This window comes from Caproiciproducens sp. MSJ-32, assembly GCF_018918055.1.
GTDB lineage: Bacteria > Bacillota > Clostridia > Clostridiales > Clostridiaceae > Clostridium.
This window is the reverse complement of sequence record NZ_JAHLPS010000060.1, coordinates 1-57,016: the sequence shown is the minus strand read 5'-3', so window position 1 is coordinate 57,016 and position 57,016 is coordinate 1. Positions and strand designations below refer to the sequence as shown.

At 30.2% G+C, this 57,016-nt stretch carries 54 protein-coding genes, 1 other RNA gene, 3 pseudogenes and 1 riboswitch; of the genes and pseudogenes, 2 read left to right on the top strand and 56 right to left on the bottom strand.

The features are described from left to right. Positions 1–102: 102 nt before the first annotated feature. The 19 genes and pseudogenes from tnpB to thiM form a co-directional block, all read right to left on the bottom strand. Positions 103–588: an IS66 family insertion sequence element accessory protein TnpB gene (gene tnpB, locus KQI16_RS07195; protein WP_216433155.1), complete on the bottom strand. Its 486-nt coding sequence runs from the start codon at positions 586–588 to the stop codon at positions 103–105. Beyond that, positions 582–917, bottom strand: coding sequence for an IS66 family insertion sequence element accessory protein TnpA (gene tnpA / locus KQI16_RS07190; RefSeq protein WP_106024438.1), 336 nt, complete (start codon positions 915–917; stop codon positions 582–584). The genes tnpB and tnpA overlap by 7 nt, the downstream gene beginning before the upstream one ends. Positions 918–1,416: 499 nt before the next feature. After that, entirely contained in the window at positions 1,417–4,701 is a 3,285-nt protein-coding gene (locus KQI16_RS07185) for a type I restriction endonuclease subunit R (protein ID WP_216433153.1), read from the bottom strand. Between the two features lie 12 nt (positions 4,702–4,713). After that, positions 4,714–4,881, bottom strand: a complete 168-nt coding sequence (locus KQI16_RS12980) for a DUF6429 family protein (protein ID WP_286172943.1) — start codon at positions 4,879–4,881, stop codon at positions 4,714–4,716. Then, entirely contained in the window at positions 4,850–4,996 is a 147-nt protein-coding gene (locus tag KQI16_RS12975; protein WP_286172942.1) for a hypothetical protein, read from the bottom strand. Before KQI16_RS12975 ends, KQI16_RS12980 begins: the two co-directional genes overlap by 32 nt. Further along, on the bottom strand, positions 4,993–6,231 hold the full coding sequence (locus tag KQI16_RS07175; protein ID WP_216433151.1) for a restriction endonuclease subunit S: 1,239 nt from the start codon (positions 6,229–6,231) through the stop codon (positions 4,993–4,995). The genes KQI16_RS12975 and KQI16_RS07175 overlap by 4 nt, the downstream gene beginning before the upstream one ends. Next, a complete protein-coding gene (locus KQI16_RS07170; RefSeq protein ID WP_216433149.1) occupies positions 6,221–7,741 on the bottom strand; it encodes a class I SAM-dependent DNA methyltransferase in 1,521 nt (506 codons plus the stop codon). Before KQI16_RS07170 ends, KQI16_RS07175 begins: the two co-directional genes overlap by 11 nt. A gap of 197 nt (positions 7,742–7,938) precedes the next feature. Further along, positions 7,939–8,073 (bottom strand): hypothetical protein, encoded by a 135-nt coding sequence (locus KQI16_RS12970; protein WP_286172941.1) that lies wholly within the window; start codon positions 8,071–8,073, stop codon positions 7,939–7,941. 486 nt (positions 8,074–8,559) lie between these two features. Next, positions 8,560–8,901, bottom strand: a complete 342-nt coding sequence (locus KQI16_RS07165) for an EAL domain-containing protein (protein ID WP_216433147.1) — start codon at positions 8,899–8,901, stop codon at positions 8,560–8,562. Between the two features lie 20 nt (positions 8,902–8,921). Continuing rightward, entirely contained in the window at positions 8,922–9,812 is an 891-nt protein-coding gene (locus KQI16_RS07160) for a diguanylate cyclase domain-containing protein (RefSeq protein ID WP_216433145.1), read from the bottom strand. Positions 9,813–10,083: 271 nt separating this feature from the next. Further along, positions 10,084–11,097, bottom strand: a complete 1,014-nt coding sequence (locus KQI16_RS13225; protein WP_330654164.1) for an HD-GYP domain-containing protein — start codon at positions 11,095–11,097, stop codon at positions 10,084–10,086. A 1,236-nt stretch (positions 11,098–12,333) separates the two neighbouring features. Next, positions 12,334–12,402, bottom strand: a pseudogene (locus KQI16_RS13220) (SEC-C metal-binding domain-containing protein); the annotation flags it as partial. Between the two features lie 142 nt (positions 12,403–12,544). Further along, positions 12,545–13,552 (bottom strand): DUF7309 domain-containing protein, encoded by a 1,008-nt coding sequence (locus KQI16_RS07145; protein WP_216433139.1) that lies wholly within the window; start codon positions 13,550–13,552, stop codon positions 12,545–12,547. A 167-nt stretch (positions 13,553–13,719) separates the two neighbouring features. Beyond that, positions 13,720–13,962, bottom strand: coding sequence for a hypothetical protein (locus KQI16_RS07140; protein WP_216433137.1), 243 nt, complete (start codon positions 13,960–13,962; stop codon positions 13,720–13,722). Continuing rightward, the gene (locus KQI16_RS13305) at positions 13,844–14,521 is read right to left on the bottom strand and encodes a transposase (protein ID WP_442861802.1); all 678 of its coding nucleotides are present in this window, start codon (positions 14,519–14,521) and stop codon (positions 13,844–13,846) included. The genes KQI16_RS07140 and KQI16_RS13305 overlap by 119 nt, the downstream gene beginning before the upstream one ends. 284 nt (positions 14,522–14,805) lie before the next feature. Continuing rightward, positions 14,806–15,161: a transfer-messenger RNA gene (gene ssrA / locus KQI16_RS07130) on the bottom strand. Positions 15,162–15,825: 664 nt separating this feature from the next. Then, a complete protein-coding gene (gene thiD, locus KQI16_RS07125) occupies positions 15,826–16,617 on the bottom strand; it encodes a bifunctional hydroxymethylpyrimidine kinase/phosphomethylpyrimidine kinase (RefSeq protein WP_286172939.1) in 792 nt (263 codons plus the stop codon). 34 nt (positions 16,618–16,651) lie between these two features. Further along, positions 16,652–17,311, bottom strand: a complete 660-nt coding sequence (gene thiE / locus KQI16_RS07120) for a thiamine phosphate synthase (RefSeq protein ID WP_286172937.1) — start codon at positions 17,309–17,311, stop codon at positions 16,652–16,654. Further along, a complete protein-coding gene (gene thiM / locus KQI16_RS07115) occupies positions 17,283–18,107 on the bottom strand; it encodes a hydroxyethylthiazole kinase (RefSeq protein ID WP_216433135.1) in 825 nt (274 codons plus the stop codon). The genes thiE and thiM overlap by 29 nt, the downstream gene beginning before the upstream one ends. A gap of 71 nt (positions 18,108–18,178) precedes the next feature. Further along, positions 18,179–18,286: riboswitch (TPP riboswitch) on the bottom strand. 169 nt (positions 18,287–18,455) lie between these two features. On the opposite strand from thiM, the gene KQI16_RS07110 reads away from it, so the two are divergent. Next, positions 18,456–19,133, top strand: coding sequence for a hypothetical protein (locus KQI16_RS07110; RefSeq protein WP_216433133.1), 678 nt, complete (start codon positions 18,456–18,458; stop codon positions 19,131–19,133). A 273-nt stretch (positions 19,134–19,406) separates the two neighbouring features. On the opposite strand, the gene KQI16_RS07105 is transcribed toward KQI16_RS07110, so the two are convergent. The 34 genes and pseudogenes from KQI16_RS07105 to KQI16_RS06935 form a co-directional block, all read right to left on the bottom strand. Then, positions 19,407–19,802, bottom strand: a complete 396-nt coding sequence (locus tag KQI16_RS07105; RefSeq protein WP_216433131.1) for an RrF2 family transcriptional regulator — start codon at positions 19,800–19,802, stop codon at positions 19,407–19,409. Positions 19,803–19,898: 96 nt separating this feature from the next. Next, positions 19,899–21,287, bottom strand: coding sequence for an NADPH-dependent glutamate synthase (gene gltA, locus KQI16_RS07100; protein ID WP_216433129.1), 1,389 nt, complete (start codon positions 21,285–21,287; stop codon positions 19,899–19,901). Between the two features lie 2 nt (positions 21,288–21,289). Next, positions 21,290–22,177, bottom strand: coding sequence for a sulfide/dihydroorotate dehydrogenase-like FAD/NAD-binding protein (locus tag KQI16_RS07095; RefSeq protein ID WP_216433127.1), 888 nt, complete (start codon positions 22,175–22,177; stop codon positions 21,290–21,292). Positions 22,178–22,337: 160 nt separating this feature from the next. Then, positions 22,338–23,504: an iron-containing alcohol dehydrogenase gene (locus KQI16_RS07090; RefSeq protein ID WP_216433125.1), complete on the bottom strand. Its 1,167-nt coding sequence runs from the start codon at positions 23,502–23,504 to the stop codon at positions 22,338–22,340. Between the two features lie 209 nt (positions 23,505–23,713). Further along, positions 23,714–24,688: pseudogene (locus tag KQI16_RS07085) on the bottom strand (sigma-54 interaction domain-containing protein); the annotation flags it as partial. A 290-nt stretch (positions 24,689–24,978) separates the two neighbouring features. Continuing rightward, positions 24,979–25,449: an SsrA-binding protein SmpB gene (gene smpB / locus KQI16_RS07080; protein WP_216433121.1), complete on the bottom strand. Its 471-nt coding sequence runs from the start codon at positions 25,447–25,449 to the stop codon at positions 24,979–24,981. Positions 25,450–25,586: 137 nt separating this feature from the next. Continuing rightward, entirely contained in the window at positions 25,587–27,866 is a 2,280-nt protein-coding gene (gene rnr / locus KQI16_RS07075; RefSeq protein ID WP_216433118.1) for a ribonuclease R, read from the bottom strand. A gap of 60 nt (positions 27,867–27,926) precedes the next feature. Further along, positions 27,927–28,307 (bottom strand): annotated as a pseudogene (locus KQI16_RS07070) (PH domain-containing protein). Between the two features lie 61 nt (positions 28,308–28,368). After that, the gene (secG, locus tag KQI16_RS07065; protein ID WP_216433116.1) at positions 28,369–28,599 is read right to left on the bottom strand and encodes a preprotein translocase subunit SecG; all 231 of its coding nucleotides are present in this window, start codon (positions 28,597–28,599) and stop codon (positions 28,369–28,371) included. A 183-nt stretch (positions 28,600–28,782) separates the two neighbouring features. Then, a complete protein-coding gene (gene eno / locus KQI16_RS07060; RefSeq protein ID WP_216433114.1) occupies positions 28,783–30,078 on the bottom strand; it encodes a phosphopyruvate hydratase in 1,296 nt (431 codons plus the stop codon). A 308-nt stretch (positions 30,079–30,386) separates the two neighbouring features. Then, positions 30,387–30,977 carry a protein kinase gene (locus KQI16_RS07055; protein ID WP_216433112.1) on the bottom strand — a complete coding sequence of 197 codons (591 nt, stop codon included), beginning with the start codon at positions 30,975–30,977 and terminating at the stop codon, positions 30,387–30,389. 743 nt (positions 30,978–31,720) lie between these two features. Then, complete coding sequence (gene gpmI / locus KQI16_RS07045; protein ID WP_216433110.1) at positions 31,721–33,247, bottom strand: 2,3-bisphosphoglycerate-independent phosphoglycerate mutase; 1,527 nt, start codon at positions 33,245–33,247, stop codon at positions 31,721–31,723. A gap of 287 nt (positions 33,248–33,534) precedes the next feature. Next, a complete protein-coding gene (gene tpiA / locus KQI16_RS07040) occupies positions 33,535–34,281 on the bottom strand; it encodes a triose-phosphate isomerase (protein WP_216433108.1) in 747 nt (248 codons plus the stop codon). Between the two features lie 57 nt (positions 34,282–34,338). Then, positions 34,339–35,517: a phosphoglycerate kinase gene (locus KQI16_RS07035; RefSeq protein ID WP_216433106.1), complete on the bottom strand. Its 1,179-nt coding sequence runs from the start codon at positions 35,515–35,517 to the stop codon at positions 34,339–34,341. 122 nt (positions 35,518–35,639) lie between these two features. After that, complete coding sequence (gene gap, locus KQI16_RS07030) at positions 35,640–36,641, bottom strand: type I glyceraldehyde-3-phosphate dehydrogenase (RefSeq protein WP_216433104.1); 1,002 nt, start codon at positions 36,639–36,641, stop codon at positions 35,640–35,642. 56 nt (positions 36,642–36,697) lie between these two features. Then, positions 36,698–37,735, bottom strand: coding sequence for a sugar-binding transcriptional regulator (locus KQI16_RS07025; RefSeq protein WP_216433102.1), 1,038 nt, complete (start codon positions 37,733–37,735; stop codon positions 36,698–36,700). 153 nt (positions 37,736–37,888) lie between these two features. Next, a complete protein-coding gene (gene rpoN / locus KQI16_RS07020; RefSeq protein WP_216433100.1) occupies positions 37,889–39,274 on the bottom strand; it encodes an RNA polymerase factor sigma-54 in 1,386 nt (461 codons plus the stop codon). A 282-nt stretch (positions 39,275–39,556) separates the two neighbouring features. Continuing rightward, positions 39,557–40,393, bottom strand: a complete 837-nt coding sequence (locus KQI16_RS07015) for a DegV family protein (RefSeq protein WP_216433097.1) — start codon at positions 40,391–40,393, stop codon at positions 39,557–39,559. Between the two features lie 21 nt (positions 40,394–40,414). Continuing rightward, entirely contained in the window at positions 40,415–40,876 is a 462-nt protein-coding gene (locus KQI16_RS07010; RefSeq protein ID WP_216433095.1) for a tRNA (cytidine(34)-2'-O)-methyltransferase, read from the bottom strand. 186 nt (positions 40,877–41,062) lie between these two features. After that, the gene (locus tag KQI16_RS07005; RefSeq protein WP_216433093.1) at positions 41,063–41,896 is read right to left on the bottom strand and encodes an HAD family hydrolase; all 834 of its coding nucleotides are present in this window, start codon (positions 41,894–41,896) and stop codon (positions 41,063–41,065) included. A gap of 202 nt (positions 41,897–42,098) precedes the next feature. Then, on the bottom strand, positions 42,099–43,040 hold the full coding sequence (locus KQI16_RS07000; RefSeq protein ID WP_216433091.1) for a glycoside hydrolase family 25 protein: 942 nt from the start codon (positions 43,038–43,040) through the stop codon (positions 42,099–42,101). 60 nt (positions 43,041–43,100) lie between these two features. Next, positions 43,101–44,657 carry a sensor histidine kinase gene (locus KQI16_RS06995; protein ID WP_286172936.1) on the bottom strand — a complete coding sequence of 519 codons (1,557 nt, stop codon included), beginning with the start codon at positions 44,655–44,657 and terminating at the stop codon, positions 43,101–43,103. Next, a complete protein-coding gene (locus KQI16_RS06990; RefSeq protein ID WP_216433089.1) occupies positions 44,647–45,360 on the bottom strand; it encodes a response regulator transcription factor in 714 nt (237 codons plus the stop codon). Before KQI16_RS06990 ends, KQI16_RS06995 begins: the two co-directional genes overlap by 11 nt. Positions 45,361–45,541: 181 nt before the next feature. Further along, complete coding sequence (locus KQI16_RS06985; protein WP_216433087.1) at positions 45,542–45,865, bottom strand: hypothetical protein; 324 nt, start codon at positions 45,863–45,865, stop codon at positions 45,542–45,544. Between the two features lie 59 nt (positions 45,866–45,924). After that, positions 45,925–46,251: a hypothetical protein gene (locus KQI16_RS06980; protein ID WP_216433085.1), complete on the bottom strand. Its 327-nt coding sequence runs from the start codon at positions 46,249–46,251 to the stop codon at positions 45,925–45,927. A gap of 133 nt (positions 46,252–46,384) precedes the next feature. Continuing rightward, entirely contained in the window at positions 46,385–47,284 is a 900-nt protein-coding gene (locus tag KQI16_RS06975; RefSeq protein WP_216433083.1) for a D-alanine--D-alanine ligase, read from the bottom strand. 187 nt (positions 47,285–47,471) lie between these two features. Then, on the bottom strand, positions 47,472–48,107 hold the full coding sequence (gene nth, locus KQI16_RS06970; protein WP_216433081.1) for an endonuclease III: 636 nt from the start codon (positions 48,105–48,107) through the stop codon (positions 47,472–47,474). 9 nt (positions 48,108–48,116) lie between these two features. Then, the gene (locus KQI16_RS06965; RefSeq protein ID WP_216433079.1) at positions 48,117–48,821 is read right to left on the bottom strand and encodes a lysophospholipid acyltransferase family protein; all 705 of its coding nucleotides are present in this window, start codon (positions 48,819–48,821) and stop codon (positions 48,117–48,119) included. Positions 48,822–48,857: 36 nt separating this feature from the next. Further along, on the bottom strand, positions 48,858–49,844 hold the full coding sequence (gene queG, locus KQI16_RS06960) for a tRNA epoxyqueuosine(34) reductase QueG (protein WP_216433076.1): 987 nt from the start codon (positions 49,842–49,844) through the stop codon (positions 48,858–48,860). A gap of 8 nt (positions 49,845–49,852) precedes the next feature. Next, positions 49,853–50,437, bottom strand: a complete 585-nt coding sequence (gene epsC, locus KQI16_RS06955; protein WP_216433074.1) for a serine O-acetyltransferase EpsC — start codon at positions 50,435–50,437, stop codon at positions 49,853–49,855. A 23-nt stretch (positions 50,438–50,460) separates the two neighbouring features. Next, positions 50,461–51,369, bottom strand: coding sequence for a cysteine synthase A (gene cysK / locus KQI16_RS06950; protein WP_216433072.1), 909 nt, complete (start codon positions 51,367–51,369; stop codon positions 50,461–50,463). A 78-nt stretch (positions 51,370–51,447) separates the two neighbouring features. Next, entirely contained in the window at positions 51,448–52,707 is a 1,260-nt protein-coding gene (locus tag KQI16_RS06945) for a magnesium transporter (protein ID WP_216433069.1), read from the bottom strand. Positions 52,708–52,987: 280 nt separating this feature from the next. Beyond that, the gene (locus tag KQI16_RS06940; RefSeq protein WP_216433067.1) at positions 52,988–53,629 is read right to left on the bottom strand and encodes a hypothetical protein; all 642 of its coding nucleotides are present in this window, start codon (positions 53,627–53,629) and stop codon (positions 52,988–52,990) included. Between the two features lie 56 nt (positions 53,630–53,685). After that, complete coding sequence (locus tag KQI16_RS06935) at positions 53,686–54,579, bottom strand: YegS/Rv2252/BmrU family lipid kinase (RefSeq protein WP_216433066.1); 894 nt, start codon at positions 54,577–54,579, stop codon at positions 53,686–53,688. A 248-nt stretch (positions 54,580–54,827) separates the two neighbouring features. On the opposite strand from KQI16_RS06935, the gene pssA reads away from it, so the two are divergent. Beyond that, positions 54,828–55,349, top strand: coding sequence for a CDP-diacylglycerol--serine O-phosphatidyltransferase (pssA, locus tag KQI16_RS06930; RefSeq protein WP_216433064.1), 522 nt, complete (start codon positions 54,828–54,830; stop codon positions 55,347–55,349). Between the two features lie 135 nt (positions 55,350–55,484). Here pssA and KQI16_RS06925 read toward each other — a convergent pair whose 3' ends face one another. The 3 genes from KQI16_RS06925 to KQI16_RS06915 form a co-directional block, all read right to left on the bottom strand. Beyond that, positions 55,485–55,832: a hypothetical protein gene (locus tag KQI16_RS06925; protein ID WP_216433062.1), complete on the bottom strand. Its 348-nt coding sequence runs from the start codon at positions 55,830–55,832 to the stop codon at positions 55,485–55,487. Positions 55,833–55,860: 28 nt separating this feature from the next. Beyond that, positions 55,861–56,511 carry a hypothetical protein gene (locus KQI16_RS06920; RefSeq protein ID WP_216433060.1) on the bottom strand — a complete coding sequence of 217 codons (651 nt, stop codon included), beginning with the start codon at positions 56,509–56,511 and terminating at the stop codon, positions 55,861–55,863. Positions 56,512–56,712: 201 nt separating this feature from the next. Further along, positions 56,713–57,016: group II intron maturase-specific domain-containing protein (locus tag KQI16_RS06915; protein ID WP_286172933.1), on the bottom strand; the 304-nt coding region annotated here is incomplete at its 5' end.

The following is a 57,016-nucleotide window of genomic DNA, read 5'->3' as shown; positions in this document are numbered from 1 at the left end:
TTGTCTTTCTAAATTCTTCTGTATAATACTTTTGCCCTTTTGCCATTGTAGACACTTCCTTCCCTTTTTATATTTTAAGGTGTTCGGCTTTTTGTGTCTACACTAATATACTAACACCAAACCATCTAGTAGTACATTTTTTAATCCTGGTAAATGTTTTTTAGCATAATCAAGTGCTTTACCAAGCGGACTTCTTGGAAGAGCATCTTTTATTTCTCTTTCAACATAATCAATAAAGTTATCTATAATTGGAGCTAATTTTTCAGCTCTTATTTTAAATCTAATATCATAATAATCGTCCTTACTTGAAAAGGATTCTCTAAGCTCTTTTTCAAGTTTGTAAATTTGCTCACAATAATTAAACCCTATTATTGCTCTAGAATTTTTTAGGGCTTCTTCATCTAAGTCTACAATGTGAAGAATTTTTAATTTGTCCATTTGTCTATTACAAAAAACAAATAACGCTTTTTCAAAAGGATTTAGCTTGAATTGATTTTGAACTATCATAACTAACCCATCAATACTTTTCCTTAAATCCGTGTAGCCGCAGGCAAGATAAACTGTTTCTACTTTATCTATATTTAACATTTTGCAGCTAACTCCTTTACTATTGATGATATTAGAATAGCTTCACTAACAGGTATAGTTATTATAGCATTACCTATTGTAATTTTTACTTCATTCAAAGCAAATGTATTTTCTTTGATAGTCTTTTCTTTACTATCTAAAGAGATAGCATGAAAAACAGGTGTGTTATTCTCAACTTCTGATTTCTCTAATCTTTTTTTATGATAATAAAATTGACTTTTAGTAAGTTTATTTTCTATACAAAAATCTTTAACAGTTATTGTCCCCTTACATGCATCAAATTTATTAATATATTCTTCCCAGGTTGCATTATCTAATTTTCTAGACATAATTATATCCTCCCATTAATAATCTTTTTCTTAATTTTATCAATTGGGAGGATATGCTATCTAGGTACTTAATTTTTTACGCTTACAAAATTAGCGAAGGCGGGCATCTGAATAATTTGCTCACCCCAACTATTGACATAGAGCCCTAAAAATTAAGTATTTTTAAACCTTTAAAAATATGAAAATTGCTCAATTATTTAAAATATTATTATCTATCCACATTTTTAAAGATTCATCATCTACAACTATATATTTCCCTTTTTTAGTTCCTTTATAATTATCAATAAGGTGGAAATCTTTAAGGTAATTTATAATATTAATTATCACATGGTAGGATGTTGTATAGTTTGTTTTACTAATAATTTCATTTTCAAATTTCTTTTCTATTTTCCTTGGTTCTATATAGTCTGTTCCATATTCCTCTTTTCTATTAAGTATGCTATAAATAATATTCTTTTAAATTCTTATTCTTTTAGCCTATATTTCAATAAATTTTGTCTTACACTCTATATTCTTCTCTACTATCAGCCACCATTTCATAAGTTCTAGCATAATATTCTTCTAGATCATCCAATTCTTCTACTTCATTTTCACACATCTTTTCAACCTGCTTCATTACTATATCCATTGCCTTTTCTGCCTGCTTTGGTGGGTAGTTGTACTTTTTAAGTAGCCTTTTTATAATCGTCCTCATCTTTGCCCTTGCCATTGTTCTTTTGCTCCAGTCAACCGTTATGTTGCTTCTTATAGCTTCTGTTAATTCATGTGCTATTTGTTTTAGAACCTCATCACTCATAAATAACTTTACTGCATCATCTGCTGTTAAGGCATCATAAAAGGCTATTTCATCTTCTGAAAGGCCAAGGTTCATATCTTCCTCCCTTGCCTTTTGTATTTCCTTTGCAAGTTTTATAAGTTCTTCAATTACTTCTACATTTGTTATTGCTTGATTCTTGTATTTATTTAATGCCTTATCGAGCTTTTCTGAAAACTTTTCAGACTTTACTATGTTTCTTTTTTCTATTGCTTTTATCTTGCCTTCTAAAAGCTTCTTTAGCATTTCAACAGCCAAGTTTTTATACTTAATTGTTCTAACTTCTTCTAAGAATTCTTCTGAAATAATAGATATATTGGGGTTCTCTAATCCTAATGTGTCAAATACATCTATTACTTCTTCTGATATAATTGATTTTTGCAGCAGTTGATTTACTCTTGCTTCTATTTCTCGTTTTGAAAGTTTATTTGTTGATTTGTTTTCTAGTTTTACAAGGCTTGCCTTTATAGCTTTAAAATAGCTTACCTCAAGTGCTGCATCTCTTCCTTCCTGCGTAGATGCACAAAGTGAATGAGCTTTAGCAAGTTCTACAACTGTATTTTTAAATTCCTTTTGGTCCTTTTCATCCATTCCAAGAACAAAATCCATTCCTGCTGTTATAGCTCTTATTCTTTCCGCTTGAGTTCCTTTTATATATCCTGAATAATCAAATTTATAGAACATATCTCTAAGTATTTCAAGTTTTTCTACCATTACAGATACTGCAACGGAAGTATCAATTCCTGTTGTCTTTTTATCACTTTCTGTATAAACCTTAAGTGCCTTCTTTAGGCTTTCAAATATTCCTATATAGTCAACTATTACTCCACCCGGCTTATTCTTAAATACTCTGTTTACTCTTGCTATTGCCTGCATTAGGTTGTGTCCCTTCATTGGCTTGTCTATATACATTGTGTGCATTGATGGAACGTCAAATCCTGTTAGCCACATATCCCTTACAATAACAATTTTAAGTTCATCATTTACATCCTTCATTCTTTTTGCTAGTATTTCCTTTCTTTGAGAACCACCTGTTAGATGCTTTTGAAGTTTTTCTTCATCTGATGCATCACCAGTTATTACAACTTTAATCTTTCCTTTAGTTAAATCATCACTATGCCAATCTGGTCTTAGTTTAATTATTTCATCATAAAGGTCTGCACAAATCTTTCTACTCATACATACAATCATAGCTTTGCCATCTATTGTTTTTATTCTTTCTTCAAAATGATTTACTATATCCTGTGCAAGAAGTTTTAATCTATTTGGTGAGCCAACAACAGCCTCTAACCTTGACCACTGGCCTTTATATTTATCCTTAACCTCTTCTTCTTGACCTTCCATTAATTCTTCAAATTCTTCGTCTATTTTCTTTAATTCTTCTTCATCTGCCTCAAGTTTTATTATTCTATTTTCATAGTATATTTTTACTGTTGCTCCATCTTCAACAGCTCTTGTCATGTCATATATATCTATATAGTCACCAAATACATCTGTTGTTGACTTTACTCCTTGTTCGCCTTCTATTCCTATCGGTGTTCCTGTAAATCCTATAAATGAAGCATTAGGAAGTGCATCTCTTACATATTTTGCATATCCAAATTTTACATTTCCAGTTTTTATGTTAGTTCTTGGATCAAATCCATATTGGCTTCTATGTGCTTCATCTGCAATTACTATTACATTGTGCCTATCTGTCAGTGTCGGCATTTCGTCTTCCTCTGGTTTAAACTTTTGAATGGTAGTAAATATTATTCCCCCTGCTTCTCTTTCATTTAAAATGTCAAATAATCCATGTATAACTTTAGTGTTTTCTTTTTTATTGTTTTCCTTTTGCTCATCTGATAGTTTTCTTACATCTGCCTGAATAGGGTCTTGTCTTAGTATATCCTTTGCCTGACAAAATGTTGTATAAAGCTGATTATCAAGGTCGTTTCTATCGGTTATAACCACAATTGTAGGGTTGCTGAATTTTTTAACAAGCTGTGCAGCATAAAATACCATTGTAAAGCTCTTTCCTGATCCTTGGGTATGCCATACAACGCCAATCTTTTTATTTGTTGAATTTATTGCTACCTCTGTATTTTCTACTGCCTTTTTAACTGCAAAATATTGATGGTATGCAGCAAGTATTTTATTTAGTTTTATTTTATCTCCAATTTTTCTGCCCTTTGAATCATAGTCTGCTGCACTTGTTTCCTGGTATGTTAAAAAGTTTTCTACTATATCAAGTAGCCTGTCCTTCCTTAGCATACCTTTTAATAGAATTTCATATTGTGGAATAGATAAAGGCTCTACATTTATTCCATCTATACTTCTCCAGTTCATAAACCTTTCAAAGTTTGCTGTTATTGTTCCTGCCTTTGCATTTATCCCATCTGTGATTACTATAAATGCGTTGTAATAAAAGAGTGTTGGTATGTCTCTTTTATATGTTTGTATTTGATTATATGCCTTTTCTATTCCTACCATTTCATCTGTTGAAGATTTAAGTTCCATTACAACAAGTGGAATACCATTTACAAATATTATTACGTCTGGTCTTCTTTTTTCTATTTCTTCTATTCTAAATTGATTTACCACCAAGAATTCATTATTGTATACATTTTTAAAATCAATTATATATGCCTTTTCTGTTTTTATTATTCCTTGCTTTTTAAATGTAACATCTATACCTTCAACCATAAGTTTATGAAAGTATCTGTTGTTTTCTTCAAGTATTGGGCTGTTGAAGGTTATTATCTTTCTATATGCCTCTTCTATTGCATCCTCTGGCAAAGTAGGATTAAGTCTTCTTAGTGCATCTAATACTCTGTTTTTTAATATTACTTCTCTATAATCATCTCTTTCAGGATTATCGCTATCTGGTGCTATATCTGGGCCATAGAGATGTTCATAATCAATTTCCTGAAGTATTTCTATTGCTGCCTCTTCAAGCTGCTGTTCTGTAAAATCAATTAAAAAGCCCATTGAATCCCCACCTTAAATATTTTCTATTCCATATTTCTTAAATAATTCTTTTGCAAATTTTTCTCCTTTTTCTGTAATGTAAGCTGATTTAGCACGATATGAGCCGCTAATTAAATCTTCATCAGTCAGTTCATTTAAAATATCAAAATCATACCCTTTCCATGTTCTTAGATATTCCATGCCAAGCACCAAGCACTTTTTCCTTCCAGGATGTTAAATACATAAGCATTAAAGTTAGTTCTTTTATTGTATTTTTCATATCCTCAGCCATCTTTATATTCCTTTCTTTTATCATTTAGATTCATCTAAAGGCACCCTAATTTCACCAGACATAAGCTTTGGAAGAAGAGTGTCACGGAGTTGGGAAAGCCTTTGATTTTCCATTATAATAGTAAATATTTGATTTCTAATATGTTCACTTAATCTAGAATATTGTTGTATTAACTTATTATGTTTTGGAAGAGCCACTGGTAATCTTTTAATATATTCTTTATCTGCATGAGGTATAGCTGATCCTGTTGTGTGATTTTTTATATCATTTTCATAATACTTTAAAATAAAGTATAAAATGTCATCATTAAGTTTGTTATTAATTACTTCAATTTTAGCTAAAGTAGACGCAACTATACCTTTAAATCCAAAATATATAGTTCCAGAACTTGCTCCATCCATTACCATCATGTTGTTTTTGTTCTCTACAATAACCATTTTTTCAGGATCGGCAAATAGCCTACTATTATTATTTAAGACATCTATTGTTAAATATTCTATATATCCATCAGTTTTATTCTCAATAACATTTTTAGGCTTCTTACCTTTTACAAAAGATATATATTCTCCTAACCTTCCTACCTCCCATCCCTTAGGAATAGGTCCAAGTTCACTTTCCACCATTTCGCCGCCGCTTGATTTATATGGTTCTCCGTTTTCATTTGGAAATTCAAAATCCACAAACCAGCGTTTAAATATTGTTTGAGCTATTTCCTCTAATACTTTGTTTATTCTGTTGTTTATTTCTATTTTTTCATCAATATCTGATAATATTTTAGCTATTGCTTTTTGTTCGTGGAGGGGAGGGAAAGGAAGTTTAAGACATTCAATATCTAATTTACTTATTGCTCCAAATACTGTTCCTGTTTGTTTATTTATTATATTCTTCTTGTAACTTAACAATAAATAGTATAAAAACTCATTATTATTATTTTTCATTCTTAAACTTGCTAATCCTCTCCCTATACAAATATCCGTGTTAGCTATATTCAAATCTCCTACAGGAGCACGAACACTTAATAATATATCTCCTTTTTGTGCAATTTTTATAGGGTTATTACACCATGTATCTATTAAAGGATATTTATATCCAAATGTCTTTCTACCCTGCAAAAACGGAATCCCTTCTCCAATTGTATTGTAATATTCTGATTTTGGTGATTGCCCCATAACTACATCAACTTTATCTCTTAATTGACAGTACTCCCACTCACTAGGTATTAATCCTAATTCTGTTTCCTTCCACTCATTACAACTCATACCCTAACCCCCTCAAGTTCTTTCTTATCTCTTCTTCAAGGTGTTTTGACTTGGCAAATAATTCTGCTAACTCACTTGTTAGGTTTTCCATCTTTTCTTCAAAGTCTATTCCATCATCTTCTTCTACTTCTTCTATACCAACATATCTTCCAGGTGTTAGGATATATTCATGTTCACGCAATTCATCTATTGTGGCAGACTTACAAAAGCCTTTTATATCTTCATATTTACCATCTTTGTTTCGCCAATTATGATAAGTTTCTGCAATTCTTTTTATGTCTTCATCTGAAAGTTCTCTATGCCTTCTATCTACAAGCTGTCCAAGTTTTCTTGCATCTATGAATAAAAACTCATGTCTTCGACTTCTGTATTTTGGATTATTTCCTTTATTCCTATTTAATATCCAAAGACATGCTGGAATTGCTGTTGTGTAAAACAATTTATCTGGTAGTGCAACTATACAATCAACAATATCTTCTTCAATTAAATTTTTTCTTATTTCTCCTTCATTAGATGTATTTGAACTTAACGAACCATTAGCAAGCACCACTCCTGCAACTCCATTTGGTGCTAAGTGAAATATCATATGTTGTAGCCATGCATAGTTTGCATTTCCTGCTGGAGGAATACCATATTTCCATCTTGCATCTTCTGTAAGTTTTTCGCCGCCCCATTCACTTATGTTAAAAGGTGGGTTTGCTAATATATAATCAGCCTTTAAACTTTTGTGCAAATCATCATGAAAAGTATCTGCATTATATGGTCCTAAATCACCATCAAGGCCATGTATGGCAAGATTCATTTTACAAAGTTTCCACGTTGTTGGATTTAACTCTTGCCCATAAATTGATATATCTTCAATCTTTCCCTGATGCTCTTCAAGAAACCTTTCACTTTGTATAAACATACCACCACTGCCACAGCATGGGTCATATATTCTTCCTTTATAAGGCTCAATCATTTCGACTAAAGTCTTTACAACGCTTTTTGGTGTATAGAACTCTCCACCGCCTTTACCTTCCTTTTCAGCAAACTTATTTAAGAAATATTCATATACTCTTCCTAAAATATCCTTTTGTCCATCTTGATAAAGCTTAATATTTGAAATAACATCTATTAATTCTCCAAGCCTTCTTTTATCAAGTTCTGGTCTTGCATATCTTTTATCTAATACACCTTTTAAGCTTGGATTTTCCTTTTCTATTAAAAGCATAGCATCATCTATTATTTGTCCTATCTTTGGATCTTTAGCTGAGTTCTTTATATTTTCCCATCTTGCTTCTTTTGGAACCCAGAATATATTTTCTGCTTCGTATTCATCTCTATCCTCTTCAAAACCTTCTCCTTCTTCAACTAACTGTTTATATTTATGTTCAAATCTATCTGAAACATATTTTAAGAATAATAATCCTAAAACAACATGCTTATATTCTGCTGCATCCATACTACCTCTTAATATATCTGCCGCTTTCCAAAGCTGTTCTTCAAAACCTACATTTGCTGTTGACATTTTCCTGCCTCCTTAAACTAATTCTTTCAATATTTTAATATTTATACATTAAAGTTTATTTTCCTTCAATTTTTTAAAAAATCATAATAGGACAGGCATTCTAATCGAATACCCGCCCCAACTATTGACAAAGAGCCATTATTATATGTGATATGGCTGGCATCAAAAAAAGTAAAAAAATCCCCTAACGGGGACTCTCAATAGAGTGGCGATAGCCACTCTATTGCTTTTCTGTCACCAGTAAAATAAAAATCTGCATTACAACAAGGGCATACCAAAACAGGAATTCCCTTTTTTTTACACTCACTATCATCCTGAAGAACCTCGTCCATGTAGCCAATCTCATCTACCACAAATGCTGGTGCCCATTCTTCGTAACCGCTTTCTATTGAAAGTCTCTATTATTCTCTGTTTCCAGCTCTTTTTTTCTTGTTTATTTTTCCTATTTAAGATATCAGAAATTTTTAACTGCTTTACAAATCTATACAGATGTATTATTTCCTTTGCTAAGGCATTTTTCTTTCTGGAATATAGACCATACCTTCTAACACACTTTACACAAAACTTACTCTTGCAATTTAATACTCCTATAGGTAATTTATCGAACTTATCCACAATTTCTTAAATATATAATTTCCTATAGAGAGAAAAAAGGGGCAAATTGCCCCAAGCCTTTGATTTCAAGCTATTTCTTCTCTATCAACGCAACGCACTCCACGTGTGTTTTGATAGAAAGATGATAATAATACGCAGAATTAGTTATTTTGCGTAAAGATGAACCCCCTTTATTAATCGCAAATAGAATTGAAATACACACATTATAAATCTAGTACTAACTCATTAATTCTTTTTGGTTTTGATATAAAATATCCTTGAATATTGTTTATTCCTAAACTTTTTAATATGTCATATTGTCTTTTGTTTTCAACTCCTTCTACAACAACTTCTGTTCTTAGTTTTCCTGCAATATAAACTATAGCTTCTATTAAAATTCTGGCTTTTTCATCTTCCTCAATTTTATCAATTATCAATTTATCTATCTTTAACTCACTAATTGGTAATTGCATCACATTAATTATTGATGAATATCCTGTACCAAAATCACCTAAAGCTATTTTGGTTCCTCTTTCAATGATTTCATTTATTTTATCTTCCTTCAAATTTAATATTTGAGTTTCAGTTAACTCAAAAAAATGTTTTTAATATTTATATCATATTCTATCATCAAAGTATTGATTTGATAAAAAAAATCATTGCTTCTAAGTTGTATAGGAGATATATTTATATTGAAACTAATATCAAATCCCTTTTTATTCAAACTGCATATATCCCTAAATATTCTTTTTATAATGTTTAAGCCAAACTTTTCTATAAGCCCTGTTTCTTCTAAGAGTGGAATAAATTCATAAGGTGGTATTTCTCCATATTTATTACTGTTCCATCTTGCAAGTGCTTCAACCGCTTCAATTTTACAGGTTTTAACATTATATATTGGCTGATATAAAACATAAAATTCTCTATCTTCTTCCACAGCCTTTTTAATCTCTGCTACCAAATCAGCTTTTTTCTTAATTGCATAATCCATATCTTCATTAAAAAAAGTATATCTATTTTTGCCATTTTGTTTTGAATGATACCTAGCTATATCTGCTTTTCTAATTATTTCTTCCAAACTTTCTTCTTTTAACGATAAATATATCCCTGCACTGACAGTAGTATAAATTTCCTTATTATTTATGATAAAAACTTTATTAAATTCTGAGATAATATTTTCAATACGGCTCTGAATCTGTTCTTTAGTTTTATTCACAAATATTAATATAAATTCATCTCCACCAAACCTAAAAACCATAGAATTATCATCCAGAGAATTTGTTAATTTTTTACTTATGTATCTTAACACTTCATCTCCTATTATATGACCGTAAGCATCATTAATAAGTTTTAAATTATCTATATCCAGAAAAACCAAAGCAATCTCTTTGCTTTTATTCTCTTCGTAATATTTATTTAAATATCTTCTATCAGGGTGTTCCATTAATTTAACATAATGATAATTTTTGTCATACATAAAACCCTCTCCATTTAGGAAAGCAATAAGATAACTAAACCTTATTACTTTTTACTATTTATTTTAAAATTTAAATTTATTAGCTGCGTTTGACAGTTCTAATGCAATTGCTGTTAAATTTTGAGATACTAAAGCCACTTCCCCCGAAGATGCTGAAAGTTCCTGTGATGATGCCGCAGTTTCTTCTGTGGCCGCAGTGTTTTCTTCAACTACTGCGCTTATTGTTTCGACTCTTTGTAAAACTATTTCTTTTGATTTTTACATTTTAAAATTAAATTTTATTTATCACTTTATTAACAAATAAATCAACTAAATCCGAATCAAATTGTATACCTTTATATTTTATTAATTCATTTATAGCTTCCTCTTTTGTTTTTGATTTTCTATATGGTCTATAGCTTATCATGGCATCATATGCATCTGCAATTGCTAAAATTCTCGCCATTTTATGAATTTTTTCACCCTTAAGTCCATTTGGATACCCACTGCCATTATACCATTCATGATGTGCAAGAATAGCATCCCCTAAAAAAGAAAATTCATTAGTTGCTGAAACTATACGATAACCTATTTCTGAATGTCTTTTTACTTCAATCCAATCAGCTTCAGTAAGTTGAGTTGTTTTATTTAAAATATTTAAACTTACACCTATTTTACCAACATCATGAATATCGCCCAAAATTTCAAGTTCAGAAACTTCTTTTAAGGATAATTCCAAAGTTTCTCCTATAAGCTTACATAGTCTGCTTACGTTTTTTGAATGTTCCACATCTTGCTTACTTCTTTCATATAAAGTTTCAATAATAATTTTTAATGTTTTACTTTTTTGGCTTTTACTTTCTAACATTTTAATACTATACATCATATCTTCAGAATCTGTTATTACTTTCATTATATCCTGTTGAATACTATATTTTGTAGAATATCCCAAAGAAATAGATAAATTAACAGCCTCAATAAATTCTTTTTTACATTCTTCGTTAATTCTTTTACATAAATTTTCAGCATATTTTCCTTTAGTTTTAGGGAGTATAATAATAAATTCATCTCCTCCCCATCTGACTATAATGTCATTTTCTCTGCATACTTTTTTCATTACATTTGCTGCTGTTATCAAAAGCTTGTCACCCATTAAATGCCCAAATGCATCATTTGTTAATTTTAATCCATTTACATCACCCATAATAACAGATATAGGCAAATTATCTTCTTTATCTATATTTTTTATTTCATTTTTGAAAAAAGTTCTGTTAAAAGTTCCTGTCAAACTATCATGATATGCAATATAATTTATTTCTTTATCCTTGATAATTTTATCAGTTATATCTAAAAAATTAATTACTGCACCATCTACTTGTTTCCTATTAAAAATCGGATATATAGTATAAGATAATATTTTTTCTTTATTATCTTTTTTTAGAATACTTAAATTGCAATATTAAATGCAACACCCCTGTGAAAAAATCATGTAGAATAGGACTGACAATAGTCAAAATCAGCCTTAAGCCCATCTTGTTTAAAAGAAGGTATAGGTGTGTTATAATCAGTATCATGAACCATAGTGAAAACCTCCTGTATGTTTGGATTTGACACCTATATCATACATGATTTTCACTATGGTTTTAATATTTTTTATCTGTTGCATTTAATTTTACAATGAACCATCTAAATATATTAACCTTTCCTTAATAATTTCTTTTTCTTCTTCTCCTGTAGCTACAGAAAGTCCTTTTTGATACAATTCTTTTGCCTTAACAGCATCATATATATCACTTTTATGCAAGCAATATGCATCCCCATAAGCAATATAACTCCAAGGATTCTTCGGGAAATCTAATATTAATTTTTCACACTCATTTTTCACTTCTTCTAATTTATTTAATTTAACATAAGACTCTATTATTGCTCTCCTCATCTGATAAATTAATTCTTCATTTTCATTAGGAAAATAATATAGAAATTCTTTGCAATAATTAATCCTGATCTCAAAATATTTTGGTTCATCAAGCCCTGCATTATATAACTCGCTTTCTAAATCTTGACAAAAGCCTATTACATCAAAACTTCCACTATACTCTTTATCCAAATATTCAAGTGTATCAAAATTTGTTTTTATTTTATTTTTTATACCTTCCCAAACTTTTAACCATTTATCACATGCCAAAATAATTTTATTATCATTTAGATATTCATATCCTTCTTCAATCAAATCTGCCATTTGCTCCATTGATAAAACATCTTTGGGGGCAAGCCTTTCCCATAATACCCATGCTGCAAAAAAAGGAAAATCCTCATCTCTCCCAATTGCTGTCACATTATAAGTCTTAAACCAATTTTCAGATATCTGTTCTGCGGAATAATATCTTTCTATATCTTTTAAAAATATTTCTTTATTAAACATAATCCCTATACTTTGTAATTTTTCTATTATTTCGTTATTCGTCATTTCATTCACTTCTTCAAAAGACCATAATTCTAAAAGAAAATTCCTAAAACTATTAATATTAATTTCTGGTTTTATTTTATCTATACAACACTTCTTGTATTTTTTACCACTACCACAAGGGCATGGATCATTTCTTCCTATTTTCATAAATAACCTCCCTCCTATAATTAAAGTTCTGTTAAGTTATATGATATTTGAATTTCATCTCCCCTTTGAGTTATCTTACTATCTTTATATCAAGCTTATTGCAACTTCCCCCATTCTAACTATTGATATAAAGCCCAGTTTAAAAACTATAGTTAGCAAATTCTTGCACAAAAAAATCTATTGCAGGTAATTGATGAGATATATTTAAATCTATTTTTAATTTTTGACATAGATCTTTCATAATACTATTCATATACCTATCTCTTACATAAATTACTTTAGGTATTCCTATTGAAAGAACATAATTTATAACTGTCGAATTCATTATAATTACCTCATCATCCTCTGGTACCAATACATATTGCGATAATACCATACCAGTATTTCTGTCTGACATAATGCACATCCTCATAGATAAAGGTTTATCATACTTTTTATCATTAATAATTGAATTTATATGAACTATATCTAAATCTATAATTGCTTTATTTGCCTTTTGTTTTCTTAGTCTTTTTATAAGAATCTCATCGTTAATTAGCGGAACTGGATACTCTGCTTCAGGTACAAAAACAGGGAATTCTTGATTTATCCAAGAATTACTTTCTTTATCAAATTTTCTTAGTAATGTTTTGCCTTTTTCAAAATTTACTTTAAGTCCATTGTTCAGTGCTTCTAAAGCAAAGTATAATTGATTTAAGATTTTAGTCATCTGCAACACATCATTTTTATCTGGCATATATGGGGCATAAATAGGATCAAACACCCTAAAATAAATCCAGTTATTTCTGCCTCTAAACTTCAATCCTAATTTTTTAATTATTTCATATTCATCTTTTCTAAGTTCCTCTCTATCTCCAAAATTACACATTATACATCTTTGATATCTTATTATTTGGTCAGGTGGCATTTTTTCGCTTTCTAACATTAAAAAGAAATCATGTATAGCTTGTAATCCTATGTAAACACCAATTCCATAAAAATCTCCACCTTTTCCCATAATACTGCACATAACAGGATCAGAGTTTTCATCAAATATTATTGTGATCAAATCTAAATCATATAGTTTTTCCCAAGGTTTCATTTCTTTAATTCTTAAAGCTATCTCATATAATTCTGACCACTCATTTATAGTAGCTTCATATCGCATAACTAATCCTCCATCACAAACGAAATTTCTTATTTATTATTATACATTATAATAAGCCTAACAGCTACACCACTTTTAAATCCAGAATTATATGTGATATGGCTTCCAAATCAAAAAAGTGAAAAAATCCCCTAACGGGGACTCTCAATAGAGTGGCGATAGCCACTCTATTGCTTTTCACTGTCACCAGTAAAATAAAAATCTGCATTACAACAAGGGCATAGCAAAACAGGCATTCCCTTTTTTTTACATTCACTATCATCCTGAAGAACCTCGTCCATATAACCAATCTCATCTACCACAAATGCTGGTGCCCATTCTTCGTAACCACACTTGAGGCATCGATATTTGTACATAAGTTCTTTCTCTATTGGATTTAGTTCGTAATAATATTCGTCTATTGGATCCATCTGACTTAACCTCCTTATAGTTCGATTCCCTTATATCATATATCAAACCATAGTCATCATGCCAGATTTTCCATAATTCCATCTCTCTTTTACACTTTCTGCATTCTAACGGATTTCTATTGAAAGTCTCTATTATTCTCTGTTTCCAGCTCTTTTTTTCTTGTTTATTTTTCCTATTTAAGATAACAGAAATTTTTAACTGCTTTACAAATCTATACAGATGTATTATTTCCTTTGCTAAGGCATTTTTCTTTCTTGAATATAGACCATACCTTCTAACACACTTAAAACCTTTTTTATGTATCTGCTGTACCAATTTTCCGATAAATTTATATTTTCTATACAAAACACTTATTAGCTTTTTAGTTTTCCAATCCTTAAAATACTTTTTTATGATATCAAGAAGTGTTTTTTGCCATGACTTTCTAAGATATTCATAAGGAACATATTCTACTGATTTCCACCACTTATACTTATTATTAATCGCACCTTCGGTTACAAGAGCATGAACATGAGGATTCCATTTTAAGTCTCTTCCAAATGTATGTATAACAGTAATTACTCCTACTTCATAGCTTTTTCCCTTATGAGTTTTATACCAATAGTCTATTACTTGATAAACTCCGTCCTATACGAAAGTTTTTCCCAAAATTCTTCAAATTTATCTTCAAGTATACTTTTAATATTTATCTTACTCATAGAAATAATCACCCAATTTAATACTCCTATAGGTAATTTATCGAACTTATCCACAATTTCTTAAATATATAATTTCCTATAGAGCAAAAAAGCCTTGATTTCTCAAGGCCTTGCATGCATTGTATCAAATTAATAGTTAAAATATGGTGGAGGCGAGGGGTATCGAACCCCTGTCCGAAAGCAGATTTGTCCGACCTTCTACGAGCGTAGTTTGTGACTGAGATTTCGGTCCTTAGTTCGCTCACAAACAAACTCCTAAGTCCCTAGCTTCATAAATACCCATTTAGCTCAAAGCTTTGCTAAACTTCGTTTCCCACTCTTATGACACCAGTGATCCAAGGCGTGGGCACCCTGGGCTGATGAGCAGCGTTATATTAAGCTGCTAATGCAAAATTGTCTTCTGCGTTTATATTTAATGCATACTTTATTAACGAGGTGACATGCTTGCCTCGGCTCGCTTATCAAACTCCTCTTACCCCCGTCGAAGCCAAAACGCCCCCATATTAGGTAAAATGGTTTAACGCGAAGTATTCAATTTTAACTACGTGTCAATTATATATTATATAAATTTTAATGTCAACTTGGATTAATTCCTGTATTACCAGCTATTACTTAATTAAGCTTTTATATATTTTTTCTTGTCACACATCTATAATATATTATATAAATATTTTTTAAAGTTAATCTTATTAGTATTTTTAGAAAAAATTTCAGACAAATTTAACTTTTATTAAGTTTATTCATCCTCCAGTTCTTTATATATTTCCAGGTAAATCAGTCTCCCTATCTATTATTATAAGCATTTTAACTTTAGTAGTTACAATATAAGCAATAATTTATATAAATACTGCAAACAGATTTAAAAAGTTATGAAATAAAAAAATAAGTTTTAAGAAGCACTGATATAATTTAGCCAGCTGAATTAGGTAAATTGAAAAGAAGCTGCTTCCTATTTAAGCTAGGAAACAACTTCTTTTTATATTTAATTTATACTCTGTTTAAACTTAAGCTCTAGAAACTATTCTCTCCATCAAACTACTAACTCCTAACTGAAGCCCACTCCAAACTCCACACTCCTAACTACTAACTCCACACTCCAAACTACTAACTCCACACTCCTAACTCCTAACTACTAACTCCACACTCCTAACTCCTAACTACTAACTACCAACTCCTTATACTGTAGCTATGTTCTAACGGTCCATTTCCCTTTCCGAGATCAAGACCTGCCTTTAAAGCACCTGTTAAATAGTTTTTAGCCTTTTCTATACTCTCTGCTAAACTCTTACCATCAGCAAGGTTACAAGCTATAGCAGAAGATAAAGTACAACCAGTCCCATGAGTATTTAATGTATTTATCTTTTTAGTCTTAAACCAATGAATATTTCCATTTTCATAAAGTAAATCTGTTGCATCCTTAGCTAAATGGCCGCCCTTAACTAATACTGCTCCTTTAAAATTTTTTGAAATTGCCTTGGCAGCTTCTACCATGTCCTTTTCATTATTAATTTTAAAACCACATAAAACTTCTGCTTCTGGAATATTAGGAGTAATAACTCTAGCTAAAGGAATAAGGTCCTTCACAAGAATGTTTATTGCTTCATCACTAATCAATTTGCTTCCACTTGTAGCAACCATTACTGGATCTACAACAATATTTTTAGCCTTATATTCAGTTAATTTTTCCGCTATTACTTTAATTATTTCACTATTAGATACCATTCCAATTTTAACCGCGTCTGGATAAATATCATTAAATATACACTCTATTTGATTTGCCACAAAATCAGGAGATGCTTCTAAAATCCCATATACCCCTGTTGTATTTTGGGCTGTTAAGGCAGTTATAACACTCATGCCATACATTTTATGTACAGTAATAGTTTTAAGATCTGCCTGAATTCCAGCTCCACCACTAGAATCTGAACCTGCAATAGTTAATACTTTTTTTATCATTAAGCTTCTTCCCTCCTTAAAAATCCCCTAAATATTATTTTGATGAGACCATTTCTTTTGAAAGTTTAAGAAGATTTTCTGTTGCTTCCTTAATATTTTTTTGAGCAAATATAGCTGAAACAACTGAAATCCCATCAATTCCACTACCTTTAAGCTCCATAATATTATTAGCTCCTATACCGCCAATAGCCACTACTGGAATGCTTACAGCTTCACAAATTTTTTTTAGTTCTTCATAACTGACATAATCAGCATCTTCCTTTGTAGAGGTAGGAAATACTGCCCCAACGCCTAGGTAATCTGCTCCCTGCTTTTCAGCCAATATAGCTTGTTCTAAATTTACAGCTGATATTCCAATTATCTTATTATCTCCTAGCATTTTACGTGCTTCAATTGGACTCATATCATCCTGCCCTAGATGAACACCATCGGCATCACAAGCTAAAGCCACATCTACATTATCATTAATTACAAAAGGAACCATATATTCTTTACAAAGTTCTTTTATTTCATTTGCCTCTGCTAAAAATTCATCAAAGGGTAAATTTTTCTCCCTTAATTGTATAAAGCTTGCTCCACCTTCCAAGGCCTCTCTTACCACCATAGAAAGACTTTTAGCTCCAAGCCAGGCTCTATCAGTTACAGCATAGAGAAGCATTGACTTTCTATCTAACTTCAACTTTTGCAGCTTCATCTAATTTTTCACCCCTTAATTTATAAATCTCATCTATAAGATAATTTCTATAAGTTGAATTTCCTGCATTATTTTCTTCAAGCTTTTTATATGCAAGTTCTCCACATAGTCCCATAGCCGCAACAGCAGCTGCTGTTGCTTCTAAATTTTTCCCTTGATTAGCTGTTATATATGCAGTTATCAATGCAGTTAACATACAGCCGCTTCCTGTAATCATAGACATCATTGGATGACCATTTCTAATTATATAAGCCTTTTCAGCATCACAAACTATATCTATAGCTCCTGTAATTGCAATTATAGCCTTTGTTTCTCTTGCAAAATTCTTAGCAAATTTCATCACATCAGCAATGTTTTCTTCAGTAACTGCATCTGCAATATCTGCATCTACTCCCTTAGTCCTTCCACTCCCTAAGGCTAAAGTTTTTATTTCAGAAATATTTCCACGAATAACTGTAAACTTTACCTTCTCTATTAATTCCTTAGCTGTATTTGTACGAAGAGTTGAAGCTCCTGCCCCAACTGGATCTAAAACAACCGGATGATTTAACTCATTTGCTTTCTTCCCAGCCAAAAACATTGCTGGAATAGTATTTTTATTTAAAGTTCCAATGTTAATATCTAAGCCGCCGCAAATTGAAGTTATTTCCTCTACTTCTGAACTATCATCAGCCATAATTGGAGATCCTCCACAAGCAAGTAAAATATTTGCACAGTCATTTACTGTTACATAATTTGTTATACAGTGGACAAGGGGTCTTTTTTCTCTAAGATTTTTAAGCATTTCACTAAACATATACATACCTCCTAATATTTCTGAAAATTTAAAAAAGCGGGAAAAACCCTTAGGTATTTCCCGCATAATAAGCACTATAAACTAACACTTCCTACGTTGGCATTACCCAAATCAGGTTTAAGGGTCGAAGTTTGATTACTTCCTCTCAGCCTGCTACACAAGCTCCCCTGTGAGATATTCAATTTTAATTTTAATATATCATAATAGAAAATTCTTGTAAACACTCTTCATAATCTAAACTTCATAAACTTCCAACAAATGTAATGGGGTCAGACCCCAAACATTTTTTCTAATATTTTATTTTTTAATGTGCATACTAGAAATAGTAACTTTTATAGGAGGTTAACTATGAAAAAGGATAATGATTATAATAAAATAATTTATTCAGGAATTTATAATTTAATCTCAATCTTTTTGGTAACATTATTTTTTATATCTATAGCAAATACTTCTAATAATAAATATGTAAATAATATTATAAATTCAGAAAATACCTTAAATGTTGGAAGTTTTATAACAGATACAACAGCTGAAGTTTCTGATGAGAATTTAATTCTTTCTTACTTAAGAAATCTATACACAATACGTAATAAATCCTTTATTACTGGAAATGTGGAAGAACTTTATAAATTTTATGATATTTCCAATAATTTTGGAGCTTATTCCTTAGAATATGAATTTAAAAGAATCGCCTTTTTAAGAGATTGGGCTAATACAAAGGATGTTAAAATTTTTAATATTTCCTCAACTCCAAAAATAACTTCATTGAAAAAAGGCAATAATATTTATCAGCTTGTATTAACAGAAAGCTTTTCCTTTGATTACGCTTATAATAAAAAGCCTGAAGAAATCAAAAATTTTACTGCTGATTTAGTACATAATCTTGAATTAGAAAAAGTTAATGATAGCTTTATAATCACAAAAGATTATTATGAATGCGCCTTTAATTCTGGATTAGACAAATATAAATTTAACTTAACAGAAAAAAGCATACCCTTAACGAATGTGAAAAGCACAAAGCTTTAGAATAAAACAAAGATTTATTCGGTGCACAGTTAATAGTAGATAATTGAAAATTAAGGAAATAATTCAAACCTAAATGAACTATAAAAAAAAAATAAGCAGCTTGGTAAATAACATTGCTGCTTATTTTTGCTCTTATACTTATTAATTTTCAAAGATTAAAATAAATCTACATTATAAAAATCAACCCTAATTTAAATTGTGTAGTTTTTTAACCACTAATAATCAACCTTAATTGTATAAAATATAATTATATATTATGCTGAATTGAACTTGCTATAGCAAATCCTTAAGTGTATATTTTGAGAACTCATCTAAAAATTTATTTAAAGAGGATCTCATAATTCCCTTAAGTTTACAGCCTCCATCAATATATGGACAGACTTCCTTTTTACTAAAGCACTCTGCAATATTTAAGTTATCTTCAGTTATTTTTAGAACCTCTCCTAAGTTAATTTCTTCTGGTTCTAAACCTAACTTTAATCCTCCTGATCTTCCCTTCATAGAAACTATATATTCAGTTTTAGCTAGCTTATGAATTATTTTCTTTAAGTGATGTTCTGATATATCTAATTCCTTTGATAATTCTTCAACTGTACATATTTTATCTCTATGATTTGCCAAATATAATAATGATCTAAAGGAGTAATCAGTAAATTTTGATAAATACATATTTATTCCCTTCTTTCGCCCGAACCATTTTACTGCATATATTGCTTAATTTTCTACTATTTTTTCAATTTTCTACTATTTGTTAATATAATTCTACTACTTGCTTAAGTAATTATCAATTGCCTGAGCAGCCTTTTTACCAGCTCCCATAGCTAAAATTACTGTTGCAGCTCCTGTAACAGCATCACCTCCTGCATAAACACCTTCTTTAGTTGTACGACCATCTTCATCTGCTATAATGCATTTCCATTTATTTGTCTCAAGACCCTTTGTTGTTGAAGATATTAATGGATTTGGAGATGTTCCTAGGGACATTATTACTGTATCAACATCCATAACGTACTCTGACCCCTCAATAGGAACTGGTCTTCTTCTTCCTGATTCATCTGGTTCTGTTAATTCCATTTTAACAACCTTCATTCCCTTTACCCATCCATTTTCATCTACTAAAATTTCTGTTGGGTTTGTTAATAAATCAAATATTACCCCCTCTTCTTTAGCATGGTGAACTTCTTCAACTCTCGCTGGAAGCTCTGCTTCACTTCTTCTATATACTATGTGGGTTTCTGCTCCAAGTCTTAAAGCAGTTCTTGCTGCATCCATGGCAACATTTCCTCCACCAATTACAGCTACTTTCTTACCTATTTTTACAGGAGTATAATATCCTTCTTTATAAGATTTCATAAGATTTACTCTTGTTAAAATTTCATTAGCAGAGAAAACTCCATTTGCAGTTTCTCCCTTAATACCCATAAACTTTGGAAGACCTGCCCCTGATCCTATGAAAACTGCATCAAAGCCTTCATCTTCCATAAGCTGATCTATTGTTACAGTTTTCCCTATAACAACATTAGTTTCAATCTTTACACCTAATTTCTTTATATTATCTATTTCATATTTTACTACTTCGTCCTTTGGTAACCTAAATTCTGGAATACCATATACTAATACTCCACCTGGTTCATGTAATGCTTCAAATATTGTTACATCATAACCTTTTTTAGCTAATTCTCCTGCACAAGTTAATCCAGCAGGGCCACTTCCAATAACTGCAACCTTCTTATTTTTAGGCTCTTCCTTGAAGGTTAACTCTATATCATGAGTTCTAGACCAGTCAGCAGTAAATCTCTCTAATTTTCCTATAGAAACCGGCTCACCTTTTATTCCTAATACACATTTTCCTTCACATTGAGTTTCTTGTGGACATACTCTACCACATACAGCAGGAAGGGAACTATACTTTGCAATTTCTCTTGCAGCTTCTTCAAACTTTCTTTCTTTTAAGTAGTTAATAAAGGCTGGTATATTTATTGAAACAGGACATCCATCTACACATTTTGGCTTTTTGCAATTTAAGCATCTTGAAGCCTCCATTACGGCTTCTTCTTCAGTATAACCTAGGCAAACTTCATCAAAATTCTTTATTCTAACTTCTGCTGCTAGTTCAGCAACAGGTACTCTTTTCATTCTATCTACTTTTTCCATAACTACTCCTCCTTGCATCCACATCCGCCATGATTATGGGTATCCCCTTCTTCTAGTTTTAATAATGCTCTACCTTCTTCAGTTTTATATAAAGCTTGTCTTCTCATTGATTCATCAAAATCTATTAAATGACCGTCAAATTCCGGTCCATCAACACAGGCAAATTTTACTTCTCCACCAACAGTAACTCTGCATGCTCCACACATTCCAGTACCATCTACCATAATTGGATTTAAGCTTACTGTTGTCTTTATGTTTAATTCCTTAGTTAAAAGGGAAGCATATTTCATCATTATCATTGGCCCAATTATTACAGCGTGGTCATAATCTTTTCCTTCTTCAGTTACTAAGTGTTTTAGAAGTTGTGTTACGTTTCCATGGAAGCCATAACTTCCATCATCTGTAGATATATATAAATTTTTTGCTACTTCTCTCATTTCATCTTCTAAAATTAATAAGTCCTTTGTTCTGCTGCCTATGATAACATCTACATCTATATTGTGTTCTTTCATCCATTTTACTTGTGGATATACAGGCGCAGCTCCAACTCCACCAGCTATAAAAATTATGTTTTTCTTTTTAAGATTTTCTAAGTCTTCTGAGATAAATTCGCTTGGAACTCCTAATGGTCCAACAAAATCTAATACATAATCCCCCTCATTATATGTTGCTAATTCCCTTGTTGCTCTGCCTACTGCTTGGAAAACTATTGTTACTGTTCCCTTTTCCCTATCATAATCAGCAATTGTTAAAGGTACTCTTTCTCCCCTCTCGTCATTCTTAATTATAATAAATTGTCCAGGCTGGCATGACTTGGCTACTCTTTTTGCCTCTATATCCATAAGATATATGTTGTCTGTAAGTTCCCTCTTCCTAACTATTTTGTACATAATGTTCCCCCTCACATTTTTTATACCTCAATTCTATCATTTATCACCTATTTATACAATAATTTGTAAAATTGTAATCTGATTATTATACTTTATCCAAAAAAGATTACCTTTTATATTTATTAAGGTAATCTTTTTTGGAACTTGTAACTACACTAAACTAAAAATCAACCTTGTGTCCATAATAAACACATTCAAATAATTTCTTCATTGTTTCAGGGTCAATTGATCTTGGATTTGAACCTGTACAAGCATCACCAACAGCATTCTTTGAAATATAATCTAAATTCTTCTTAAAGTATTCTTCTTCTACTCCATATTCTTTTAATGTATGTGGTATATTAAGTTTTGTATTTAAGTCATTAATCATGTTTACTAATGCATCTGTTAATTCTTCATCTGTTTTTCCTTCTAAATGTAGAGCTCTTGCAATGTCAGCGTATCTATCTAAAGCTTCTTTTTTGTTATATTGAATTACATAAGGAAGATATATTGCATTTGCACATCCATGAGGAATATCAAATACTGCTCCAGTCTTATGTGCCATTGAATGAACTATTCCTAAAAGCGCATTAGAGAAAGCCATTCCAGCTAAACATTGAGCTTCATGCATTTCATTTCTTGCATTTTTATCTCCTTCATAAGAATTAACTAGATTTGCTGCTATCATTTGTATTGCCTTAATTGCTAATGGATCTGAGAAATTTGATCTAAGTGATGCAGTATATGCTTCTATTGCATGAGTTAAAGCATCCATTCCAGTGTGAGCTGTTAGTGTCTTTGGCATAGTTTGTGCAAGTTCAGGATCTATAATTGCTATATCAGGAGTTATATTAAAATCCGCTATAGGATATTTAATTTTTGCTTTATAATCAGTAATAACTGAAAAGGCAGTAACTTCTGTAGCTGTACCACTTGTAGATGGTATTGCTATAAATCTAGCTTTTTTTCTTAACTCTGGAAGCCCAAAAGGTACAACTGCTTCTTCAAATGTGAAATCTTCATATTCATAGAATATCCACATTGCCTTAGCTGCATCTATTGGTGAACCTCCTCCAATTGAAACTATCCAATCAGGGTTGAATTTTCTCATTGCCTCAGCCCCCTTCATAACAGTTTCCACTGATGGATCTGGTTCAACTCCTTCAAAAATTTCAACTTCCATTCCTGCTTCCTTTAGATAAGCTTCAACTTTATCTAAGAAGCCAAATCTTTTCATTGAACCGCCGCCAACTACTATCATTGCTCTTTTTCCTTTTATTGTTTTTAATACTTCTAGAGCTCCTTCTCCATGATAAATGTCTCTTGGTAATGTAAATCTTGCCATAAAAACCCCTCCAATTAATATATTAATTTTAAGTCAATATATGATAAAGCAAAATCCATGCCAAAATGGTTATTTTTTTAACAATTACTGTTTTAATAGATTTACATTTTTTTATTATTATAAAGATTTATTTGTGTACTAAAATCTAACAAATATTCATTTAAATTTCCGTATTAAATTAGGACACTGTATTGTTTTAGTACATTTAATTATATTGTGTTTTCAATATGGATATTATATTTTTTTATTTTTAAATATAAGGTATTTCTACTTATCCCTAAAGATTTTGCTGCTTTTGTAAGATTATAATTATGATAATCTAAGGCTTTTTTTATTGTACTTTCTTCTACCTTTTTTAAGTTAAATTCATTCATTCTCTTATAAAGCAAGTACTTTCTGCACTTATCCTTTTTGCAGTACTCCATTTTTTCCTCTTCATTAAATAGTTTAATTGACATTTTACCATCTAAATTAACTATGTTTTCTATAATATTCTCAAGCTCCCTTACATTACCCGGCCAGCTATAGTTTAATAGCTTATCTAATAATTCCTTATCTAATTCTCTATAGGGCTTATTAAGCTTTTTTGATTTTTCTATCAAAAAGTATTCTATTAGCTCCAATATATCTTCTTTCCTATCTCTTAGCGGCGGTATTACTACAGGTATTACGCATAACCTATAATATAAATCATCTCTAAATTTACCTCTTCTAACTTCTTCTTTTAAATTTTTATTAGTTGCTGCAATTACTCTCATATTTACTGGAATTTCTTTATTTCCACCAATTCTAATAACTTTTTCTTCTTGAAGTACCCTAAGGAGCTTTACCTGCATATCAAAAGGCATGTCCCCTATTTCATCTAGAAATAAGGTACCGTTATTTGCTAACTCTATTTTTCCAATAGATCCACCCTTTCTGCTTCCTGTAAAGGCCCCTTCTTCATAACCAAACAGTTCACTTTCTATTAAATTTTTAGGAATTGCACCGCAGTTAATTGCAACAAATTTATTATTTCTTCTATTGCTGTAATTGTGAATTGCTTTAGCTAATACCTCCTTACCTGTACCACTCTCTCCCTCAATTAATATAGTAGAAGGGCTATTAGCCACCTTTTTGCAATTATTAATTATATTCTTCATTTCTTCGCTTTTACAAATGATATTATCAAAATCATAACCTGCCATAGCTATCACACTTACCCTTAGATTTTTTTCTATAATATAATTCTACATCAAGATTGATAATTTTTCTACAATTAAAAAGTATATGTTATAAACTTTATAAAATATTTACAATGTAAATAAAAAAATTGGCAGCAATAGAGAATATTATTTAAATCTTTATTGCTACCAATTAAATTATCTTTATCTTAATCTGAAACCTGAAAACTAAGCACCCATTTCAAACTCCACACTCCAAACTCCACACTCCAAACTGCAAACTCCACACTGCTCGTGGCTAAAGCCTGTAATTAGTATTTGTTTGCGTTTTTCATTTCCCTTTCCATATCTCTCTTATGAGCCTTTTCAAGAAGAGCATCTCTCTTATCGTAATTTTTCTTACCTCTACATAATCCAAGAGCAACCTTTACCTTGCCATTTTTTAAGTAAAGAGATAAGGGAATTAATGTATATCCTTGTTGTGACACTAGACCTGCAAATCTAGCTATTTCTCTTTTGTGAAGAAGAAGTTTTCTTGGCCTTAATGGATCTACATTAAATATATTTCCTTGTTCATAAGGGCTGATATGCATACCTAATAATATTATTTCACCATTAGATACATCTGCATAGGCTTCCTTCAAATTACATTTACCTGCCCTAATTGATTTTACTTCCGTCCCAACTAAAGCTATACCTGCCTCTATTGTTTCTTCTACAAAATAATCATGTCTAGCTTTTCTATTTTCAGCTAAAGTATTACTATTCTTCTTTCTAACCAAAGTATATCACCACTCTACTTTATATATTTTCTAAAACTTTAAGGCTATATTTTAAATTATACACAATAGTTAATTTAAAATATAGCCTTTTTTTCTAGTATATCAGAATCAGACAAAATAAGCTAATACCTATTGTCTTATTCAACCCTTAATTCATTTAATATTTCTTCTTTTATTTCTTCCTTAATTTCTTCTAATAATTCATTTTTAATAATTGATAGAAGTTCTTCTTTTATTTCCTTCTTTACTTCATCAATACTATTATTTACCTCTATCTCTTTATTTTCCTCATCACTGCTTTCGCCATCTACCAAATCAAAATATATTTCCCTATTATCTATATCTACCTTTGAACATCTTACTCTTACTTCATCTCCAAGCCTATAAACCTTCTTGCTGCTTTCTCCAATTAAACATAGATGATCTTCATCATAGATATAATAATCATCATCTAGGGAAGTTACATGCACAAGTCCTTCTATAGTATTTGGAAGTTCTACAAATAAGCCAAAGGAAGTAACTGAGGATATAATTCCTTGGAATTCCTCTCCAATTCTTTCCTGCATATATTCTGCTTTCTTTAAATCATCCACTTCCCTTTCTGCATCCTGTGCTACTCTTTCCATTTCAGATGATTGTCTTGCTGCTACTTCTACTATATCTATAAGCTTCTTTTGCCTTGATTCACTTAATCTTCCATTTAAATATTCCTTAATTATTCTGTGAATTTGAAGGTCTGGATATCTTCTTATTGGTGAAGTAAAGTGACAGTAATACTTAGCTGCAAGACCAAAGTGTCCAACGCATTGTGGAGAATATTTTGCCTGCATCATAGATCTTAATAATAAGGTGCTTACAACTTTTTCTTCCTTCTTTCCTTCAACTGCATTTAAGATTTCTTGTAGATCCTTTGGCTCTGTTTCTTCTCCGCCTTTCATTTTATAACCTAGATTATATACAAATTCCCTAAACTTTGCTAGCTTTTCTTCGTCTGGTTCTTCGTGAATTCTATATACAAATGGAATCTGTTGATTAAACATATGCTCAGCTATTGTTTCATTGCAAACAAGCATAAATTCTTCTATTATTCTATTGGCAATTCCTCTTTCATAAGGCTTTATTTCTATAGGTTTACCATTTTCATCAAGAATTATCTTTGATTCTTCAAAATCAAAGTCTACTGCTCCCCTTCTCATTCTTCTTGCATTTAAAATTTTGCAGAGCTCTTCCATTGCCCTAAAGTCATCTACTAGATAATCATATTTTTCCATTAATTCTGGATCATTTTCTTCTAAGATTTTTGTAACATCTGTGTAAGTCATTCTTTCATTTGTTCTAATTACACTTTCTACTATTTCATGTTCAAGAACATTCCCCTTACTGTCAATGGTCATAAAACAACTTAAAGCTAATCTATCTACTTTTGGATTTAAAGAGCAAATTCCATTTGACAGTTTTTTAGGAAGCATAGGAATAACTCTATCAATTAAATATACTGAAGTTCCTCTTTTTAAAGCTTCCTTATCTAATGGATTTTTTTCACGTACATAGTGGCTTACATCAGCAATATGAACTCCTAGTCTATATTTACCACCATCTAATCTTGTTATGGAAACAGCATCATCTAAGTCCTTTGCATCTTCGCCATCTATTGTTACCATTCTGACTTCTCTTAAATCTTTTCTTCTTCTATATTCCTCTTCATCTATTTCCTCAGGAATTCCTTCTGCATAATTTAATACCTTTTGAGGGAATTCTTCTGGAAGACCATATTTCTTGATTATTGTTAATATATCTAAGCCCTTATCTCCCTTTTTACCTAAAATTTCTTTAATTACTCCTTCTGGACTTTTTCTTTTTTCTGCCCATTTTGTAATTTCACAAATAACTAAATCTCCAGTCTTTGCTCCATTTTTATCCTTCTTAGATATAAATATATCTGAATTTAATCTTGGATCTTCAGGAACAACAAAACCAAAGTTTTGACTATCTTCATATACCCCAATTATTTCATTATTTGTTCTTTCTATAACCTCTACAACTTCCCCTTCTCGTTTCTTGCCATTTTTATCTTCTTTAGTGATTTCAACTAGAACAACATCCCCATTCATTGCCCCATTTAAGGCTGAGCCAGGTATAAAAACATCCTTTTCTCCTTCCAATTCTGGAAGCAGGAAGGCAAAGCCCTTTTGATGAACTTGAAGAGTTCCTCTTATAAGTCCGAGTCTTTCAGGAACTCCATACTTTTCTTTCTTTGTCCTAATTATTAAACCTTCTTTTTCCATGCTTTTTAAAACTCTCTTGAAGGCTTTAAATTCTGACGGATTTATATTAAATATAGACGCTAATTCTTGAATATCCATAGGTCTATATGCTTCTTCCCTCATAAAACTTAACAAGGTTTGTTTTATTCCCATTATCCTTATTCCTCCGTTCATAATGTACATCCTACATTAATTTTGACTTTTAAGTTTTTTCTATTTGCCTAAGCAGTATTCTGCTAGTACTTTTTGTAAATCATAAATATTTACTGAAGTATTAAAATTCTTTGTAATTGGCAAGGCTGTACCTGATATCCATATCTTTAGTTCTGCATCTAAATCAAAATTTCCGTTTGTTTCTATGCTGAAATGAGTTATTGAACTATAAGGAATTGAATGATATTCTGTCTTTTTACCTGTTACTCCCTGTTTATCAACTAAGATCAATCTTTTGTTTGTAAAAATATATAAGTCTCTTACTATCTTCTAAGCTTTTTCAATTCTCTCATCCTTAGTTAATAATCTCTCATATTCCTTATTTAGGTTTTCTATGTTTACTTCAGAAGCATTTCCTATTAAACCGTCTAATATTCCCATAACATCATCTCCTAGCTTTATAATAAAAGGGCTACTAAAATATAAGCAGCCCCCTTATCTATTATATTATATTTAACGCTAAAGTATTAATAGCAAATAAAGCCATAGCTATAATTGTAACTTTTAATAAAAATGCTTCTCTTGTTCTAACCTTATTTTTTGAAAAGAATGTTTCTGTTTTACTTCCTTGAATTAAACCGCTTAAGGCATCTGATTTACTTGGTTGTAATAATACTGATACTATAACTATAATTCCAAGAATAATTTGTAATACTAATAGAAAAGTTTTCATACTTCTACCTCCTATGGTAAGTCAACGCTCATATTTACATAAAGTTATATTAACACACTTAGACACTAGCTGTCAATTGACAGTTAGCAATTTACAGGTAAGAATTAACAGTTATAAACTAAGAAAGACTGCTGCACAGTATAGTTTGTGCAGCAGTCTTATATACTAAACTATTATATTGTACTATTTTTTAATGTTGAAGAATGCCTTTCTTCCTCTGTATTCAGCAACTTCATCTAATTCTTCTTCAATTCTTAATAATTGATTGTACTTAGCAACTCTTTCAGATCTTGCTGGAGCACCTGTCTTAATTTGTCCTGCATTTACAGCTACAACTAAGTCAGCAATTGTAGTATCTTCAGTTTCTCCTGATCTGTGAGAGATAACTGCAGTATATCCAGCTCTGTTAGCCATTTCTATAGCATTTAGAGTTTCTGTTAAAGTACCTATTTGATTTAACTTGATTAGGATTGAGTTTGCAACTCCTTTTTCTATACCTTTTTCTAATCTTTCAGTGTTAGTAACGAATAAGTCGTCACCTACTAATTGAACTTTCTTTCCTAATCTTTCAGTTAATAACTTCCAGCCTTCCCAATCTTCTTCAGCCATACCATCTTCGATTGAGATTATTGGATATTTGTCAACCCAAGCTTCTAAGAAGTCAACCATTTCAGCTGCAGTTAAAGTCTTTCCTTCATGTTCTAAAACATATTTTCCATCTTTATAGTATTCTGATGAAGCAGCATCTATAGCAATGAACATATCTTTTCCTGGTTCATATCCAGCCTTAGTTATAGCTTCTAAGATTACTTCGATAGCTTCTTCGTTTGACTTAAGGTCTGGAGCAAATCCACCTTCATCACCGATAGCTGTTGAATATCCTTTTTCAAGTAAAGTTTTCTTTAATGTATGGTAAACTTCAGCACACATTTGCATTGCATCGCTGAAAGTCTTAGCTCCAACAGGCATAATCATGAATTCTTGTAAATCTACTGAGTTATCAGCGTGAGATCCACCGTTGATTATGTTCATCATTGGCACTGGTAATACTTTTGCATTAACTCCGCCAACATATTGATATAAAGGTAAATTTAATGATTTAGCTGCTGCTTGAGCAACTGCTAGTGAAACCCCTAGTATAGCGTTAGCTCCTAAGTTTCCTTTATTGTGAGTTCCATCTAATTCGATAAGTAATTTGTCAATATATGTTTGATCATAAACATTTAATCCAATTAATTCTTCTGCTATTTTTTCATTAACATTTTGAACAGCCTTTAAAACACCTTTTCCAAGGTAAACATTTTTATCTCCATCTCTTAATTCAACTGCTTCGTACATACCAGTTGATGCTCCTGATGGAACAGCTGCTCTTCCTACAGTACCATCTTCTAAGTAAACTTCTACTTCTACTGTTGGGAAACATCTAGAGTCAAGTATTTGTCTTGCTACAACATCTACTATTTCACAATAATTTTTCATTATTTTTCCTCCTTAAATTTCGAACCTATTTATTTTATCTATACCTTAGTATTATTTCTTCACATTTTCTAAATATTCATAGCGAAGAATGTAAATACTAGGCTGTAGATATCAGAAAACTAATAATTAAAAAGGATTGTTAATTTTCTGTTTTAATTATACCACTTTCACCAATATTTACAATACGTAATTTTCTTATTTTAACTTAACTTCAAAAAATAATTATAATTTTGACAGACTTATTTTATCTTTTCGACATTGTTATTTTTTTATCATACTCAAACAAAAAAGAACCAATCCTTGGTTCTTTAAATTAATTTTTTGTTTTCTAAATAATGATTTATCTTTTTTTCCCATTCCTTAGCTATTTTTATATCTATAATTCTTATATCTTCTATGAAACTTTCTAAAACTTCAAGTTTATGCAATCCCTTCATCAAATGGCGAGGATAAGTTACCTTTTTACTAAAACACTGCTTTGGATCAATTACCATTATTTTATTATCATCTGTTATGTATAAATCTCTGCATCTTGCATCTAGCTTAGTAAATTTTAATCTCTTAAACTCCTTAAAGAGCTCATATAAATTTAATGATATTTCATAGCCGAAACCATGTTTTTTAATATAATGGTCTAATCTAATTCCATCTACCTTGTCTCTTACTATATAATAATCTCCCATCTTATGTAACTTAGGAAAATATGAAGAACTTCCTACTCTCTTAAGTATTTCTCCTTCCTCCTTACAGCATTTCTTTTCTTGAAATATCTTTACAGCCTTATTTTCGGGTAGTTCATATACAATTCCATTATGGCCTTCCCCTAAAAACTTTGCATCTCTGAAAAGCATTTCTGTCTCTTGATCAAAATCAGCTGAATATGAATATGTCCTAGGCATAAACTTCTCCCCTAAAAATACTATTATTATATATTATTAATTTATTAATCTAATAATGACAAATAAAAAAATAGAGTTAAGCTTAAAAAAATTTTAATCATAGCTAAAACCTATAGTATTAAAAATGCAAAAAGAAGATACACTCAAAATAGAATGTATCTTCTTAATTTCTAAATTTTATTCTTAAGAGTTGACAGCTAAAACTTAACTCCTAACTAAATTATTCTATAATTACTGATGCTGGATCAACTGTATCACCAAAGGCTGGTAATAATGTTGCATCATATGCTTCTCTAAAGAAACCTTCTTGTGTTAATTTAGTTATTTCTTCATCTAACCATTCTTTTAATTCAGTGTTACCCTTCTTAACTGCTGGGGCAATAACTGATTCATCTCCAAGGCTGTCTATATAAGTTGTAAATCCCTTATTTTCTCTAGCCCAAGCAAATAATAATGTATTATCATGAGCTAATGCTGCTCCTCTGCCATCTAATAAAGCATTGAAAGCTTCAGTATTTTGTTCATATCCTACTAATTCAATTTCTGGATAGTTCTTAGTAAAGAAAGCTTCTGCAGTTGTTCCCTTGTTAACTATAAGTTGTTTTCCTTTTAGATCATCTATTGATTTTATTGCTGCTCCATCTGGTCAAATCTTTTGATTTTCAAAATTTTTACCTATTATTTAACTAAAACAAAAAGACAGATTCTAATTGAATCTGTCTTTAATATTTATCAAAACAAGTTTACTTGCTTTCAATAAGTGTTTTTCCAGTCATTTCTGCTGGCACATCAAGTCCCATTCTATCTAAGATAGTTGGTGCTATATCAGCAAGTTTTCCTTCGTGTAATCCCTTACCTTCTGTATTGTTAGCTACCCAAAGGAATGGTACTGGATTAGTTGTATGAGCTGTATATGGATTTCCTGTTGAGAAATCTATCATTGTTTCTGAGTTACCATGATCTGCAGTAATAAATACTTCACCATCTTTTTCAAGAACCTTATTAACAATTTTCCCCAAACATTCATCTACAGCTTCTATAGCCTTTATAGCTGCTTCTACAACTCCTGTATGACCAACCATATCTGGGTTAGCAAAGTTTAATATAATCATATCATACTTATCTTGATCTAATCTCTTTAGTAATTCATCTGTTACTTCATATGCACTCATTTCTGGTTTTAAGTCATAAGTTGCAACCTTTGGTGATGGAATTAATGCTCTGTCTTCACCTGGATTTTCTTTTTCTACTCCACCATTGAAGAAGAATGTAACGTGTGCGTATTTTTCTGTTTCAGCAATTCTTAATTGATTCTTACCATGTTTAGAAACATATTCTCCTAATGTATTTGTAATACTTTCTGGTTTGTAAGCTATATGAACCCCTTCTAATGTCTTATCATATTGAGTCATTGTAACAAATGTTAGATTTAAAGTTTCTCTGTTAAATCCTGTAAAGACTTTATCGTTTATAGCTCTTGTTATTTCTCTAGCTCTATCTGGTCTAAAGTTGAAGAATATTACTGAATCTCCATCCTTAATCATTCCATTTTTATCAATAACAGTTGGTAAAACAAACTCATCAGTCTTATTATCTGCATAAGATCTTTCTATAGCTTCAACAGCTGAATTTGCTTCTTCTCCCTTTCCTAGAACCATTGCATTGTAAGCAAGTTCTACTCTTTCCCATCTGTTATCTCTATCCATTGCATAATATCTTCCTGAAATAGTAGCAAGCTTACCTAGGCCTATTTCCTTCATGTAGTTTTCAATTTCAATTATAAATTCTTTTCCTGATGTTGGTGGCACGTCTCTTCCATCCATGAAGCCATGTACATAAACATTTTGAATTCCTGCTTCTTTAGCTAACTTTAATAAGCCCTTTAAATGATCTATATGTGAGTGTACCCCCCCATTAGATAAAAGTCCCATTAAATGTAAAGATTTATTATTGTCTTTTACATTATTAATTGCAAGAGTTAAAGCTTCATTTTTGAAGAAGCCCCCTTCTTCTATTTCCTTAGTTATTCTAGTTAATTCTTGGTATATAACTCTACCAGCACCTATATTTAAATGACCAACTTCTGAGTTTCCCATTTGGCCATCAGGTAATCCAACAAATAATCCACTTGCTTGTAATTGTGTATGTGGGTATTTTGCAAATAAATTATCTAAGTTTGGTGTATTAGCTCTTCTTACAGCATTCCCATCTGATTCTGGAGCGATTCCAAATCCATCTAATATCATTAACATTACAGGTTTCTTAGCCATAATTACCTCCAAATTATTTAAATCAATTTCGACAATATATACTATTATCTTTCTTTTTATATAAACTTATTATACTATATTTAAAAAATATGCACAATAAAGCAATTTCTTGTTAAACCTTTTCTTTCTATAATTTTTATTAATTAATAATAATTTTTATTAATTAATAAAAATTTTTTATGAATAAAAAATCCAATTAATAATCCTATTTAATTTACACAAATTATAGACAATAAAATAACTCAGGAATAAATATTTATTGAAATTATCCTGAGTTATTTATATTATTAATAGTTAACTATTTGTGCAAAATCAGAAGCAACTAAGCTAGCTCCTCCAACTAAAGCTCCATCTATATCAGACATAGCCATTTGGTCTTTAATTGTATTTGGTTTTACTGATCCACCATATTGGATTCTAATCTTATCTGCAACTTCTTTTCCAAACATATCAGCTAATACATTTCTTATAGCCATTATTGTTTCATTAGCTTGTTCATTAGTAGCAGTTTTACCTGTTCCTATTGCCCAAATTGGTTCATAAGCAATTACTACTTTTTCAGCTAATTCCTTTGATAGCCCTTCTAAGTCTGCTCTTATTTGAGCTCCAACTACTTCGTTAGTTGTTCCATTTTCTCTTTGCTCTAAAGTTTCTCCACAGCAAAGAATTGGAGTTAAGTTATGAGCAAAAGCTGCTTTAACTTTCTTATTTAAAGCTTCATCAGTTTCATTGAAGTATTCTCTTCTTTCACTATGTCCTAATATAACATAGCTAACTCCCATAGCTTCTAACATTACAGGAGAAACTTCACCTGTGAAGGCTCCTTTTTCTTCAAAGTGCATATTTTGAGCAGCAACCTTAATATTTGATCCTTCTACTGCTTTTAATACAGCATCTAAACAAACAAAAGGCGGGCATACTACTACTTCACATGCAGCATCTTTTACTAATGGTTTTAATTCTTCTACTAATTTTACTGCTTCTGCTGGAGTGTAGTGCATTTTCCAGTTTCCAGCTATTATTGGTTTTCTCATTAAAAACCCTCCTTAATATCAGTTCTCATTATAAATCTTATCTTTTACCGATACTTCTTACTTATCGTTTAAAGCAACTATTCCTGGTAATTCTTTTCCTTCTAAGAATTCTAGAGAAGCTCCACCACCTGTTGAAATGTGAGTCATCTTATCTCCAAATCCTAAGATATTAACAGCTGCAGCTGAATCTCCTCCACCGATAACTGTTGTTGCATCTGCTTCTGCCATAGCTTTTGCTACTGCAATTGTTCCTTTATTGAAGTTTTCAAATTCGAATACCCCCATTGGTCCGTTCCATACAACAGTCTTAGCATCTTTAATAGCATCAGCATATAAAGCTTCTGTCTTTGGTCCGATATCTAATCCCATGTGTCCAGCAGGAATGTTTTGATCTTCAGTTACTATAGGTTCAACATCCTTAAATTCTGTTGCTACTCTGTGGTCTACTGGTAATAAGAATTTAACTCCCTTATCTTTAGCCTTTTGAATCATTTCTAAAGCATAGTCTAATCTATCTTCTTCAACTAATGAAGTTCCGATTTCATATCCTTGAGCCTTTAAGAATGTGTAAGCCATTCCTCCACCTATTATTAAAGTATCAACTTTATCTAATAAATTGTTAATAACAGCTATTTTATCTGAAACTTTAGCTCCGCCTAATATAGCAACAAATGGTCTAACTGGATTATTAACAGCATCTCCTAAGAACTTTAATTCTTTTTGAATTAAGTATCCGCATACTGCTGTGTCAACAAAATTAGTTACCCCAACAGTTGAGCAGTGAGCTCTGTGAGCTGTACCAAAAGCATCATTTACAAATATATCAGCTAAAGAAGCTAATTCTTTTGAGAATTCTTCAACATTCTTAGTTTCTTCTTTTCTGCATCTTGTATTTTCTAATAATACAACATCTCCGTCTTGCATCTTTTCTACAGCTGCTCTTGCATTAGCTCCAACAACTTCTTCATCTCTTGCAAATACAACTTCCTTATTTAACATTTCAGAAAGTCTTTTTGCAACTGGTTCTAATGATTTAGAGGCATCTTTACCTATGTGTGAGCAAAGGATTACTTTAGCACCATTTTCCATTAAGTATTTAATAGTTGGAAGTGCTCCATTTAATCTGTTTTCATCTGTTATAATGCCATCTTTTAGTGGTACGTTAAAATCGCATCTTACTAATACTCTTTTTCCTCTAACTTCGATATCTTCGATTGTCTTCTTATTGAAACCCATTAAAATTCACCTCTACAAAATTTTTTAGGTACTTGAAAAATAGTCTGGCTTTATAGCCTTATTACTACAAAACCAGACTTATTTACTTTAACATAAACAGTGTTTATGTAATTTACTTTAAATTACTTTAAGTTAGCGAAGTATCCTAAAGTTCTGATTAATTGGTTAGTGTATGACATTTCGTTATCATACCAAGCAGCAACTTTAACTAGTTGTTCTCCATTAACTTCCATTATCTTAGTTTGAGTAGCATCGAATAATGATCCAAATGACATTCCGATTACGTCAGTTGAAACTATTTCATCTTCAGTGTATCCGAATGATTCATTTGCAGCAGCCTTCATAGCAGCATTGATTTCTTCTACAGTTACTTTCTTATCTAAAGTACAAACTAATTCAGTTAATGAACCAGTTATAGTTGGAACTCTTTGAGCACCACCATCTAATTTTCCTGCTAATTCTGGAATAACTAGACCGATTGCTTTTGCTGCACCAGTAGAGTTTGGAATGATTGAAGCAGCAGCTGCTCTAGCTCTTCTTAAATCACCTTTTCTGTGTGGAGCATCTAATGTATTTTGATCGTTAGTGTAAGCGTGGATAGTTGTCATGAAACCTTTTTGTAATCCAAAGTTATCATTTAATACCTTAGCCATTGGTGCTAAGCAGTTTGTTGTACAAGAAGCACCTGAGATAACTGTATCTTCAGCCTTTAATACTTCATGGTTAACATTGTAAACTACTGTTGGTAAATCTTTTCCTGCTGGAGCTGAAATAACAACTTTCTTAGCTCCTGCTTGAATGTGAGCTGAAGCTTTTTCCTTTGAAGCAAAGAATCCAGTACATTCAAGAACGATGTCTACGTTTAATTCTTTCCATGGTAATTCAGCTGGGTTAGCATTTGCAGTAACTTTAATTTCTTTTCCGTTAACTACGAAAGCTCCTTCTTTAACTTCGATTTCTCCATCGAATCTTCCTTGAGCTGAATCATATTTGAATAGGTGAGCTAACATTTTAGCATCTGTTAAATCGTTGATTGCAACCACGTTAAATTCTGGGTTGTTAATCATTAATCTTAATGCTAATCTTCCTATTCTTCCAAAACCATTAATTGCTACATTTACCATTTGCAATTACCTCCTAAAAAATAGTTATATATTTAAAATTTTTAAAAATTTTAAGCTTATTTAGTTTGATTATTAATAATTTCAATTATTTTATTGCCAGCAGCTTCATCAGTAACTAATACTGCATTTTTATTATTCATCATTGCAGCCATAATCGCTTCAACCTTACTTTCACCTGCTGCTACTGCAATATGAGTATTGATTTTTTTTGCTTCATTTATATTAATGCCAATAGAGGTATTTTCTGAAACTACTTCTGAATTTTTATTAAAATAACATCCAAAGGCTTCTCCTACGGCTCCAAGTGCTTTTAATTTATTTATTTCCTCTTCAGAAACATCCCTTTTCTTTGCCATAGTTATTGCATTACCTATGCCATAAATTAAAATATCTGCATTATGGATGTCATCTATAACTTCCTTTATTTCCTTTTCCTTTAATAAGGTATCTAGAAGTTCTATGCTTAAATTTTCTGGTATATGAAGCAGTTTATAAGACCCCTTTATCTTTTTTGCTAAAGATGCAGCCAAAGTACTGGCTTGAGTTTCAACTTTTCTTCCCATACCTCCTCTTGCAGGAACTACAAGAATATTTGAAACATTATTTATTTGCGGAAATGCTTCTACAAACTCTCTGATAGTATTCCCTCCAGTTAAAGCAATTATATCATTATCTTTAATAATTTTTCTTAAATAATTTGCTGTTGCCTTACCGAGGTCTTTTAATATTCCATCATCAGTTTCTACATTTCCCGGAACAATAATCACATCTTTAAGCCCAAGAAAGGTTTTAATAATATGCTCTTTGTCAGCTAGTCCCCTAAGACTATGAACGAAATCCTTAAGCTTATCTACTATTTCAGCTCCTTCTTCAGTAACTGTCATCCCTGGAGTATTAATTTCTATTAAATTTTGTGCCTTTAGAAAATTTATTTCATTTCTAACAGCTCTTTCTCCAAGTTTTAACTGACAAGCTAATACTCTTCTACCAATCGGCTGATTATAGTATATAGCTCTAAGAATAGAATATCTTTTTTCCAGGACTTCTACAAGTTCAGGAACTATTTTTTTCTCCAAGGATAATATTTCCTGCACTCCTTACCCTCCTTTGGTCTTAAAAGGTCCCATATAAAATCTATATGTCCCACGATTATTATTATAAAACACTTCGCCTAAATTTTAAAGTATTTTCTTAATATTTGTTAAATTTTTTTCATTTTTTATCTAATAATAGTTTATAAAAGGTGCTTATTCAATTCTTTTCCTTTTACTTGAGGATTTTATGTTCATTTCCTCCCTATATTTAGCAACAGTTCTTCTTGATATATTAAAATTTCTTTTCCTTAACTCTAAACATATTAATTCGTCAGATAATGGCCTTCTCTTATCTTCATTATTTATTATTTCTTTAATTGTATTTTTTATCTTTATAACTGCTACATCACAGCCATCAACAGAATTTTGACTAATTTTATTTGTAAATAAATCTTTTATTTTTAATGTTCCCTTATTAGTAAGAATATATTTATCCTTTATTGCCCTGCTTACTGTAGATTCATGAATATTTAAATCCTCAGCAACTTCCTTTAAAGTCATTGGTTTTAAAAATTCACTTCCCTTATCAAAAAAATCCTTCTGCCTTTCTACTATATTTTCAAGTATTTTAAGTAGAGTACTTTTCCTTTGCTCTATGCATTTTAATAAAAAAACAGCACTATTTAATTTTTCTTTCACATAATTTTTCATGTAAACGTCTTTTTCATTATTTAATATATTTTTATAAACTTTACTTATTGAAAGTTTAGGCAATACACTTTCATTCATAATGACAAAATATTGACCATCAATCTTTCTAATTTCTGCATCAGGAATGATAAACTTTACTTCTTCCCCAGTATAAAAACCTCTAGATGGTTTTGGCTCTAATTTTTTTATAATATCACCTAAATCTTGCGCTTCCCTTGGGGTAATTTTTAATTTTTTAGCCAGTAAATTAAATTTATTTTCAGCAATAAGATTTAAATGATTATTTATTATTATTTCTAATTTTTCATTTAACATTCCCATTTTTCGAAGCTGGATTTTTAAGCATTCACTTAAATTTCTAGCACCTATTCCAATAGGTTCTAAATCTTGAAGAATTTCTAAAGCTTCCCTTCCTAAAGGCAAGGATATTTTTAATTCTTTACATATATCTTCTAAATCTATATCCAAATATCCCCTATTATCTAGATTTTCTATCATATAAGATACAATTGATTTTTTATATTCATCTTCCTCTAATTCTACTAATTGTTCCTTTAAATATTCTGTTAAGGATTCTTTTTTGGATATAAAATTAAAAGGAGAAATTTCCTCCTCTTTATCTTTAAATTCGCTAGAGCTACAAGAATCATAGTTATCAAATTCTAAATATTTTACTATTTCTTTATAATTGATTTTATCTATATTGCTATGGCTGTCTTGCATAAAATCAAAATTCTCTTCTAAAATTGGATTTTCTGAAAACTCATTTTCAATATATTCTCGTAAATCATAATTAGACATTTGTAAAATCTTTATAGACTGCTGCATTTGCTGAGTCATAACCAATTTTTGCTCTTGAATAATATTTAGGCTAAAATCTAACTTCATACTGCCACCTCAACATTTCTAAGATACCCTTACCATATTAATAATTTATTATTCCCAATATTAGTATATAACCCCAGAAAACGTTTTACAAGCAATTTTTATACCAAAACTTTACAGTATAGATTATGAATAGTGTGCAGTTTGGAGTGCTGAGTTTGGAGTGCGGAGTGTGGAGTGTGGAGTGTGGAGTTTGGAGTTTGGAGTGCGGAGTGTGGAGTGTGGAGTTAAAAAAGCTGATTAATATTAGGAATAATATTAATCAGCTTTTGTACTTTATTTTTATTAATTTGATAAAAAGAATAATCCACAGGCACCTCTTCCTGAATGTATTCCTACAGCACAGCCTGGTGTTGTTTCTATATATTTTATATTATTTACTTCTAAATATTTCTTTAATTCAGCCTTTATTTCTGGACTTTCTATTTCAATTAAAATTACCGGCTCTTCTTTGTTAGGATTAGAATTTTCATAATCGCTAATTATTTTCTTGATTGCTTTTTTATTACTTCTTACCTTATCCTTTAAACCCATCATTCCATCTTTAAAGCCTATAATCATTTTAATTCCTAATACTGTTCCAATTGCACCAACAGTCTTAGATATTCTTCCGCCTCTTACTAGATTTTCTAAAGATTCAAAACATAAGGATGCATTCATTTTAGGAATTAATCCTTCTATTACTTTCTTAATTTCTTCTGCAGAATATCCCTTATCTCTTAATTCACAAGCTTTTAAAACAAAAAATCCCTGAGCCGATGTTATAACTTGACTATCTATTAAAATTATATCATCAGAGCCTATCATATCCTTAGCTATACATGCTGAATTATATGTTCCACTCATACCTGAAGACATTAAAACTGCAACAATTCTATAACCTTGATCAAGATATTCCCTAAATTTTTCTTCAAATCTTGCAGGTGTAATTTGAGCAGTTGTAGGAAGTATCCCTTCCTTATCTATTTTTTCCTGCATTTTATTAATATCTATTTCTTCTCTATCTAAGTATGTTTCTTCACCAAAATTTATTAAAACAGGCATTACTTCTATATCATTTTTTTGTATAAGTTCTTCTGGAATATCAAGACAACTATCTGTAATTATTTTTATTTTTTCCATTCCTCTTCCTCCTAAATTTTCTTACTTCATTTTAGGAAAATCCATTTGTCTAAGCGCTTCATAAGCCACAATTGCAACTGTATTTGAAAGATTTAAACTTCTAGTACTTGTTTCTATTAACGGTACTCTTATCCCTTCGTGTCTTAAATGAACTTCTTCAGGAACTCCTGATGTTTCCCTTCCAAACATAATAAAATCTCCTTCTTTAAAGGAAACTTCATGATAATAATTTCCTGCATGAGTTGTTGCTAGATAAATTCTTTCATTTCCATATTTCTTTAAAAAATCTTCATAGCTTTCATGCACTTCAAGATTTAACTCTGACCAATAATCTAAACCTGCTCTTTTCACTTGTTTATCATCTATACTAAAGCCAAGGGGCTTAATCAAATGTAACTTAGAATTTGTTAACACACAAGTTCTTGCTATATTTCCTGTATTTGATGGTATTTCTGGTTGATATAAAACTATATTTAAATTCACTTTTATTGCCTCCTGTTAAGCTGTTAAAGCACAATTAAAAATTAAATTTTACTCATATATATTTCACATTAAAGGGGCTGCCTTAACAGCCCCTTTTTTACTATATAAAAAATCATACTATATCTATGTATTTTAGTCAAAGCTTAAAGAATTATTTTACATTTATTTAATTTATTTTTATGAATTTTATTTAATAAATTTGTCTAATGCCTTTGCTACTCCATCTTCTACATTAGAAGAAGTTACATAGTCTGCAATTTCCTTTAAAGGCTCGATAGCGTTACCCATAGCAACTCCCAAGCCTGCATACTCAATCATTGACATATCATTTTCATTGTCACCAATAGCCATAATCTCTTCTCTCTTAATTCCATAATGCTCAGCTAACGCCTTAACTGCTGCACCTTTTGATACTCCCTTATTTCCTATTTCAACACTTCTAGAACCAGAACCAAAATAAACAATTCCGTCTATGTCTTTTAATTTTTCTTTTAGCTTTTCTATTTTGGCAGGATTAACTGAAAAAGCAATACATTTTGTTATTTGATTTGCATTTTGTTCAAAAAACTCTTTCCATTTTTTCTTATCTTTAATAACGTGATATTTTATTTTTAAATTTTCATATCCCACTTGCTTAGTCATATAAATTTTTGTACCTATTTCGGTTATTATACTGCTTGAATAAATCCCTCCAATGGTGTAAAAGTGGAAAAAAACTTTCATTTCATATAATAAGTCAATTAGCTTAAAGCATTCATTTAAACTTATAGGATTCTGATATATAACTTTATTACTAATCTTATCTCTTACTATTGCACCATTAGCAGCAATAACTGGAGAATTTACTCCTAAAAAATTAGAAAAATACTCTGCATTATTATATATTCTTCCTGTTGTAACTACTATTTGAATTCCTTTATTATGAACTCTCTTAATTGCATTTTTATTTACTATAGATATTTTTTTACCTTTTCCAAGTAAAGTTCCATCCATATCAATACAAACCATCTTGTAACTCATAAAAGACTCCTTCAAATTTTTCTATAGTATATATAATATCATCTTAAAAGGCCTTCGACAATAAATTTAAGCTTTCTAAAGTTAATGATATTTATATTTTTACAAATAATACTTTTTATATTGTTTGTATTATAAAAGAATAATAAGTAAAAAAGAAGATTGGCAGCAATCTTCTTTTTTACAATTCAATATAAATCAATCTTTATAGTTGAACACTACTTCTTACTTGAGAAGTTTCTCCATCATAATCAAAAGCTTCTATTGAAATTACTCTCCTATTATTAACTGGAGCAGGTAATTGTGAAACATTAATTCTAAAGTTTGTATCTTTCTCTGTTACTGTACCTATCCAGTATCCATTTTGGAATATATTATATCCTAGAAGATCAACATCAGGATTCTTATCCCAGTAAACTATTAAAGTATCACCACTGATAAAAGCATTTAAGCCTCTTACCTGTCTAGGCTGCATTAAATAATCTAAATTATCTGGTCCCCAGTTGGCATCTACAGGATTTGATACACCAGCTACTGTTTCAGATTCACTATACTGCCATACTCTCCAACGTGTCCATCCACCCACATCTGGAGGGAATGGAGGGTTTGATGGGATTGAAGTATACATAGCTATCCATAAAGGCATTGATTTAAGAGGCTGAGTTCCTTGAGAAGTTCTAAAATCGTCATATAATTCTACAAAGAATACCCCTGTGTATAACATTAACCTTCTTCTAGTTCTTCTTTCAAATCTTTCTTTAAACCTAAGTACCCAATTAATTAATGCATCAGTATTCATCTTTGGCTCTATTGGTGTCTCAATATCTAATACAGGGAATAAGTCACCATAATTTCTTGTACCAAAGCCTTCCTGCAATATATTTATAAAATCATCACATTGGGAATCTGCTGTATTTAAATCGTAGGAAGGTACACCATAATGATATGCTCCAACAGGTATTCCATAATTTCTTGCCTGTCTTGCAAAATCAAGGAATTTTCTGTCAACCCTGAATCTGCCCGTAGCTGATCCTGAAGCTCTTAAATACAAAAAGTCCACTGTTCTTGCTAAAGTTGCAAAATTTACATCTTGTGTGTACTCATTAATATCTATTCCAAATTTGCTATTTGGATTTCTATTTTGCATTATTCCTCCAAGAAAATAATAATCTCTTTATTAATTTATTAAATAGAAGCCTAATTGTTACTAATATTTATCTTCAAATATTCTTAGCTTGACAAAAAAGTTAATATCATTATTTTCACATTCAGCCCAAATTTCTCCTTCATGCATTTCAACTATATTTTTGGCTATGGCTAAACCAAGTCCACTGCCCTTAACATTAGAATTTCTAGCTTCATCCATTCTATAAAATCTATCAAATATTTTACTTAATTTTTCCTTTGATATATTTTCACCCTTGTTACTAACCTTAATATAAACATGGTTTTCTTTCTCATAAGTTAATATTCTAATTTTACCCGGTTTAAAGGAATATTTAATTGCATTTGATAATAAGTTTTCAAAAACCCTCACCATCTTACTTGGATCTATATCTACTAAGCTATTTGTATCTCTAAAACTTGTTTCGATTTCTAAATTATTTTCTTCAAATACATAAACATACTCTTCTATTATTTGGGAAAGAAATTCAATTATATTTACTTTTCTTTTTTCTAAAGAAACAGCTCTATTACTAAGTTTTGTATATTCAAATAAATCTTCAATTAAATTTTTTAATTGAATGGATTTATTAAAAGCTATATTTAAATAATCCTTCATTATCTTTTCATTTTCATATTTTCCTTCTTTTATAAGCCCTATATATCCCATTATAGAAGTTAAGGGAGTTCTTAAATCATGGGAAACATTTGTTATTAATTCATTTTTTGTTCTTTCAGCCCGTCTCTCTGCTTCAATTCTTCTTTGGACTTCCTCTGCCATATTATTGATATTTTCAGCTAAATTTTTAATTTCATCTTTTCCCTTTGTCTCTATTCTATAAGATAAATCTCCACTTGAAATTATTCTAAGTCCAGCTTCAATTTCTTCAATGTACTTCATCTTTTTATTTGTTATAATAATGAAAATTGCTATAAATATTATGACTGATAAAAATAAAGCTAGAAAGGAATTTGTATTTACATAATATTCATAGGTAATATAAGGGGTCGGTATTTCATAATAAAAAAGATATAATCTATCTTCCCCTATTTTTAAAGGATATAAAAATACCTTTTCACTTGAATAATCTTCCTGTTTATTTACTTTATTAATAACACTATAAATATCTATTTTATCATGAACATCACCATTAACTTTAAATTTAATACTTCCATCTAAATCGGTAATATAAATTTTTGTATTTCCATTATTATATTCATTTAAAATAGAATAAATTTTATTTTTATCTTCAATACTCTTTATTTCATCACTAAATTCTCCATTTAATCTTTGGGACAAATATAAAGCATTCTGTCTGATTTCTTCTATATTGTATTCTATATTGCTAATGGTCTCATTTTTAGCCAGCATTCTATTGGCAAAACTATAAAATATACTAGATGTCAAAAAACAAATCCCAAAGACTACAACAAGTTCAAATCTTATGCTTTCTTCTATTTTAGAATATATTAATAAGATTATATTTTTTAATCTTACTCCAAAGGAGGAATAAAAAAACTTTCTGCTTATCTTTAAAAATAAGTTAAAAGGCCAGCTAAAAATACTTTTACCTTCCTTTGCTTTCTTTTTATTTATCAATTTTATAGCCTACCCCCCAAACAGTTTTTATAAACTTTGGATTTCTAGAATCATCTTCTATTTTTTCTCTGATTTTTCTTATATGAACCATTACGGTATTATCGGACTGCATAAATTCCTGTTTCCAAACGCTATTATATATATTTTCTATACTAAATACCTTACCTCTGTTTTTTCCCAATAGAACAAGAATATCAAACTCTGTTGGCGTTAATTTTATTTCTACTCCATCCTTAAATACTTCATGGGTTTCTAAATTGATAACAAGATCATCAATTTCTAAAATATCAAACTTATTTTCTTTATTATCAGAGTTTATTTGACTTTTATTAAATCTCTTATATCTTCTAAGCTGGGATTTAACTCTTGCTACAAGTTCTAGGGGATTGAAAGGCTTTGTTAAATAATCGTCTGCACCAGTATTTAAACCTAATATTTTATCAATATCTTGAGATTTTGCTGAAAGCATTATAATAGGCATTTCTCTTTCTTCTCTTATTTTTAAACAGGCCTCTATTCCATTTAGCTTTGGCATCATAATATCAAGAATAATTAAATCTACCTCATTTTTCTTAAGTATTTCTAAGGCTTCTTCTCCATCTTCTGCTTTTAAGGTATTATAACCTTCTCCCTTTAAATAAATATCTATAAGCTCTCTAATTTCCTTTTCATCATCAACAATCAAAATAACTTCTTCCTTCAAATTTAACACCTCAATTATACATAATAATTTTAATATACCATAAAATTATTAATATGTTATTATTCATTGTTTATTTTAGCCTCTAGACCTTAATATTAATAAATATAATTTCTTAAAAATACCTTAATATTAATAAAAAAAGAACTGCCAAAGACAGTCCTTGATATTTATGTTAAATAAATTATTCCTTTGATAACACTACTGTTCCATAATCAACAATTATTATTCTATAACCTGCTTTTAATGGAGCAATCTTAAATTTTTCAGACTTTGGTTCTAATCTTATTGACTGAACTGTTACATTATTTTCATCAACAATAATAAAAAAAACAACTTCATTTTCAGAAATATTTTGAACAAAATTTATCTCTTCTATAGGTATAGTAATATCAGTCATTCTATAAACTCCCTCAGTTAGCATCTGCGTAAGGCTTTGAGCCAATGAAATTGCTATATTAGATGATAAGAATACAGAAATAAATAAGCTTATAATAAATTTTTTCATTTAATTTACCTCCAAATTAATTAAATATTTCAAAATCTTTGTTATATTACATAATTTATTTATCTTGATAAAAAGGCTTCACCATCACCTAATATTACGAGCTTATAACTTGGCTCTAATTCTATTAAAGAAAATTTTCCAGAGCCTGGTCTCATAATAATTGATTCCATTACAACCCTATTATGATCTAAAAGAGCAAAATAAACTGTATTCTGAGATGAAATATTCTGTATATATCTTACATCTCCTAATAAATTAAGTATATCTCCCACATTATATACTCCTTCTCCTAATACATTGCTTGTAATTTGCGGATTTTCCTGTGCTTGAACTATATTAAAATTTAAAAATAAAGAAATCATAAGAGCAGAAATTATTTTTTGCATTATAACAACCACCTTTCTAATTTATTATGCTATTATATTTTTTTTAATATACACAGATAACTAATAGAATAAATTATTTAAAAGCCCTTTTTAGCAAAAAAAATTACCCTTGTTTAGTAACAAGGGTAATTCTTTATTTCTTTAAAGATGTTTCTATTATTAAATCTATAAATTCTGAATAGCTTATTCCTCTTTCTCCAGCACTTTGCGGGAAAAGACTTGTTGAAGTCATTCCTGGTAAAGTATTTACTTCTAATACATAAGGAACTCCTTCTTCTGTTAGTATCATATCTATTCTTGCATATACTGAACATTTTAAAGCCTTATAGGTTTCTAAGGCCATCTTTTTTACTTCCTCATATATCTTTTCTTCTAATTGAATTGGATAATGCTGAGCACCATTTGCTGAATATTTTTGCTCATAATCATAAAAATCTGTATTTGATTTAATTGCAAGAATCGGGAATAATTCATTATTAAATACAGGACAAGTTATTTCATCCCCTTTAATAAATTCTTCAATTAAAACTTCAGTATCCCATTTAAGACCTTCTAATACAGCAGCCTCTATATCTTCTTTTTTATATATTTTAAAGGTTGCTACGCTAGAGCCACCATTAGTAGGCTTCACAAAAACAGGATATCCCATTTCTTCTATTGCATCATAATCTATTTCTTCTACTGAACGAACATTTATCCACTTTGCAGTTCTTATTCCTTTAGCTTTTAGTACAGTTTTAGTTAAATCCTTATCCATGCATAATGCACTGCTTAAAGGTCCACATCCTGAATATGGTATATCTAAAGTTTGTAATACTGACTGAACTGTTCCATCTTCTCCAAATTTTCCATGTAAGGCAAGCAGAGCAAAATCTAATCCTTTTACCTTTTCAATAAGATCTTCTTTTTTGTCTATAACAACAGGAACAACTTCATACTTCTCTTTATTTATATGCTCCATAATAGATTTTCCACTATTAAGGGATACTTCTCTCTCAGAAGATATTCCCCCCATTAATACTCCAACTTTCATTATAGTCCTCCACTGATCAAACTTATTTTTAATAATATATTATTAGCCAATTAAAAAATTACCTGCTCTTATTATATTTCTTAACTGATTAGTTTGAAAGTATCAGTTTATATAATTTAAAGCACACCAGATTTCAAAGATTTTAAACAATCTTTTGCAGTTCACTATAAAAAGTGCCTGGCACTTTTTACTTTTTAATGCTTTCTTTATAATATTTACAATATTGTGTAAGTCTACATTGTGAACACTTTGGTTTTCTTGCTATGCAGCAGTATCTCCCATGAAAAATAAGTAAATGATGAGTTAGGGACCATTCATCCTTTGGAAGTTCTTTTTGAAGCTGCATTTCTGTTTCTAAAACATTATCTGAATTTGCAAGACCTAATCTGTTGGAAACTCTAAATACATGGGTATCAACTGCAATAGATGGAACACCAAAAGCATTAGATAAAACAACATTAGCTGTCTTCCTTCCTGCTCCAGCTAAAGAAGTTATTTCTTCCATTGTTCTTGGAACTTCTCCATTAAACTTCTCCTTTAACTGCTTACACATCATAATAATATTTTTTGCCTTATTTCTATAAAGACCTATTTGCTTTATTTTACTTTCAAGCTCTTCTACAGATAAGGTTAAAAAGGCATCTAAGTCAGGATATTCCTTAAATAAAGTTTCTGTTACTTCATTTACCTTCTTATCTGTTGTTTGAGCTGAAAGTATTGTTGCCACTAGTAATTGAAAAGGAGATTCATGGTTAAGTTCACATTTAGCATCCGGATATTCTTCTTTTAGAATTTCTAATATTTCTTTAGTTCTTTTCTTCATAAAATCACCTTATCTATAAACTCCTCTATATTCTTCTGGAAGCAAATTAGCAATTGACTTCATAATATAATTCATGCATCTTTCATCATATTCATGCTTATCTTCATCCTTATTCTTTGCAGGTAATAAGATAGGCTCACCAATTTTTATGTTTACATCTGCATAATTAAATTTTTCTCCTCCCATATCGCCATCTTTAGCTATAGGAAGTAGTTTTTCTGTTCCTGTCATTCCCATAGGAATTATCTCTGCCTTTGTAAGCCTTGCTATTAGAAGAATTCCCTTCTTTCCTTCAATCATTGCCCCAGTTCTGCTTCTAGTTCCTTCTGGGAAGATAACTAAGTTTTCTCCCCCTTTTACCAGCTTAACAATCTTGGTAATAGCTTCTTTATCTGCTGAATTTGGTTTAATATTGATGGTCTTTACCATCTTCACTCCAAGATTTGTTATAGGATCATTGCTTAGTTTTACTCCTGCTACAAAGGTTGGATCATATTTTTCTCTTAAAAGTTTATTTAATACTAATCCATCTGAATTACTTAAATGGTTACATATAAATATTTTTGTTCCCTTTGCCTTATCTATGTTTTCAAAACCTTCAACTTTTATGTTAGCGTATTTTTTTAAATATCTATTTACAATAATTTCTGTGATTTTTAATATCAATGATTCTGGAAACATATTTACTACTTTAACAAATGTTGGTGATAACATACATATCCCCCTTTATAAATTTCCTATATGTAACAATTATATTTGATTATCTTTTAAAAGTCTATTTATATACTCATTTAAATACGGTGAGTCTGTCTTTATATTACTTATGTCTTTATCTCTGCTTAATCTTATTATAGCATTCCTTTTCAAGACATTTTTACCTCTCCAGCCACAGGAAGTCTTTAAAAAACTTTCCTTAAAGCCGCTGTTGCCTATAGCTGCTAATTCTTCAGTATTATCCTTATTCATAAAATTATAAGGATAGAATTCTTTTATAGGAGAATAGCTTATATTCTCATTATAAGGACAAGGCTTTTGACAGCTGTCACATCCAAATACCCTTCCATCCAATAACTTTATATGCTTATCTTCAAGTTCCTTTTTTTGAGTAAGATAGGAAAGACATATATTACTATTTTTTCTATAAGGATTAATTGCTTTGCTAGGACATTTTTTATAGCAATTTGTACATTCACCGCACTCTTCAAATCTTTCAATATCCTTAAAACTCCTTTTTTCATCACTTTCGATTTCTAAATCAGTAATTATTTCTCCTAAAAACACAAAGGAGCCATACTTTTTAGTAATTATTAAATTATTCTTTCCTATAAATCCAACTCCAGCTAAATATGCAATATATCTTTCAGGCAAAAAATTATTGTCAACAAAGGCTGCTGCTTTCCCACCGAGACTTTCTATATATTCACATATTTTACTTAAGTAACTTTTAACTACCTTATGATAATCCATTCCTCTTGTATATACAGAAAAACCATTATCATAATATTCCACATCATGAAGATAAGGGAAAGCTATAGAAATAATAGTCTTTCCCTCCTCCATATACAGAAATGGATTTATTCTTTTTTCAATGTCATCTTCTTCAAATTCATTTTGAAGTCCTTTAGCTTTTCTTTCTAGTAAGAAGTCCTTTAATTCAATAAATTTCCTACACTTTATAAAGCCCAAAGTATCAAGACCTAGTGAATTACAAAATTTTATTATATCTTCTTTTATCATATTAACCTCTATATAGACATATTGTTATATATTGTTTTAACTTTTCCATTTTCATCAATTACTTCGATTATTTCACTTTTGCTTCTAACTATATTTCTTCCCGCACATCCAACAACTGTTCCATTTTCAGGAACTTCCTTTAATACAACGGTATTTGCTCCAACCTTTGAACCCTTTCTTAAAATTATTGGCCCAAGAATTTTAGCTCCGGCTCCAATAATTACGTCATCCTCCACAGTTGGATGCCTTTTTCCCTTTTCCTTTCCAGTTCCTCCAAGAGTTACTCCATGATATATTGTTACATTATTTCCAATTTCAGAGGTTTCTCCAATTACAACCCCCATACCGTGATCTATAAATAGACCTCTTCCTATTTTAGCCCCTGGATGAATTTCTATACCTGTAAAAAATCTTGCTAACTGTGATATTAATCTTGCTAAAAAGAAACATTTATGCTCATGTAAAAAATGAGCAATTCTATAAGCTATAAGAGCATGAACAGATGGATATAATAAAAATACTTCAAGTTTATTTCTTGCTGCTGGGTCTACCTCAAGTATTCTGTTTAAATCATACATTAAATTTTTAAACATATCATTCCCCCTAATACATTATTTTAATGAAAAATTCCCATGGATATATATTTTTCTCCGCCATCAGGTGCAATGACCAAAACTTTTTTTCCTTTTCCTAATTCTTTTGCTACTTTTAAAGCCATATAAATAGCAGCACCAGAAGAAATTCCAACTAATATTCCTTCTTTTTCTGCAAATATTTTTGTAAGCCTTAAGGCATCTTCATCCGATACTGTTCTAACCTCATCTACAACCTTAGCATCAAATATCTCTGGTATAAAACCTGAACCTAAACCTTGAATTTTATGAGCTCCTGCCCTGCCACCACTTAAGACTGGAGAATTTTCCGGCTCAACTGCAATAACTTTAAGACCTTTTATTTTTTCCTTGAGCTTTCTCCCTACCCCAGTAACCGTTCCTCCAGTTCCAACTCCAGCAATAAAAGCATCTATATCCTGTAACTCTGAATATATTTCCTCAGCTGTTGTTTCAAAATGCTTTTCTGGATTAGCTAAATTTTCAAATTGCTGCGGCATGAAATAACCATCTTTTTTAGCAAGCTCATTAGCCATTTTTATTGAGCCATTCATTCCTTGAGCACCATCCGTCAATATTAATTCTGCCCCATAAGCCTTAATTAAATCACGTCTTTCCTTACTCATGCTGTCTGGCATAACTATTACAACTTTATATCCTTTTAACTTTCCAATCATAGCAAGGGCAATTCCCATATTTCCGCTTGTTGGTTCCACTATTGTTGAGCCAGCTTTTAATAAACCTTCCTTTTCAGCTCTTTCTATCATACCTAAAGCAGCTCTATCTTTAACACTTCCACCAGGATTAAACTTTTCTAATTTAACATAAACTTCTGCAGAATCCTCTTCTACTAAATTATTCAATTTAAGTATAGGTGTGTTTCCTATTAACTCTAAAGCTCCATTATATATCATAACTTCCTCCTTATGAATTTTTACAGAAGATACTAAAAAACTTCATCCCTTTAAATATAGAGATGAAGTTAAATTTTCCTATTTCATCTTTTTCTTCCACATAGGGTACAATACCTCATCTATTAAATCAACGCTGTTTACTGTTCCTATCAGCTTATTTTCTTCATCGACAACTGGTATTGACAATAAATCATATTTAGCAATTTTTTCAATTGCCTCTTTAATATCAACATCGTACCTTATGGTATCAATATTTTCTTCCATTATATCTTTAACTTTTACATCATCCTTATTTAAAATTAAATCTCCTGGATTTATTGCACCTAAAACTCTTTCTTCTTCATCAGTTATATATATTCTATATAATTCATCATCTTCTACATCTTCTAACTCTCTTAGAATATCAATTATCTCTCCAACTGTTATATCTAAGTTAAATGAAATATAGTCTGTACTCATTATACTACCAACAGTTTCTTCTTTATAGCTCAAAAGTTCTTTAACTTCCTCTGCATCTTCCTTCTCTAAGTTAACAAGTATCTTTTCTCTTTCATCATCATTTAACTCATCCAGTACGTCTGCAATTTCATCATTCGGCATATTTTCAAGAAGTTCAGCTGCCTTTGCTTCACTGAGTTCCTTAATAATTGTTCCCTTATATTCAGGTTCAATTTGTTCCAAGGTATCTGCAGCTAAGTCTTCATCTAAAGATTCAAAGATCTGCCTTCTTGAAATTGTATCTAGGTTTTCTAAAATATCTGCTAAATCTGCTGGGTGAAGAGTTGATAGCTTTTTATAAGGTACTGATATTTGAAGGTTATTTTTATTAACCATTTCTAAAGATTCAACATCATCCCACATTAAAACTCTATCATCATATTCTTTTCTTAAAAGCTTATATATAAATTTACCTAGTCTTTCACAATTTAATCTTCTAAATCTTGCCTGAGGACCGGTTTCCACTGCTATTACCCTATACTCTCCTGCAATTTCTGCAATTCTTAAATCATCAACTCTTACTACTCTTTTTCCATTAATATCAACTATTTTTTTATCAAGCAGGTGTTCTGATAAAAGATAAGAATATGTTCTAGGTAATATTTCCTTACTACCCCTTGTAACTATCTTTACCTTATTATCCTGTTGATAAAAGTTTATGCTGCGGAATTCATAGTGAAAAGTTGAGCCATCTCTTTTTACTTTATATCCAATTACTCTTGGATAACCTTCATCAGTAGTTACATAAATGTCCTTAAGTTCTCCTAATACTTCATCGAACTCATCGTACATTTTATTTCCTAAAATAGTAGTATATAGGAATACTGATAGTTTCTTCATATCTACTCCTCCTTCTTTTAGGGGAGCAGACTATTTTTCCAAGGTTAAATTATAATAAGGCTGCATCCCCTAAAATTTATTCAATTTTAACTTATCCAGCTGAGGGACACCCTCCATTTTAATTTCACCCCTTGAATCTATAAATATTTATTTATCAATTCTCTCCACTAATATATTATATTAAAGTAATATTAAAAGGCAACATTTTTCACGAAAAAAATATGCCCTGCCAAAGGCTGAGCATATTTTCTATAAAATATAAAACATTCCTCATTGTGCATTAATTAAAGGTATTAATTGCTCTAAGCAAAATGAAAAGCACTAACCCTTCACCTATTATCGGATAAGGATATAAAATTATTCCACCTAAATTTAAAATATATTCAACTAAATATATTATTAATGCCATTAGCAAAAATCTAATGCCTGTCTTATTACTATAAGGTTTATCATAATTAATCAAAGTATAAATAAAGGCTGATGCAATAAGTATTAAATATATTAAATTAGGTACTATGCTGTCAGTAATAAGTATTATATAACCAAAGGATGAATCAATCTTTATGTTAAAAAAATAGTTGCTTATTATAAATAAATAAAGAGCAGCAAATATTGCAACAAATATATACATATGGCTAAACTTTATTTTTTCATTTCTTAAATAAATATATAATGAAACAATAATAGCTAAAGGAATACTAAAATAATTTACATAATGAAAATACTTCAAATAATACATAAACTGCTGCTTTTCTGTAAAAAAACTAATTAACAAGGCGCAATACTTAAGAATTAATGGCAGCAATAATATGTTGATATATATTTTTATTTTTTTAGGTGATAAAGTTAAATTATTTTTTCCTATATAAATAACAAAAATTAATAAAAATAACAAAAAGCATAAATAACCAAATTCTAACAACGACTACTCCCAATCTAAACTTGTTCTTAGTTATATTTATTAATACACTTTTCTATTTATTCTTCTTTTTCTTTCATACCTAAAACTTTTAAAGCTCTTTTTTTACATTTAATAGTTAATGGAAAATCTGGTCCCTTTTCTCCATCAATATCAGTTAAAATTCCTTCTTCACATTCAATATGAAGTTCATCTGTCTTGAAATAAATTACATTTTCTGATTCTAAATGTTCTCCCCTTAAAACTTTTACGAATAGAGGAATTAATTCCATTATATTAACTGCCTTAAAAATAATTACATCCAGCATTCCATCAGTAGCATCTGCCTTTGTTGCTAATTTAAAATTACCAGCTGTCTGACCATTAAATACGAGCATAAAATACATGTATCCTTCATAATTCATCTCTTTAGAATTTATTTTAATATAAAGTTTTCTAAAGTTAGGAAGCTCCTCTAATCCCTTTAAATAATAAGCAAGCTTACCTATTGTATTCTTCAAATTAATATCTGTCTTTTGTGATACATCTGTAAATAATCCTGTACTTGCTACATTAACAAAATACTTCTCATTTATGCAGCCTAAATCAACAGCAGTAACTTCTGAAGATAATATCTGCCTGCAGGCTGCTTCTATGTTAGAAGGCATTCCTAAAAATTTTCCAAAATCATTTGCTGTTCCTACTGGCAGGATTCCTATTGGTACTGAAACTCCTTCCTTTGCCATAGCATTAACAACATTGTCTATAGTTCCATCTCCACCAGCAATTAAAATATAACTATAATTTACTTCCTTAAAATCCATAAAAGCTTCAATAACATCAGCTCCACTATCAATTCTATAAGGTACAACAGTATACCCTGCCTCTTGATGAAGCTTTATTACTAGATCTAAATTATCTAAAATTACATTTTCTCCTGCATAAGGATTATATATAAACTTTACCTTTTTCACTTTTTCCTCCTAATTTACTTAAATTATTAATATTTAATAGTTCAAATACATAAATTGATATATAATAGTATAATACTATATTTACCAGATAAATCAAATTAACAATTAGTCAAATAAATATTAATTTTAATTAAATTTTTTTTAATTTCTGTATTATATTATATTTTTTTAAATTGTATGTTATAATATTGATTTGATAATACATTATTAAGAAGAATAAGCTTAATAATAAAAGCAGGAGTGATTTTATGAAAAGAAGTTTTATTCCTAATATTTTTACTTTTACAAACTTATCCTGTGGTATAATGTCTCTTATTTATACTTTTGATAGGAATTATATTTTTTCTTGTTTATTTATATTATTCGCAGGAATTATTGACAGATACGATGGAAGAATAGCTAGAAAATTGAATGTAACTAGTGAAATAGGTAAAGAGTTAGACTCCTTAGCTGACTTAGTTTCCTTTGGTGTTGCTCCCTCAATACTTATGTTTATAATCTATAATTTTTCGGAATTAGGTCCTTTAGGAATTATCGGTCTAACAAGCTTATTAATCTTACCTATTTGCGGTGCTTATAGATTAGCTAAATATAATATATCCAACTTTGATGGAGTTTATACCGGGGTTCCGATTACTATTGTAGGATGTTTTATGGCTTTATTTGTATTATGCACAATAAATAAGAACATTTCTGAATGGATACCAACTATCCTTATTTTTATCGGCTCCTACCTAATGGTATCCAAATTTAAATTTAAAAAGCTATAAGTCAAAAGCCTTAAAAGTAATTAATTTAAATATGAATTAAAGACATGTCCTGGAATTTTTTTGGACATGTCTTTTTAATGCATAATTTGCAGGATATAATCTAGAAGCTTTTAACTATAAATGTAAACTTGATACTTATTCATTATTATCTTCTCTATTAATAAAATTAAGCTCTTCATTAATTTCTGTTAATATTATCTGCTCACTAGTATTAGCTTTAATAAATTTCTTTGTAATTTTGCAATATTCTATATATGAATCACAGCATTCTCCCAAGACACTAATCACTTCATCAATTATTTTTCCTAGAGCATTAGCCCTGTCTATAGCTTCTTTTACCTTTGACTTTTTAGCTTCCGAAGTATTATTTAACTCATTTGCTCCTCCAATTAGCAGCCTATAAGAATTCACCATTCCTGTTAGCAGATTATTTAAATTATTAACCTCATTATAGTTTTCTTTGATTAAATGCTTATATTTCAAGGCATCACCCCATTAGGATTAAATATAGTTATTTATATATATTGTCATTTTTCTTTGAATATACCTTGCCAGCCTTTCTATCCATAAAGTCTAAATTATAAGCTTTAATATTTTCCTTTATTTCATTGCCAATTCCAGCTATTACCTCATCAATTAGCCTTTCAATTCTTTCATATCCTTCTCTAGGGCAATCTAAAAATTCTAAACTTCCCTCAAATAATCTTCTTAATTTATTAGAGAAATATTTAACCATCTCTTCTAATTCTGTATCTGAAATTTCTCTGTCCATATTTGCAATTAAATCATTATATTCTTCATATATTTCTTTAACTTTTCTTAAATTAGAATTAATAGCAGCTACATAATTAGTTTGCGTAATAGTACAGCCTTCCTCTTCTAATTCTCTGATAATAGCTATTAAAGAATCTACATACTTAACTAAATAATACTGCAATCCCATATCTTCTACATTTATAATTTCTTCATGAATATTTTCTACTTGTGGTGCAATTTCAAAATATTTTACATCTTCTTCAAGATCACTTCTAAGACTAGACCTTGAATACCATTTTTCTCCCTTTTCTTCTTTTCCTTCTATGTTAGTTGGACTAAAATCCTCAAAAAAATTATTAACCAAAACAATTGGTACAATAAATTTTTCTGGTATTGAAATATACATATCCTTCTCCTTTATATAATTGATTTTACTAGTCTAATTCATAATTTATCTATACTAATTTATGCGTAATTTATAAAAAAGTGCAAATACTTTCAATTAAGAGCTAGAAAGTAAAATCGAGTAGGAGCTGAATAATTATTTTATTCAGCGTCCTCTCACACCACCGTGCGTACCGTTCGGTACACGGCGGTTCAATAGAAATTAATGTACAAATGAATAAATTTCAGATATTGACACCAAACCTATTTCTTTGAGGTATTTATTGGTTAGTGCTCTGGATAATATAGGGCTGTTGGATATTCTCCAATAGCCTTTTCTTGTGTTTGCATATTCCCACGCTTTGTTATTGGGAATTCCTAATCTTACAAGATTATCATGTTTTGTCTTAATCTTTTTCCACTGTTTCCAAAAACACATTCTTATCCTTCGCCTTAACCATTCATCAAGTGTTTTAAGAATATTTCTCATGTCAGCGATAGCAAAATAGTTTACCCATCCTACTATT

Excerpts from the sequence above, each read along its gene's own strand:
- tnpB (WP_216433155.1), bottom strand. The coding sequence starts at position 588 with ATGTTAAATATAGATAAAGTAGAAACAGTTTATCTTGCCTGCGGCTAC.
- tnpA (WP_106024438.1), bottom strand. The coding sequence starts at position 917 with ATGTCTAGAAAATTAGATAATGCAACCTGGGAAGAATATATTAATAAA.
- KQI16_RS07185 (WP_216433153.1), bottom strand. The coding sequence starts at position 4,701 with ATGGGCTTTTTAATTGATTTTACAGAACAGCAGCTTGAAGAGGCAGCA.
- KQI16_RS12980 (WP_286172943.1), bottom strand. The coding sequence starts at position 4,881 with ATGGAATATCTAAGAACATGGAAAGGGTATGATTTTGATATTTTAAAT.
- KQI16_RS12975 (WP_286172942.1), bottom strand. The coding sequence starts at position 4,996 with ATGATAAAAGAAAGGAATATAAAGATGGCTGAGGATATGAAAAATACA.
- KQI16_RS07175 (WP_216433151.1), bottom strand. The coding sequence starts at position 6,231 with ATGAGTTGTAATGAGTGGAAGGAAACAGAATTAGGATTAATACCTAGT.
- KQI16_RS07170 (WP_216433149.1), bottom strand. The coding sequence starts at position 7,741 with ATGTCAACAGCAAATGTAGGTTTTGAAGAACAGCTTTGGAAAGCGGCA.
- KQI16_RS12970 (WP_286172941.1), bottom strand. The coding sequence starts at position 8,073 with ATGGACGAGGTTCTTCAGGATGATAGTGAGTGTAAAAAAAAGGGAATT.
- KQI16_RS07160 (WP_216433145.1), bottom strand. The coding sequence starts at position 9,812 with ATGTATGACAAAAATTATCATTATGTTAAATTAATGGAACACCCTGAT.
- KQI16_RS07145 (WP_216433139.1), bottom strand. The coding sequence starts at position 13,552 with ATGCGATATGAAGCTACTATAAATGAGTGGTCAGAATTATATGAGATA.
- KQI16_RS07140 (WP_216433137.1), bottom strand. The coding sequence starts at position 13,962 with ATGGATCCAATAGACGAATATTATTACGAACTAAATCCAATAGAGAAA.
- thiD (WP_286172939.1), bottom strand. The coding sequence starts at position 16,617 with ATGATAAAAAAAGTATTAACTATTGCAGGTTCAGATTCTAGTGGTGGA.
- thiE (WP_286172937.1), bottom strand. The coding sequence starts at position 17,311 with ATGAAGCTGCAAAAGTTGAAGTTAGATAGAAAGTCAATGCTTCTCTAT.
- thiM (WP_216433135.1), bottom strand. The coding sequence starts at position 18,107 with ATGTTTAGTGAAATGCTTAAAAATCTTAGAGAAAAAAGACCCCTTGTC.
- KQI16_RS07110 (WP_216433133.1), top strand. The coding sequence starts at position 18,456 with ATGAAAAAGGATAATGATTATAATAAAATAATTTATTCAGGAATTTAT.
- KQI16_RS07105 (WP_216433131.1), bottom strand. The coding sequence starts at position 19,802 with ATGTATTTATCAAAATTTACTGATTACTCCTTTAGATCATTATTATAT.
- gltA (WP_216433129.1), bottom strand. The coding sequence starts at position 21,287 with ATGGAAAAAGTAGATAGAATGAAAAGAGTACCTGTTGCTGAACTAGCA.
- KQI16_RS07095 (WP_216433127.1), bottom strand. The coding sequence starts at position 22,177 with ATGTACAAAATAGTTAGGAAGAGGGAACTTACAGACAACATATATCTT.
- KQI16_RS07090 (WP_216433125.1), bottom strand. The coding sequence starts at position 23,504 with ATGGCAAGATTTACATTACCAAGAGACATTTATCATGGAGAAGGAGCT.
- rnr (WP_216433118.1), bottom strand. The coding sequence starts at position 27,866 with ATGGGAATAAAACAAACCTTGTTAAGTTTTATGAGGGAAGAAGCATAT.
- secG (WP_216433116.1), bottom strand. The coding sequence starts at position 28,599 with ATGAAAACTTTTCTATTAGTATTACAAATTATTCTTGGAATTATAGTT.
- eno (WP_216433114.1), bottom strand. The coding sequence starts at position 30,078 with ATGAAAAATTATTGTGAAATAGTAGATGTTGTAGCAAGACAAATACTT.
- KQI16_RS07055 (WP_216433112.1), bottom strand. The coding sequence starts at position 30,977 with ATGCCTAGGACATATTCATATTCAGCTGATTTTGATCAAGAGACAGAA.
- gpmI (WP_216433110.1), bottom strand. The coding sequence starts at position 33,247 with ATGGCTAAGAAACCTGTAATGTTAATGATATTAGATGGATTTGGAATC.
- tpiA (WP_216433108.1), bottom strand. The coding sequence starts at position 34,281 with ATGAGAAAACCAATAATAGCTGGAAACTGGAAAATGCACTACACTCCA.
- KQI16_RS07035 (WP_216433106.1), bottom strand. The coding sequence starts at position 35,517 with ATGGGTTTCAATAAGAAGACAATCGAAGATATCGAAGTTAGAGGAAAA.
- gap (WP_216433104.1), bottom strand. The coding sequence starts at position 36,641 with ATGGTAAATGTAGCAATTAATGGTTTTGGAAGAATAGGAAGATTAGCA.
- rpoN (WP_216433100.1), bottom strand. The coding sequence starts at position 39,274 with ATGAAGTTAGATTTTAGCCTAAATATTATTCAAGAGCAAAAATTGGTT.
- KQI16_RS07015 (WP_216433097.1), bottom strand. The coding sequence starts at position 40,393 with ATGGAAAAAATAAAAATAATTACAGATAGTTGTCTTGATATTCCAGAA.
- KQI16_RS07005 (WP_216433093.1), bottom strand. The coding sequence starts at position 41,896 with ATGAGTTACAAGATGGTTTGTATTGATATGGATGGAACTTTACTTGGA.
- KQI16_RS07000 (WP_216433091.1), bottom strand. The coding sequence starts at position 43,040 with ATGCAAAATAGAAATCCAAATAGCAAATTTGGAATAGATATTAATGAG.
- KQI16_RS06985 (WP_216433087.1), bottom strand. The coding sequence starts at position 45,865 with ATGAAAAAATTTATTATAAGCTTATTTATTTCTGTATTCTTATCATCT.
- KQI16_RS06980 (WP_216433085.1), bottom strand. The coding sequence starts at position 46,251 with ATGCAAAAAATAATTTCTGCTCTTATGATTTCTTTATTTTTAAATTTT.
- KQI16_RS06975 (WP_216433083.1), bottom strand. The coding sequence starts at position 47,284 with ATGAAAGTTGGAGTATTAATGGGGGGAATATCTTCTGAGAGAGAAGTA.
- nth (WP_216433081.1), bottom strand. The coding sequence starts at position 48,107 with ATGAAGAAAAGAACTAAAGAAATATTAGAAATTCTAAAAGAAGAATAT.
- KQI16_RS06965 (WP_216433079.1), bottom strand. The coding sequence starts at position 48,821 with ATGTTATCACCAACATTTGTTAAAGTAGTAAATATGTTTCCAGAATCA.
- queG (WP_216433076.1), bottom strand. The coding sequence starts at position 49,844 with ATGATAAAAGAAGATATAATAAAATTTTGTAATTCACTAGGTCTTGAT.
- epsC (WP_216433074.1), bottom strand. The coding sequence starts at position 50,437 with ATGTTTAAAAATTTAATGTATGATTTAAACAGAATACTTGAGGTAGAC.
- cysK (WP_216433072.1), bottom strand. The coding sequence starts at position 51,369 with ATGATATATAATGGAGCTTTAGAGTTAATAGGAAACACACCTATACTT.
- KQI16_RS06945 (WP_216433069.1), bottom strand. The coding sequence starts at position 52,707 with ATGAAGAAACTATCAGTATTCCTATATACTACTATTTTAGGAAATAAA.
- pssA (WP_216433064.1), top strand. The coding sequence starts at position 54,828 with ATGAAAAGAAGTTTTATTCCTAATATTTTTACTTTTACAAACTTATCC.
- KQI16_RS06920 (WP_216433060.1), bottom strand. The coding sequence starts at position 56,511 with ATGTATATTTCAATACCAGAAAAATTTATTGTACCAATTGTTTTGGTT.